We start from the raw sequence: 57,671 nt of genomic DNA on the forward strand, positions 1-57,671 counted from the left end.
GTCTTCCTCATATTGTCGTGCGGGACGAGATCGTAGGAACCCTGCTCGAACAGTTTCAGCACCGCCTCGTCCGACATCGGCTTGGCAGCCGGTGCACCGCCAACGGCAGGTGCTGCGGCCGGAGCAGGCGCGACCTTGGCCACGCCACCGCCGGCAATCGCCGCCTCGACATCCGCCTTCACCACACGACCATGCGGACCGGAACCGGTGACGGCGGACAGGTCAAGCCCCGCCTCCCGCGCCAAGCGGCGCGCCAATGGCGTGGCGCGGACCGCGCCGGCCGGCGCAGGCGTTTCCTGCACGGCGAGCGCGGTCTGCGCGGCCTTGTCCTGGGAGGAGGACATCGGTGTTTCGGCCTTGCCGTTGGCGACAGGCTGCGGCTCGGCCGCAACGGCCGCAGGCGCGGCGGCGGCAACAGCGCCGGCGTCCTCGCCCTCGGCATAAATCCAGGCCACCGGCGCGCCGACCGGAATGTCGACGCCTTCCTTGCCGGTGATGTTGCGCAGCGTGCCGGAAGCCGGCGCGTCGATCTCCATCGCCGCCTTGTCGGTCTCGATCTCGAACAGGACGTCGCCCTGTTTGACGGTGGCGCCTTCCGCGACGAACCAGCGCGAGATCTGCCCGGTCGCCATGTCCATGTCGACCTTGGGAAGGATGACTTCGACCGGCATCGTCAGCGCTTTCCCTTGGCGAGATCGCGCGCCGCCGCGATGATGTCCGGCACCTGCGGCACCGTCGCCTTTTCCAGCTCGGGATTGTAGGGGATCGGCACTTCGGCGCCGCCAAGGCGCACGATCGGTGCATCCAGATAATCGAACGCGTCGCTTTCGGCGACGGCGGCACTGATTTCAGCGCCGATGCCCAGCGTCTTCACCGCCTCGTAGACGCACAGAAGCCGCGAGGTCTTCTTGACGCTGTCGATGATGGTCTGCTTGTCCATCGGCCGCACGGTGCGCAGGTCGATGACCTCGATGTCGATGCCTTCGGCTTCCAGCGCGGCTGCCGCCTCCAGCGCCTTGTGCACCATGATCGAGGTGGCGACGATGGTGAGGTCGCGGCCCTTGCGGCGCACGTCGGCCTTGCCGATCGGCACGGTATAGTGGCCTTCCGGAACCGGGCCCTTCATCTTGTAGAGCAGCTTGTGCTCGAAGATCATGACCGGGTCTGGATCGGCGACAGCGGCAAGCAGCATGCCCTTGACGTCATGCGGCGTCGCCGGCTGGATCACCTTCAGGCCGGGCACGTGGCCGAGCCAGGCTTCCAGGCTCTGGCTGTGCTGCGCGGCGGCACCCGTGCCGGAACCGGCCGGGAAACGCATCACCACCGGAACCGAAACCTCGCCGCCCAGCATGAAGCGCATCTTGGCGGCCTGGTTGACGATCTGCTCCATGGCGAGCGTGGCGAAATCGGAAAACTGGAACTCGAAAATGGGACGCAGGCCGGTCAACGCCGCACCCACGGCGACGCCGGCGCCGCCCAGTTCGGAAATCGGCGTGTCCATGACACGGTCGGTACCGAAACGCTCGACCAGATCGCCGGTGACCTGGAAGGCGCCGCCATAGACGCCGATATCCTCGCCCATCAGGAAGACGCGCTCATCCTGCTCCATGGCGATCGCCATGGCTTCCTGGATGGCCTGGGCATAGCTCAGTTCACGCACTGCGACGTCCATCACGCAACCTCCGTATAGACGTAATTCTCAAGGTCGCGGATTTCGGGGCTCGGGCTCGCCTTGGCGAATTCGATGCCGTCGGCGATCTCTTTTTTCACTGCTTCGCGCACCGCTTCGATGCCGGCGTCGTCGATGATGCCGAATTCCTTCAGCTCGGCCTCGAACAGCGCGATCGGGTCGCGGTTGGCCATCCAGTCCTCGATCTCTTCCTTGGTGCGGTAGCGGTTGCGGTCGCTCTTGGAGTGGCCGCGGTAGCGATAGGTCTTGGACTCGATCAGCGTCGGGCCTTCGCCGGCGCGAGCGCGCTCGACGGCCTCATGCGCAGCCTGCGCCACCTCGGAGAAGTTGTTGCCGTCGACGATGACGCCCGGCATCGCATAGGCGCTGGCGCGGTCGGCGATGTTCTTGACCGCCGTCGAACGCTCGGTCGAGGTCGACATGCCGTAGCCGTTGTTTTCGCACACGAAGATGACCGGCAGTTTCCAGACGGCGGCCATGTTGAGCGCCTCGTGGAAGGCGCCTTCATTGTTGGCGCCGTCGCCGAAGAACGAAATCGCGACCTTGCCGGTCTTGAGCTTCTTGGCTGCAAGGGCGGCACCGACCGCGATCGGGATACCGCCGGCGACGATGCCGTTGGCGCCGAGATTGCCCTTGGTGACGTCGGCGATGTGCATGGAGCCGCCACGGCCCTTGCAGTAGCCGGTGGTCTTGCCGAAGAACTCGGCGAACATGCGCTTCACATCGGCGCCCTTGGCGATGCAATGGCCGTGGCCGCGATGGGTGGAGGTGATCTGGTCCTGATCGGTGAGCGGCATGCAGATGCCCATGGCGCTTGCTTCCTGGCCGATGGACAGGTGCATGGTGCCGTGGATCAGACCGCGCATGTAGGCGTCTTCGGCACCTTCCTCGAAGCGGCGGATGAGATACATCTTGTGCAGCACTTCGCGCAGCTGCTCAGCCGTATACTGGCGGAAGGCGAAAGGCAGGTTGGGTTGCGCCGCGTCGCTGTTGGCGGCTTTCCTGGCGGTGGCCATGATGATGCTTCCTCGATTGCCTTAGTTGCCGTAGACGAGCTTGTCCTGCCGGGCGCGCAGCTCGGCGATCTTGGAGCCAGGCGCCGGAGCGGCGTTGACATAGGTAATGAGCTCGCCCTTCTTGATGGGCGCCGTCACCGAACCGCCCTGCAGCAGGCCGCAGGGGATGGCCTTGGCGGCGCGCGCCTCGGGGGCCGCCATGATCCAGGCGCGGTAGCAATATTCGCCGATGGCATCGAGCTTGTCGCCCGGCTGCATGTCCTTCTTGGCGACGGCGCAGACTTCTGCGACAGGCTTGGCCAGCGGCACCATGTCGGCCTTGCCGTAGAGCACGACGCGGGCGCAAGTAAGCGGCACTTCCAGCGAGGTCAAATGATAAGGCCGGTGGAAGGTGAAATACGGGCCCTTGCCCATCTTCAGGTCTTCCATGCGCTCGGAAACGCGCGGATGCGACATGTCGGCGACGACGAAGACGCCGGGCGCAACGCCCTTGCCGATCGAATAATCGACGACGCCGACCCTGGAGAGCACGCCGCCGTCCTTTTGCGGCACCAGCACCTTGTTCAGTTCGCCCAATGTGGCGGCCGGGCCATGCATGCCGGCCTTGTCGGGCACCAGACCGGTGGCGTTGGCGATCGCCGCCATCTCGACCATGGTCTTGGAGCCGTCGACGAACTCGACCAGCATGCGCACGTTCATGTGGCGGCGCGCGGCCTCTTCCTCATAGGCGGGAGGGGTGGCGTCGATGTTGAGCGGGTTGTTCTTGCCCTTGCCGGCGGCAACGATGGGATGGCCCATGGCCGAGACGAATTCGATCAGCTCCATGCAGGAGGACGGCTCGTCGCCCGCGCCGAGCGAATAGGTGACGCCGAGGCGGTCGGCTTCGCTCTTGAGATAGGCGCCGATGGTGACGTCGGCCTCGACATTCATCATGACGAGATGCTTGCCATGCTCCATGGCGCGCAGGCCGATCTCGGCGCCGACGGCCGGCACGCCGGTGGCGTCGATGACCACGTCGATCAGGTCGTTGTTGATGATCAGGTCGGCATCGTTGGTGACGGCGACCTTGCCGGCTTCCATGGCGGCCGTCATGGCCGAGGCGTTCGATGCTTCCCTGGAATGGCCGCCTTCCTGGAAGGCGATGTCGACGGCCTTGTGGGCATTGGGGATGTTCAGTTCCGAGATCGCGCCGATCTCGATGCCGGACATATGCGCCACGCGGGTGACGATATCGGTACCCATCTCGCCCGAGCCGATGAGGCCGATGCGGATCGGCTTTCCGGACTTGCCGCGTTCCTCAAGATCGCGGGCCAGGCCCGTCAACGCAATATTGGAAGCCATACCGGTCACTCCTCCCACATCAGGCTATTCGAATGCCTGACGGGTATTGAACATATGTATTTCTGTCAAGACTAATGTCCACAGACTTCGGTGTTGAGGGAGGGTTTGTGGAGGGACGGGGATGTGCATTTCCTTCTCCCCTTGTGGGAGAAGGTGGCCGAGCCGGCGGCGCAGCCGCCGCAGGCGAGGTCGGATGAGGGGTGTTGGAAGAAATGAGGCCGCGCGGGAACAAGTGCCGGCTTCACCACGGTCCCAAATCTGTCAGGGTAGCGCTCCGTCCAACACCCCTCATCCGTCTCGGCGCTGCGCGCCGAGCCACCTTCTCCCACAGGGGGAGAAGGGAAGTCAGGCGCTAGCCCGCAACCAATCCGCCAGGGACGGCCGGCGCGCGCCGCCCCTGCCCTCGAAGGCAGGCGAGGCGAGCATGGAGTTCAGCACTGCTTCCTGGGTCGCCTCGGCGGCGGCCTGGAACAGAGCATCGATACGCGTTTCACTCAAAGCCTGAAGAGGCACGACACCGCGCTTCTCGTCGTGATCGACGGGATCCGCGGTCGAGAAGGCAATGGCGATGTCGCCGCTGCCATGGCCCCAGAAAGCACCCAGCCTGGCGATGCCGGCACCGGCGCGGCGGGCGACGCGTTTCAACTGGCGGTGTTCGAGCGGAATGTCGGTCGCCAGCACAATGACCACCGAACCGCTCTCGGCCTCAGTCGGTCGGCGCGGATCGGGGCGGCGGCCATCGGGCAGGACGAGATCGCCGGCGCGGCCGAAATTGGAAAGCACGAGGCTACCCAGATGATAATCGCGGCTGTCGAGCCTGATGCGACGCGACGCCGTGCCGATGCCGCCCTTGAAGCCGAAGCAGGTCATCCCGGTGCCGGCGCCGACGCTGCCCTGCTCGACCGGGCCTTCGCTGGCGGCCTCGATGGCGGCCAGTGCATGCGCCTCGCTCACGACAAGCGCCTGGATGTCGTTGAGCGGGCCGTCATTGCATTCGGCGACGAGCGGATTGACGGTGCCCGTGCGGCGGCCGATGTCCGGGTTCTGGCGAATGGCTTCGCGGATCAGCGCGGTGGCGCAGGTGCCGACCGACAGCGTGTTGGTCAACAGCAATGGCGTCTCGATGGTGCCGAGTTCATCGAGTTGCACGAGGCCGACCGTCTTGCCGAAACCGTTGATGACTTCGGAGGCGGCCCTCGCCTTCCTGCGGAAAAGATTGCCACCATGCGGCAGGATGGCGGTGACGCCGGTGTTGATGTCGCCGTCGCGCAGCGTGACATGGCCGACGCGCACGCCCGGAACGTCGGTGACGGCATTCAACGTGCCGGAAGGCAGCGTGCCGCAGGTCAAACCGAAGTCCTTGATGCCGACGCTCATTGCCTCTCCTCGAACCGCCTTCCGGCGCTGCCGATCAACCATAGCCTTTGGACCAGCGGCTCGGTCTCTCGGTTCGTCATTCCCGACCTCGTGAGGGAGCGTAGCGACCGGAGAGTGTCGGGAATCCATGCCGGAACGTTCATAACGTGGAGCCGATCCGGATTCAAAGCGGGTAGCGGTCAGAAAAGCAGCACGAAATGTTCTGTGCTCAAGATCATACGCGCAATTTTGGACCGGCATGCCACTATCGGCGGTCCGGCATGGATTCCCGACACTCTCCGGTCGCTGCGCTCCCTCACGAGGTCGGGAATGACGAATTAAGATGGTGCGGTTTTTCAACCCAAACGTCCATTGATGTGAAATATATTTCAGTATATGAATTTTATTGACAGTATCATCGTGCGCTGCAATGATCCAGCTGCCGGCTTCGGGAGGAAGTCCGGCTGCAAATCAATCCATGAAGCGGCGTGCCAAGCGCCGCGACGGTTATTGAAGAATGGCTTCGGCCAAGGGAGGAAACTTGCGCAAATTCTTAAGCACGCTCGCCATGGCGGCGGCGGCATCGACCTTTATGAGCCCGGCCCCGGCACTCGCCGAAACCGCCAATCCGTTCAAATGCCAGCCCGGCGAAAAATACGTGATGAACGTCATGGTCTCGGGCGTCGAATACTGGTTCCCGGTCTATGAGATGTTCAAGCAGGCCGGCCAGCAGCTCGGCTGCGAGACCGCCTATACCGGCACGCCGGAATATGACGTGAACAAGCAGATCGCCAGCTTCGACCAGGCGCTGGCCCAGAAGCCGGCCGGCATCCTGGTGCACCCGATGAACTCCGATCCGTTCATCGAGCCGATCAACCGCGCCGTCGACCAGGGCACCGCCGTGGTGACCTTCGCGGCCGACTCGCCCAATTCCAAACGCGTCTCCTTCATCACCTCGGACAATCTCGCGGAAGGCACCTACGCCGCCGACGCCGTTGCCGGCGCGATGGGCGGCAAGGGCGAATACGCCGTTCTCGAAAACCCCGGCCAGGACAATCACGACAAGCGTGTCTCGGCCTTCGTCAAGCGCATGGAAACCAAGTGGCCGGATATGAAGCTAGTCGGCCGCGCCGCGTCCAACCAGGACCCGACCAAGGCTTATCAGGCGGTGCTGAGCCTTGCCCAGGCGCATCCCGACCTCGGCGCCGTGTTCATGCCGGAAGCCAACTCGGCGATCGGCGCCGCGCAGGCGGCCAAGGAAGGCGGCGGCAAGATCAAGGTGATGCTGGCCGACGTCAACGCCAAGATCCTCGACATGATCAAGGCCGGCGAGATCTATGGTTCGGTCAACCCCAACCAGGGCATGCAGGGCTATATGGGCTTCATGCTTCTGTGGCTGGCCAAGCATCCCGAGCTGATCGACCCGATGAACGACGCCAAGCGCGCCGGTTCCAATGCGATGAAGGTGCCGTTCGTCGACAACGGCTTCTCGATCGTGACCAAGGACAACGCCGACGATTTCTATTGGGACAAGTATCTCAAGCGGCGTGGCACCAAGGGCATCGAAGAGTAAGCTTCGGCCCACAATCGCTCTCGCTGGAAGGGGCTTTCCCTTCCAGCACTTTTTCAGAACCTTTCGCAGGAGCATGGCGTGACCGACGCGCCCGTCCTTCAGATCCGCAACCTTTCCAAGGCGTTCGGGCCGGTCCAGGCGCTGAGCGGCGTCGCCTTCGAACTGCGCCGCGGCGAGGTGCACGCGCTGTGCGGCGAGAACGGCGCCGGCAAATCGACGCTGATGAACATGATCGGCGGCGTGCTGCAGGCCGACGAAGGCGAAATCCTGATCGACGGCAAGCCCGTGACCATCGCCTCGCCGGCGGCGGCACAGAAGCTCGGCATCGCACTGGTGCATCAGGAAATCGCGCTCTGCCAGGACGCGACGGTTGCCGAAAACATCTGCATGGCTGCGATCAATACCCGGCGCGCGCCGCTGATGAATTACGCGGAAGTCTATGCGCAGGCCGAGAAGGCGATGAACCAGCTTGCGCCCATTCCGGTGCGCAGCAAAGTCGCCGACCTTTCCATTTCCAGCCAGCAGCTGGTCGAGATCGCCAAGGCGCTGACGCTCGACTGCAAGGTGCTGATCCTCGACGAGCCGACCGCGGCGCTGACCGAGACGGAAGCGCAGCGCCTGTTCTCCATCGTGCGCGGCCTGAAAGCGCGCGGCATCTCGGTCATCTATATCAGCCATCGCATGGCCGAAATCTTTTCGCTGTGCGACCGCGTCACCGTCTTTCGCGACGGGCGCTATGTCGCGACCGAGGCCATCGCGGCGACCTCGCCCGACGATGTCGTGCGCAAGATGGTCGGCCGCGAGATCACCCAGCTTTATCCCGACAAGCTCCCCGCCGACGCGGTACCGGGACGGTCCCTGCTCTCTGTTAGCGGCCTGTCGGACGGCAGCCGTTTCGTCGATGTCGATCTCGACCTGAAAGCCGGCGAAATCCTCGGCATTGGCGGCTTGATCGGTGCCGGACGCAGCGAGATCGCGCAGACGATCTGCGGACTAAGGCAGGCCAGCGCCGGCAGTGTCGCGCTGGACGGCAAGCCGCTTGCCATCCGCTCTTATGCCGACGCCGTGCGTGCCGGCCTCGTCTATCTCTCGGAGGACCGCAAGGGCTCGGGCGTGTTCCTCGATCTGTCGATCGCCGCCAATGTCTCGGCGCTCGACCTCGGCAAGCTCACCGGGCGCCTTGGCCTGCTCGACCGCCGCGCGGAAGCCAATCAGGCAACACACCTCGCCAAGCGGCTCGGCGTGCGCATGGCCGGCATCGACGTTGCCGTATCGACGCTTTCCGGCGGCAACCAGCAGAAGGTGGCGATCGCCAAGCAGCTTTCGGTTTCGCCCAAGGTCATCATCATGGACGAGCCGACGCGCGGCATCGATGTCGGCGCCAAGGTCGAGATCCATCGCCTGTTGCGCGACCTCGCCAACCAGGGCGTCGGCATCGTCGTCATTTCCTCGGAACTGCCCGAACTGATCGGCCTGTGCGACCGCGTGCTGGTCGTGCGCGAAGGCGCCATCGCCGGCGAACTCGGCGCGGGCGAACTCGACGAGGAAACCATCATCATGCTCGCGTCGGGCGTTAAGCCGGCGCAAACGAGCCAAGGACAGGCCCACAATGTCGCTTGAGAGTGGAGAAACCGTCATGCATGCCGAGATCAGGGCCACGGGCGCCGGCCGTTCCAGCTTCGCCCGGCTCGCCTCGATGCGCGAGGCCGGCCTGATCGTGATCATCCTGGCGCTGTGCATCGCCATGAGCTTCGCTTCGCCGCACTTCCTGACCTGGGGCAATTTCCGCGCCATGCTGATGAGCTTCTCGATCGAAGGCATCGTCGTGGTCGGCATGACGATCCTTTTGATCGTCGGCGGCATCGACCTGTCGGTCGGCTCGGTGGTCTGCTTCTCGATGGTGGTTTCAGGCGCGCTGTTCCTGATGGGGCTGGACCCATGGACCGCCAGCCTGATCGGCATCGCAGTGAGCGCACTGATCGGCGCGGTGATGGGTTTCTTCGTGACGGTGGTGGGACTGAACCATTTCATCACCTCGCTGGCGGCGATGGTGATCGTGCGCGGGCTGTGCCTGGTCATCACCAAGGGCACGCCGCTGTCTTTGTTCACGCTGCCGCCGGAATTCAAGGCGATCGGCCAGGGCAGCTTCCAGGGCGTGCCTTATGTCATCATCATCTTCGTGGTGGTGGTGGCGATCTTCGATTTCCTGCTCAGGCGCGCCACCGCGTTCCGCAAGGTGTTCTATACCGGTTCGAATGAGAAGGCAGCGCAGTTCTCCGGCATCAAGACCAACCAGGTGAAATTCTGGGTGACGGTGCTGTGCGCGACGCTGTCGGGCGTCGCCGGCGTCATCTACATGGCCCGCTTCGGCGCCGCCACGCCGACCTTCGGCGCCGGCATGGAGCTCAACATCATCGCCGCGGCGGTCATCGGCGGCGCCTCGCTGAAGGGCGGCTCGGGCACGATCTTCGGCGCCATCCTCGGCATCGCGCTGCTCTCGGTGGTGACCAGTTCGCTGATCCTACTCGACATCTCGGTCTACTGGCAGGACATGATCAAGGGCTGCATCCTCCTGGCCGCCGTGTCGGCCGACCACTTCCTGCATCGCCAGAAATCCTGAGATCGAGGCGCGGCACGATGGCACCCCCCAACACTCGCGACGACATCTCGACCGTGCGCCAGATGCACCAGGCGCTCGTCCTCCACTATGTGGAAGGCAAGACGCAGGCCGAGATCGCCAAGGAGCTCGGCATCTCGCATGCCACCGTCAACCGGCTGATCAAGCGCGGCCATCAGCTCGGCCTGGTCGAGATCAAGATCAAGTCGCCGATCGATCATCTGGTCGACCTCGAGGCGCGGCTTGTCGCGCTCGGCGGCATCGAGCGCGCGGTGGTGGTGCCGACGGTCTCGGAAAACCCGCAGACGGCCTTGCAGCGCGTCGGCGAAGCGGCAGCCAATCTTTTGCTCGAAACCATCAAGGACGGCGACACCATCTCGATCACCGGCGGCAAGGGTGTCAGCGCGCTGGTCGCGGGGTTGAAGCCAGGCCGCCGCTATGACGTCGAGGTCATCCCCGCCACCGGGCTGGTGCAGGGCAAGCACTATACCGACGTCAATCACGTCGCCTCGCTGATGGCCGACAGGCTGGGCGGCCGCGCCTACCAGATCCACGCGCCGCTGTTTGCCGACACGCCGGAACAGCGCGAGATGCTGATGGGGGTGCGCGCGGTGGCCGATGTGTTCCGCCGGGCGCGCGAAGCCACGGTCGCTGTGGTCGGCATCGGTTCGATCCTGACCGACGATTCTTCCTATTACGACCTGCACCCCTCTTCCAGCGCCGACCGCCAGGCGATCGAGCGTTCCGGTGCATCGGGCGAATTGCTGGCGCATCTGATCGACCGGGATGGCAAGCTCAGCGACTACACGCTGAACCGCTCGCTGGTCTCGCTGACGCTGGACGAGTTCGCCACCATTCCGCGCTCGATCGGCATTGCCAGCGGGCCGAGCAAGATCGCGCCGATCCTGTCGGCGATGCGCGGCAACCATCTCGACATCATCGTCACCGACGAGGCCACCGGCCTCGGTATCCTCGACCTTGCCGAAAGAGAAGCAGCATGAGTTCCAGACAGATCCAACGCCCCATCGGCGCATCCGGCATCCAGGCGTCCGGTGTCGGTCTCGGCACCTGGGCAATCGGCGGCTGGATGTGGGGCGGCACCGACGAGCAGGCCTCGATCCGCGCCATCGAAGCCTCTATCGACGCCGGCGTCAGCCTGATCGACACCGCGCCCGCCTACGGGCTTGGCCGCAGCGAGGAGATCGTCGGCAAGGCGATCAAGGGCAAGCGCGATAAGGTGGTGATCGCCACCAAATGCGGGCTGAACTGGCATTCCGGCAAAGGCAACCATTTCTTCGACCAGGACGACAAACCGGTGCACCGCTATCTCGGCGCCGACGGCATCACCTATGAGCTGGAGCAGAGCCTGAGGCGGCTCGGCACCGACCATATCGACCTCTACATCACCCACTGGCAGGACCCGACGACGCCGATCGCCGAAACGATGGCCGCGCTGGAGAAACTGAAGACGGCGGGAAAAATCCGCGCGATCGGCGCCAGCAATATCAGCGCGGACGACCTCGAGCAGTATGTGGCAGCCGGCCAGCTCGACGCCATCCAGGAACGCTATTCGATGATCGATCGCGAGATCGAAGGCACGCTTTTGCCGATCGCGCGGAAGCACGATGTGGCGACGCTCAGCTATTCCTCGCTGGCGCTCGGTTTGCTGACCGGCACCATCGACCCCGGCCGGGCCTTCTCCGGCGACGATCAGCGCAAGGACAATCCGCGCTTCTCGGCATCCAACCGACAGAAGGTGGCGGCGCTGAAAAAAGCGATCCAGCCGATCAGCGAACAGCACAAGGCATCCATGGCGCAGATCGTCATCGCCTGGACGCTGGCGCAGCCGGGCATCACCTTCGCGCTGTGCGGCGCCCGCAATCCCGAGCAGGCGATCGACAATGCGCGCGCCGGCGAGATCAGGCTGGGTTCCGACGAACTCGCCGTCATAGACAAAGCGATAGCCATGCATCTCACCCAGATGGATGCCTGAGTAACCCCGAGGCATTTCCAAAATGACGCGCAACGAAACACTCGCCGCGCTGCGAGAGCGGCCGGACATTGCCGTGCTCATCATCGGCGGCGGCATCAACGGCATCTCGGTCTTCCGCGAGCTCGCCTTGCAGGGCGTCGACGTGTTGCTGGCCGAGAAAGGCGACTATTGCGGCGGGGCGAGCGCAGCACTGTCGCGCATGGTGCACGGCGGCCTGCGCTATCTGGAGAACGGCGAATTCAAGCTGGTGAAGGAATCGCTTCTGGAGCGCGACCGGCTGTTGCGCAACGCCCCACATTATGTCGCGCCGCTGCCGACGACCGTGCCGATCTTCGATATTTTCTCCGGCATCGCCAATGGCGCGGTGCGCTTCCTCGGCCTCACCCGGCGGCCCAGCCGGCGCGGCGCGGTGGTGATCAAGGCGGGGCTGACGCTCTATGACGTCTTCACCGCCTCGCGCCGGCTGATGCCCGTGCATCGTTTTCGCGGTGCCAGAGAAACGCTGAAGACATGGCCGGCGATCAACCCGGCAACGCGCAGCTCGGCCACCTATTACGACGCCTGGGTGAGCCGGCCGGAGCGGCTCGGGCTTGAAATGCTGAACGATGCGATGGCGGCGTCGCCTTCGGCGCAGGCGCTCAACTACGTACAGGTCGGTTCCAACGCGGACGGCCTCATCCTGACCGACACGATCTCGGGCGAGACGCTGCCGGTGCGCCCTCGCCTCGTCATCAACGCCACCGGCGGCTGGATCGACCTGACGAATGCGGCGATCGGCGCCGCGGCACCACGCATGATGGGCGGCACCAAGGGTTCGCACATCATCGTCGACAACCGGGAGCTTTACGACGCGCTCGCCGGCCAGATGATCTATTACGAGAACGAGGATGGCCGTATCTGCATCCTGTTCCCCTATCTCGGCAAGGTGCTGATCGGCTCGACGGATATCCGCGTCGACGATCCGGACCAGGTGCGCTGCGAGGACGACGAGCTGCAATACATCCTGCAGTCGCTCGCCTTCGTCTTCCCGTCGATCGAGATCGCCCCTGAAGAGATCGTCTTCCGCTTCGCCGGCGTGCGGCCGCTGCCGGCCAGCGACGACAGTTTCACCGGACGCATTCCACGCGACCATTTCTGCGAATTCGTCGAGGCCAGCGGGCACCTGCCGGCGACGCTGTGCATGATCGGCGGCAAATGGACGACCTTCCGCTCGTTCGGCGCGCTGGCCGCCGACATGTCGCTGGAACGGCTTGGGCTTTCCCGCAAAGTCGGCACCGAAGACATGGCGATCGGTGGCGGGCGGAACTTTCCGCCTGATACAGTTGTGTGGTGCGCGGAGCTGGCAGCCGAACACAAGATCAGCGAGGCGCGCGCGCAGGTGCTTCTGGAGCGCTACGGCACTTCCGCGCGCGATGTTGCAGCCGGCTTGTCCGTAGCCTCCGATGCAATGCTGCCGGGCTGCGACTACAGCGAAGGCGAAATCCGGCTGATCGTGGAGCGCGAACAGGTCGAGACATTGGCCGACATCTTCCTGCGCCGCACCACCATCGCGATTACCGGCGACCTGACGAGCGAGCTTGTCGATGCCGTGCTCGATCTCCTCGCCACCCGCAAGAACTGGGACGCCGGGCAAGCCTCGCGGGAACGCGCGGCGTTCCTGGCATTGCTCAAGCACCAGCACGGCGTCGACCTTTCCAACCCTTCCAAGACCGACAAGAAAAGGAGCGCGATATGCGCGTGAACAAAAAAGCCCGCATGAACCGGCTGTTCGGCAATGGCCGCTGCCTGGACGTCGCCATCGACCATGGCGTGTGCAACGAGCCGAGCTTCCTGGTCGGGCTGGAGGACATGGCCGGCGTGGTCGACAGACTGGTGAAGGCCGGCCCCGACGCCATCCAGATGAATTACGGCCAGGCCGACCTGCTGCAGGACGTTCCCGGCAAGGACAAGCCGGCGCTGGTGATGCGTCTCGACATGGGCAACCCCTACAACAAGATCCGCCACCGGGCTATGTGGGCTTTGCTGCAGAACGAGGCCGAACCGCTGATCGGCGCCATCGAGATGGACGCCGCCTGCGTGGTGGTGAACCTGTTCATGCTGCCCGACGAGCCGGACCTGTTCAAACAGTGCGTGCAGAACATTTCCCGCGTGCGCGCCGATTGCGAGAAATACGGCATGCCGCTGATGATCGAACCGCTGGCCATGCTGCCGGTCTCGGAACATGGCGGCTACATGGTCGACGGCGACGTCGAGAAAATCGTGACGCTGACCCGGCTGGCGCGCGAGATGGGCGCCGACGTCGTCAAGGCCGACCCGACCACGAATGCAGAAGACTTCCACCGCGTGGTCGAGGCGGCGCGCTGCCCGGTGCTGGTGCGCGGCGGCGGCAAGGAGGATCTGCGCGCGGTGTTCGACAAATCGGCGGCGCTGATGCGCCAAGGCGCGCTCGGCATGGTCTATGGCCGCAACATCTACCAGCACGCCAATCCGAGCGCGGTGGTGCGCGGCCTGATGGCGATCATCCATGACGGCGCTGATGGCGCCAAGGCCTTCGACCTGTACAACCAGGCGTAAGATGACTGATGCCATCCCTTCTCCCCTTGAGGGAGAAGGTGGCCGAGCTCGGCGGCACAGCCGCCGTAAGCGAGGTCGGATGAGGGGTGCTGGACGGAGTGCGATCCTTCCGGACTTCGAATGAGGTTAAGACAGGGGACACCCTTGAAACGCCTCATTTCTTCCAACACCCCTCATCCGTCTCGACGCTGCGCGCCGATCCACCTTCTCCCGCAAGGGGAGAAGGGAACACAGCGCGAAGCGGCCGGTAAGGGAAAACGTCGGACGTTAGTGTCCTCGGCACACTTCGGGAGGAGATTGATGGGTAATTACATACTGGGCCTCGATGCCGGCAATACCGTCATCAAGGCCATCATCTTCGACACGGCCGGGCGGGAGCTGGCGATGGCCGCGCTCGACGGCCGCTCGTCGATGCCGAAACCCGGCCATGTCGAGCGCGATCTCAACGAACTCTGGGCCAATGCCGTCACGGTGATCCGCCGCTGCATCGATGAAGCAGGCATCGACGCCGGCGATATCGCCGCGATCGGCTGCGCCGGACACGGCAACGGGCTCTACGCGCTGGACCGCGACGGCGCGCCGCTGATCGGCATCCAGTCGCTCGACACACGCGGCGTCGGCATCGTCGCCGAATGGGCCGGCGAAAATGTCGGCGACCGCACCTATCCCTACTGCCTGCAGCGGCCATGGGCGGCGCAAACGCCGACGCTGCTCGCCTGGATCAAGCGCTTCGAACCGGACCTGTTCGACCGGATCGGCACCGTGTTCCTGTGCAAGGATTTCGTCGTCAACCGGTTGACCGGAGCGCGGTCGAGCGACACCACCGACATGTCCGGCTGCGGGCTCTTGTCGATGCCGGCACGTCGTTATGAGCAGGAGCTGCTGGCCGCCTATGGCCTCAACGACTGCATGGACCTTTTGCCGCCGGCGCTGGAATCCGCCGAGATCGCCGGCCATATCACGCCGGAGGTCGCAGCACTGACCGGTCTGAAGGCGGGTACGCCCGTGGTGGCCGGCCTGTTCGACGTGGTGGCCAGCGCCGTCGGCTCGGGCGTGACGCGCACCGGTGCCGCATCGATCATTGCCGGCACCTGGAGCATCAACCAGGTCATCACTGATGAGCCGATCCGCGATCCGTCGATCTTCATGCTGTCGACCTTCGATCCCAAGCGCTATCTGGCAATCGAATCCAGCGCCACCTCGGCCGCCAATCTCGAATGGATCGCGCGCGAATTCCTCGAACACGAGGCCGGCCACGGAAAATCCCCATTCGAACACGCCAGCGAACTGGTCGCCTCGGTCGATCCGGCCGGCGATGTGCCGATCTACCACCCGTTCCTCTACGGCTCGCAGAAAAACGGGCGGGCCCGTGCCGGCTTCTACGGCATCGCCGGCTGGCACGGGCGCGCGCATATGCTGCGAGCGCTGTTCGAAGGCGTCGTCTTCGAGCACAAACGCCATATCGAGACGCTCACCCGCGCCGGTGCAGGCTTCGATGAGGCAGTGCTTTCCGGCGGCGGCTCGCGCAGCGCCGTATGGGCACAGATCTTCGCCGATGTGCTGGGCGTGCCCGTGACCGTGGCACGAAGCCGCGAAACCGGCGCCCTGGGCGCGGCCATCGCGGCCGGAACCGGTGTCGGCATCTTCCCTGACTTTGCCGCCGGTGCCACGGCGATGACGTCGGCGGCGCGCCGCTATGCGCCTAATGGCGCGATTGCCCAAGCCTATGCCGCGCGCTACCAACTCTATGGCGAGATCAACCAGGCGATGAGCCCGATGTGGGAACGGATCGCTCAGATGCAGGCGCAGTCGTGACCAGCCCCGCTCCGTTCGGCGAATTCGACTATGTGATCGTCGGCGCCGGTTCGGCCGGCTGCGTGCTGGCCAACCGTCTGTCGGCCGACCCGCGTAACAAGGTGCTTTTGCTCGAGGCCGGCGGCAGCGACCGCTACCACTGGGTCGATATCCCGATCGGCTATCTCTATTGCATGGGCAATCCGCGCACCGACTGGCTGATGAAGACCGAGCCGGACGCCGGCCTCAACGGACGCAGCCTCAACTATCCGCGCGGCAAGGTGCTGGGCGGCTGCTCTTCCATCAACGGCATGATCTACATGCGCGGCCAGGCGGCCGACTATGACGGCTGGCGCCAGGCAGGCAATGCCGGCTGGGGTTGGGACGATGTGGTGCCCTATTTCCGCAAGTCGGAGGACTATCATGGCGGCGCCGGCGCGATGCACGGCGCCGGCGGTGAGTGGCGGGTGGAAAAGCAGCGCCTGTCATGGCCGATCCTCGACGCCTTCCGCGACGGTGCGGAAGAACTCGGCATTCCGCGCACCGAGGATTTCAACGCCGGTACCAATGAGGGCTCCGGCTATTTCGAGGTCAACCAGAAGAAGGGTGTGCGCTGGAATACCTCCAAGGCGTTCCTGAGCGGCATCGCCAATCGCCCTAATCTGCGCGTACTGACCGGCGCCGAAACCGAGAGGCTGGAGTTCGACGGCCGCCGGGTGACCGGCGTCGTCTTCCGCCATGAAGGCGGCCTGCATGTCGCGAAAGCCGGCGAGACCCTGCTTGCCGCCGGCGCCATCAACTCGCCAAAAATCCTCGAACTGTCCGGCGTCGGCCAGCCGGAGCTTTTGTCGCGGCTGGGGATCGAGGTTCGACACGCGCTGCCCGGCGTCGGCGAGAACCTGCAAGACCATCTGCAGATCCGCACCGTGTTCAAGGTGAAGAACGCCGACACGCTGAACCAGCGCTACCACAACCTCCTGCGCCGCGCGGCCATGGGCGCGGAATACGCGCTGTGGCGCAGCGGGCCGCTGTCGATGGCGCCGAGCCAGCTTGGCATCTTCGCGCGCTCTGATGCGCGGCTGGCGACGCCGGATCTCGAATATCACGTGCAGCCGCTCTCGACCGACCGGCTGGGCGAACCGCTGCACCGCTTCCCGGCCGTGACGGTCTCTGTCTGCAATCTGAGGCCCGAAAGCCGGGGCACGGTCCACATGGAAAGCGCCGACGCCAGGGAGATGGCGAAGATACGCCCGAACTATCTCTCGACCGAGGGCGACCGGCACGTGGCGGTCGCTTCGATAGAGCATGCGCGGCGCCTGATGCGGACAAAGGCCATTGCCCGTTTCGAACCGGAAGAAATGCTGCCCGGTCCGCAATTCACCGGCCATGAGGACCTGGTGCGCAAGGTGGGCGACATCGCCACAACGATCTTCCACCCGGTCGGCACAGCCAAGATGGGCTCGGACGCGATGGCGGTGGTCGACGCCAGGCTGCGCGTGCACGGCCTGACCAGCCTGCGCGTCGTCGATGCCTCGATCATGCCGACCATCGTGTCGGGCAACACCAATTCGCCCGTCGTCATGATCGCCGAAAAAGCGTCGGAAATGATCCTGCGGGATCGTTGAAGCCGGCCGCCGCCCCTTCAGGACGCCAGAGACAACCGGCTGACGATGATCGAGACCAGCGCCTCGCCGGCGAGGTGAAGCTCGGCGCTGTTGTCGATGGTGATGTCCTGGCCGTAGGCGCCGAGCTTCAGGCCGCGCTCGACGCGGCGCTGAATGTCCTCGGCGGTCTCGCGTCCACGCGACGCAAGCCGGGCCGCGATGATTTCCGGCCGGGCGGTCAGGCCCGCCACGATGACATTGGCAAAGGCGGCGCGGATGTCGTCGAGCGCTCCACGCGAGCCGTTGGCGACGGCGGTGCCGCCGCGTTCGACATGGTCGAGCACGGTACGCGGCAACGCATAGCTCAGCCCGTTCGCCTGCCAGCTGACAGCAAAGCGCCCTGCCCGCGCGGCTTCCGCGAAATCGGTCTCGTTCAGGCTGTCATGGTCCTCGGCGTCGGCGGTCGCCGGGCGCGTAACGATGCGGCGGACGAACAGGATGTCGCTTCGCTCAGTCAGGCGCTCGCGGGCATAGCCAAGAACGCTGTCCTTGCCGGAGCCGCTCGGGCCGACGACGATAATGAGCCTGCCGGGCGAACCCCGGGAACCCGACACGGGATCAGGCAACGCGCCGGCCCTCGCGCCAGACCGAGCGCACCACCGGCACGCCCTTGTTGTGGCGCACGCGCACGACATCGCCGCGCAGACCGGGCGCGATGCGGCCACGGTCGGTCAGGCCCACCGTGCGCGCCGGGGCCGCCGTGACGAGACGGACCGTTTCGTTGAGGGGCCTGCCCTGCGGGCCGTCGGCCAGGATGAACGGCGCCTGCATGAGGCTGAACGGCACATAGTCGGACGAGAGCACGTCGAGCACGCCGGCCTCGGCCAATTCGCGCGCCGCAATATTGCCGGAATGCGACTTGCCACGCACGATGTTGGGCGCGCCCATCATCACCGAAATGCCAGCCTCATGCGATGCCCTGGCCGCTTCCATGCTGGTCGGGAATTCGGCCAGCTTTACACCGAAGGCAATCGATTCCTCGACATGTTCGACAGTAGCGTCGTCATGGCTGGCGATGGCGATGCCGCGTCCGGCGCAGGCATCGGCAATCGTCTTGCGATGCGCGGCGGAATACTTCTGCGAGGCGGCGACGCGCTTGGCCATGAAGCGCTCGAAGGCCGCGTCGTCCAGCCCGCGCTTGGTCTTGTAGTAGAGCGCGTACTGCTCGAGCGTCTGGAACTGGCGCTGGCCCGGCGCATGGTCCATCAACGAGGCGAGCCGCACGAAATTGTCGGTGTCGAAATCCTCGAACTGGTCGAGCACATCGGCCGCCGAAACCTCGCAGCGCAGGTGGATCAGATGGCTGGCGCGCAGCCTGTCCTCGGCGACTGCCACCTCGATGGCGTCGGCGATGACACGCATCTCGCCCTTCTGGAAACCGCCATCCTCGTCGGAACCGAGACGCAGGCAGTCGAAGACAGTGGTGATGCCGGAAGCCACCACCTGCGCGTCATGCGCCTGGAGGGCGGCGATCGAGTCCCAGCGCACGCCGGGGCGCGGCGAATAATGGGATTCGAGATGATCGGTATGGAGTTCGACCAGGCCTGGGATCACATAGTCGCCTTCGCAATCCTCGCCCGCCGAGACGATACCGGTATCGATCGACGCGATCTTGCCGCCGCGCAGCACAAGCGCCCCGTTGACGATCTCGTCTTCGAGGACGATGCGCGCATTCTTCAAAACGATCTCTTGGGACATCTCAGGCGGACTTTCTGGTTTCGAGCGGCCGCAGCCGCCGGTAGGAATGCACGGTGAAGGGCGCGCCGGGCTCCGGCTCCACGAACAGTGCCAAGCCCTCCACGGGGAACGGGCGCGCGGTGAAGGGCGTGAAATGGCTTTCCAGAACCGGCAACACGCGCGACAGCGTCTCGGCCGGCAGCCGCTCGGTCAGCGTCATGTGGAAGCGGAATTCGTCCATCACATAGGGATAGCCATGGCGCCTGAGATAGGCGGCCTGGCGCGGGGTGAGGCCCGATGGATTGCGCCGCTCGATCTCGGCTTCCGACAGCGGCGCCCTGACCGACGCGAAATGCAGGACAGCGTCGGCGGCGAAGGCCGCGAGCTGGTATTCCGGCGCCGTCGGCAACAGCGCCAGGAACGACCCCAATTGCCCGACCCGAAGCCTCTCGATGCTGAAGGGTGCCGTCTGCCGGCAGAAACGCTCGAAGCTGAGCTCGAGCTCAGCCAGGCCAACTCCATCGGCCAGCTGAAACGGCGCCACGATGGTGCCGTGGAAACCGTAGCGGCACGGGTCGCCGACGAGCCCGGCGATTTCGTGAGCCGGCAAACCGTTGAATGAGGGTGTCTCGCGCTTTTCGCCTGAAAACGCGTCGCGTCCCAGCCAGTCGCCGGCGGTTTGCGTCAGTGCATCGTCCTGCGGAGGGGTGAAATAGACGGCGTAGCGCATCACAGGAACAACTTGCGCAGCTGCTGCGAGATGACGTCGATCAGCGACACCGTGACCAGCATGATGATGAGCATGGCGGCCGCTTCGGGATAGTAGAAGCCGCGGATGGATTCAAAGAGCACCTGGCCGATGCCGCCAGCGCCGATGACGCCGAGCACGGTGGCTGCCCGCACGTTGGATTCGAAGCGATAGAGCGCAAAGGACAGCCACAGCGGCAGAACCTGCGGCACCACGCCGAAGACCACTTCCTGCAGGCGCGTGGCGCCGGTGGCGCGGATGGCCTCGACCGGACGCGGATCGATCGCCTCGACGGCTTCCGAAAACAGCTTTGCGAGGATGCCGGTGGTGTGGATGAACAGCGCCATGACGCCGGCGAACGGGCCGAGGCCGACGGCGACCACGAACAGCACCGCATAAACGAGCTCGTGGATCGAACGGAACATATCCATCAGGCGCCGAACCGGCTGGACGATGTACCAGGGCGCCATGTTGGAAGCGGACAGGATGCCGAAGGGAACCGCCAGCACCGCCGCGAGGAAGGTGCCCCACAGCGCGATCTGGATGGTGACCAGCATTTCCTGGAAATAGTAGCGCCATTCGCCGAAATTCGGCCGTGCGAAGCCTGAGGCGTATTGCGCCATGTTGCCGGCGTCGGTGAAAAGATAGGTCCAACGGGACATCTCGGCCGGCGCCCAGCTCCAGATCAGGAGCAAGGCCAGGCTGATCCAGGTGACGGCGGTCCAGGCGTCGCGGGTCCAGTCACGCCCGACCTCGGGACGTGGTTTGGTGGCTTCGCCAATATGGGTCGATTGCGTCATCGTGGTACTCGCTGGGCACGCCGGCCGATGAGCCGGCCGGCGTTGGGGTTGAGGCTATCGACGGCCCTGAGGCCGATCAGCTCTGGCCGTTGGCCTTGATCTTGGCTTCGTAGCCGGCCTTCTCGGCTTCGATCTTCGCGATCTTGGCCTTCTTGTCGGCTTCGGAGAGATTGGCGTCGGCTTCGACCTTGGCCTTGGCCTTGGTCAGTTCCATCACGCGGATCGGCAGGAGCTGGTCGTTGGTCGAGGCGTGGAACGGCGCCCACTGCAGGCCGGCCAGAACCGCCTTCTCCTTGGCGACGTCGCCCTTCGACTTGTCGGTGCCGTAGGTCAGGATGAAGTTCTTGATCTTGTCCTTGGCTTCCTTGGGCAGGTCCTTGCGCCAGACCAGCGGATCGGACGGGATCAGCGGCGACTTCCAGATGATCTTGATCTTCTTGAAGGCTTCCGGCTGGTTCTTCTCGATGAGGGCCATGTTCTCGGTGTTGTTGGCGGCAGCGTCGAGCTGGCCGTTGGCAACGGCCATGGCGTTGGTTTCATGGTTGGCGTTGGTCAGCGTCTTGAAGCAGGCCTTCGGGTCGATCTTGTTGGCGGCGAACACGAAGGTGGTCGGCACCAGGAAGCCGGAGGTCGAGTTCGGGTCGCCGAGGCCGAAGTTCAGCGTCTTGTCGCACTTCAACAGGTCTTCGACCGTGTTCAGCTTGCTGTCCTTCGGCGCCAGGATCAGCGACCAGTAGCCGGGATTGCCGTCGACGGAGACGGTCTGGGCGAAGATCTCGCCGTCGGCGCGATCGACGGCTTCCATGGCCGACTTGTTGCCGTACCAGGCCATCTGCACCTTGCCGAAGCGCATGCCTTCGATGACGCCGGCATAGTCGGACGCGAAGAACGGCTTCACGTCGAGGCCGGTTTCCTTCTTCATGTCGGCGAGGAAGGGTTCCCATTTCGGCTTGAGGTTCTGCTGGGACTCGGTCGAGATGATGCCGAAATTGACTTCCTCGGCATAGGCGGCACAGGTCAGAGTGAAGGCGATCGCCGTGGCGGCGATGGCCTTGAGCACAATGTTCATGTCAACGTCTCCTGTTGGGTTCTTGTCAGGCGAAGGCCGGCGCCAGGTCCGGGCTCTTGGCGGTTGCAGGTTCCGGCTGGGTGTAGTCGGGCACGAAGTCCGGAACAGCTTCGGGCAGGATCAACTCTTCGGAGTTCGAGCCGTAGAGTTCGACCAGCGTCTTGTGGGTGAGCATGGTGGATGGGCCATCGAACACGACGCGGCCGTCCTTCAGCGCAATGGTGCGCGGGCAATAGCGGCGCGCATATTCAACCTGATGCAGCGATACCACGCAGGTGATGCCGTTCTCGCGGTTGACGCCGGCCAGCACTTCCATGACACGGCGGGCCGAGGACGGGTCGAGCGAAGCGATCGGCTCGTCGGCGAGCAGGATGTTCGCGCGCTGCACCAGAGTGCGGGCGATTGCCGCACGCTGCTGCTGGCCGCCGGACAATGTCGAGGCGCGCTGCCAAGCGACTTCCGGAATGCCGACCTTGGCCAACGCCTCGCGAGCCAGCCGCTTTTCCTCGGAAGAGAACAGGCCGAGCGTGCCGCGCCAGACCGGAATGCGGCCGAGATTGCCGACCAGCACATTGGACAGGACCGACAGCCGGCCGACCAGATTGAACTGCTGGAAGATGACGCCGATGTTGCGCCGAAGGTCACGCGCGCCGTTCGACAGGCGGCCGTTGGCCTGCAGGCCCGCGCCGAAGATCTCGATAGTGCTCGAGCCCGACTGGCCGGTCTCCAGCCCGCAGATGTGACGCAGCAGCGTCGACTTGCCGGAGCCGGAAGCGCCGATCAGCGCCACCATCTCGCCCTTGGCGATGTCGATGGAGACATTGTCGAGCGCGCGCTTCTTGCCGAAGGCTTTCGACAGGTTGCGTACGGAAATGGCGTTCATGAAATCGCTCCTGCTTCGGGCCTCGGCCCTGGAGTGGTCGTCGATGCACGCATGTTGCTTGCCGTGGCTCAGCCTCCGGCCTGCGGCCGAAGGCGCGCCCAAATTCGTTATCCGGTTACCGCTTCTCGATGACGGTCGGATGTACCGTTCATGTCAGCTCCATGACCATTCACGGATATCTGGTGGCCGGACCGGCCTTCATACCGGTCGAGGAACGCCTCGGCGCTGAGATCACGGAAATCGTCGAGCGCGGCGCGCAGCGCGGCATGGTCCCAGTCCCACCAGGCCAAAGCCTGCATGCGCCGAGCGACGTCGACGGGAAAACGCTCGCGGATAAGCTTAGCCGGCACGCCGCCGACGATCGTGTAAGGCGCGACATCCCTGGTGACGACGGCTCCGGAGCCGACCACCGCACCATCGCCGATGGTGACGCCCGGCAGGATGGTGGCGCCATGGCCGATCCAGGTGTCGTGGCCGATCGTCACCCGGCGGGCGCGGCGGGCGGCAAAGAAGTCGTCCTCGTGCGCGGCATCCTCGAAATAGTCGCCGGCGCGGTAGGTGATGTGATGCAGCGTGGCGCGCGACATCGGATGATGGGTGGCGTTGATGCGCACAGAGGCGGCGATGTTGGCGAACTTGCCGATCGTCACGCACCAGGTCTGGCCGTTCGGCATGATGTAGGAGTAGTCGCCGATCTCGGTCTCGACTAGACGGCAGCCCTCCGCCACTTCGGTGTAGCGGCCGAGCGTGCAGTTCTCCAGCTGCGCGGTCGGGTCGATCAGCGGCGTTTCCGACAGGCGAGTCATGGTCAGGCGGCCTTTTTGTCGGGCGCGAAACCGGTCACGTCGATGATGACGTCGGCCACGGCATTGCGCACGTCGGTGTCGTGGAAGATGCCAAGCAAGGCCACTCCGGCCTGCTTCTTCTCCGCGATCATGTCGACGACCACGGCGCGGTTGGTCGCGTCGAGCGATGCAGTCGGTTCATCGAGCAGCAGCACCGGGTGCCCGATGATGAAGCCGCGTGCGATGTTGACGCGCTGCTGCTCGCCGCCGGAGAAGGTTGCGGGCGGCAGAGCCCACAGGCGTTCCGGCAAATTGAGACGGCTCAGCAATTCGCCTGCCCTGTCGGCGGCCTTGCGGCGATCGGTGCCGCGTTCCACCATCGGTTCGGCGACGATGTCGAGCGCGCTGACCCGTGGCACGACACGCAGGAACTGGCTGACATAGCCGATGGTTTCGCGGCGAATTTCGAGCACGGTGCGCGGCGCGGCCGATGCCAGATCGACGATTTGGCCGCGATGCAGGATCTCGATGCCGCCTTCGTTCACGGCGTAGTTGCCGTAAAGCATTTTGAGGATCGAGCTCTTGCCGGCGCCGGACGGGCCGCCGAGCACGGCGCATTTGCCGCCTTCCAGCACAAATGCCGCGTCCGCGATCACCGGCAGCTCGATGCCGCCGCGCAGATGCATGATGAAGGTCTTGCCGAGACCGGAAACGGTAAGCACAGGAGCCATGATCGCGCCTCAGACTTGCAGGATCGAAGAAACGAGCAGTTGCGTGTAGGGCGCCTGCGGATCGTCGAGCAGACGGTCGGTGAGACCATGTTCGACGACGCGGCCGTCCTTCATCACCATCATGCGATGCGACAAAAGGCGGGCGACGGCGAGGTCGTGCGTGACGATAATGACGGCGAGACCGAGATCGTGGACGAGGCCGCGCAACAGGTCGAGCAGGCGCGCCTGCACCGAAACGTCGAGGCCGCCGGTCGGCTCGTCCATGAAGACCAGGCGCGGCGCGGTGACCAGATTGCGCGCGATCTGCAGTCGCTGGCGCATGCCGCCGGAGAAGGCGCGCGGCTGGTCGTCGATGCGGTCGGCATCGATCTCGACGCGGCCGAGCCAGTCGGTGGCGGTGGCGCGGATATTGCCATAGTGGCGGTCGCCGACCGCCATCAGCCGCTCGCCGACATTGGCGCCGGCCGAAACCGTCATGCGCAGTCCGTCGGCCGGGTTCTGATGCACGAAGCCCCAGTCGGTGCGCAAAAGCAGGCGCCGCTCCGCTTCACCCAGCCCATAGAGGTCGCGCATCTCACCATCGCGCATGCGGTAGGACACTGTGCCAGCGCTTGGCGGCAGGCGGGTCGAGATGCAATTGAGCAGTGTCGTCTTGCCGGAGCCGGACTCGCCGACGATGGCCAGAACCTCACCCGGCCAGATATCAAAATTGACATCCGCGCAGCCGATGCGGGCGCCGTAGTGCTTGCTGACCGACCTGACCGACATCAGCGGCAGGTCGCCGACCTCGACATTCGGCTGGTCGATATTCACAGCGACGTTCATGACAGGGCCTCACCGGAGAGTTCGCCGCGATGGCCGTCGGCCCGGCGGCTTTCGCAATGGTCGGTGTCGGAGCAGACGAACATGCGTCCGCCGCGATCGTCGAGCACGACTTCGTCGAGATAGACCTGCTCGGCGCCGCACAGCGCGCAGGGCTTGTCGAAACGCTGAACCTCGAAGGGATGATCCTCGAAGTCGAGGCTGACCACCTCGGTGTAAGGCGGCACGGCGTAGATGCGCTTCTCGCGACCAGCGCCGAACAGCTGCAACGCTTCCGACATATGCATCTTGGGATTGTCGAATTTCGGCGTCGGCGACGGGTCCATCACATAGCGGCCCTCGACCTTGACCGGATAGGCATAAGTGGTGGCGATATGGCCATTCTTGGCGATGTCCTCGTAGAGCTTCACATGCATGAGGCCGTATTCTTCCAGCGCATGCATCTTGCGGGTTTCGGTCTCGCGCGGTTCGAGGAAACGCAGCGGTTCCGGGATCGGCACCTGGTAGACCAGCACCTGGCCTTCCTTCAGCGGGGCTTCCGGAATGCGGTGGCGGGTCTGGATGATGGTGGCATCGCCGGTGCTGGTCGTCGTCTCGACGCCCGCGACCTTCTCGAAGAACTTGCGGATGGAGACGGCGTTGGTGGTGTCGTCGGCGCCCTGGTCGATGACCTTCAGCACATCGTCGGGGCCAAGGATCGACGCCGTCACCTGCACGCCGCCAGTGCCCCAGCCATAAGGCATCGGCATTTCGCGACTGGCGAACGGCACCTGGTAGCCTGGCACGGCGATCGCCTTCAAGATGGCGCGCCGGATCATGCGCTTAGTCTGCTCGTCGAGATAGGCGAAGTTGTAGTTGGATGCCTGGGTGTGCGCGTTCATTCGGCGGCCTCCCTTGTTTCAAGAGCCGCCTCGCGCTGCTCGTATTCGGCGCGCATGGTGCGAACCAGACCGAGCTCGGCCTGGAAGTCGACATAGTGCGGCAGTTTCAGATGTTCGACGAAGCCGGTGGCCTGGACGTTGTCGCAATGCGACAGCACGAATTCCTGGTCCTGCGGCGGCGCGACGATGTCCTCGCCCAGTTCCTCGGCGCGCAGCGCGCGGTCACACAGCGACATCGCCATCGCCTTGCGCTCGGATTGCCCGAAGACGAGGCCGTAGCCGCGCGTGAACTGCGGCGGCGCCTTGGCCGAACCCTTGAATTGGTTGACCATCTGGCATTCGGTGACCTGGACGCGGCCGACCGGCACGGCGAAACCGAGCTCGGGCATGAACATTTCGACATCGACCTCGCCGATGCGAATTTCACCGGCAAAGGGATGGCTGCGGGCATAGCCGCGCTGGGTCGAATAGCCGAGCGCGAGAAGGAAGCCCTCGTCGCCGCGCGACAGCGACTGCAACCGCATGGCGCGCGACATCGGGAATTCGGTCGGGGTCTGGTTGATGTCGCCGGGCTCCAGCGCCGCATCAAGGACATCGTCCTCCTCGATCAGGCCTTCCTGTCCCAGAATGTCGGCGACGCGCGCGATGGGCTCGGCGGCCCCGGTGCGCAGGATGCCGCTTTCGATTTCGGGATCGCCTTCCAGCTCTTCATCGAGCAGACGGTGCGTGTAATCGAAGGTGGGCCCAAGCAGTTGTCCGCCCGGCAAATCCTTGTAGCAGGCCGACACGCGCCGCTCGACCAGCATGGCGCCGGTGTCGACCGGTTCGCTGTGGCCGAAGCGCGGCAGCGTGGTGCGGTAGGCGCGCACCAGGAAGATCGCCTCGATGAGGTCGCCACGCGCCTGCTTGACGGCGAGCGCTGCCAGGCGGCGATCGTAGAGCGAACCTTCACTCATCACCCGGTCGACGCCGATGGTCAGCTGTTCGGCGATCTGGTCGAGCGTAAGCGCGGGCACGGTCCTGTCGCCACGGCGGCGGTCGGCCAACAGGCGATGGGCATTGTCGATGGCAACTTCGCCGCCCTTGACTGCAACATACATCGATCAGCCCTCCATCTCGACGAGGCGCGCCGAGCGCGGCAGGCAGGCGATGGCATCGCCCGCGGTGAGGATCAGGTCGACGCCGCGCGGGAAACGCTTGCGATTGGCGCTCCACTGATGGGCGAAGTCCTTTGGCAGGCCGCGCGGCGCGAGCGTTACGCGGTCGCGGATGCCCGGCCCTTCGAAGGTTAGCGGCGCGCCACCTTCGAGGCTCGGCAATTGCAGGATCAGCGTCGCCGAACGGTCCGGATATTCCTGGCTGCCTTGGGCGAAACGCTCCAGGGCCGGCATGGTGGTGGGAGCGCCGACGAGGGCGAAAGCGACGTCGTCGCACGTCGCCATCTCACGGGCGCCGGTGTGGAAGGCGAGCCAGGAGCGCAGGGCCGCGCTTTCGGCCAGCGCGGCATCCAGCCAGAACGGCGTGTCGGCATCGATCAGCGCGCAGGCGATGGCGCCGGCCGCACGGCCGAGCGGCGAAGGCGGTGTCACCACGGCATCCACCTTGACGATGGTGGCGGGTCGCGCCATCGCATCCATCACGGCGCGAAAGACGGACTGGGCATTGAGGACCGGATCGGAGAACCCGCCTTCGAGGGCGATCGCTTCGCTCAACATCAGTCTTCTCCGCGAACCATGGTGAAAAAATCGACGCGGGTCGCCGCCGTCTCGAGACGACGCGTCTCGTCGGCGGCGTCGAGTTCGCGCCGCATCGGAGCGATCAATTCGGCATCGATACGCGCGGCCGTTGCCGCGTTGCGGCAGAGCGCGTCGATGATCGCCGAAAGCCTGGCCTTCGTCGGATCGCGGCCTAACGCCATGGCATGGCCGACCGAGCCGTCCTCCAGCTTGATGCTGGCGCGGGTGACGGTCGCCTCGCCGACATTGAAGGGCTCGCCGGTGCCGCCGACGCGGCCACGCAGCATGACCAGGCCGGCTTCCGGCCCACGCAACGGCGTATGGACCGGCTGCAGCCCGAGTGTCGCCCACAGCGCGTTCAGCCTTGTCGTGCTGCAGCGCGCCAGCACCGCCATGCGGTCCCGTCTCGCGGCTTGATCGGCATCCATTTTCATAGCGACCTCAAATTTGTCTATTGATCTAGACAACTAGATATCTTAACTTGTCTTAGCTCCGTTGGATGACGGGCAGATGACAGCAATCGCAATGGAGGGGGATTTGGCGAAATCAGCGCTTCACCGCGGCGTCGGCGTGGCGCTGTGGCGGCAGATCGGCGACGAGATCCGACGCGGCATCGGCGCTGGCCTCGAAGACGAAAACGGGCGCTTGCCGCCCGAGGCCGAACTCGCGGCCCGCTTCGGGGTGAACCGACACACGGTGCGCGCGGCCATCGCCGCCCTCATCCACGAAGGCGTACTCCGGAGCGAGCAGGGTCGCGGCACCTATGTGCGGCGGCAGAAGCGGCTCACCTATCCGATCGGCGCAAGGACGCGCTTTTCCGCTGGGCTGGAGGGCCAGGTGCGCGAGCGGCAGATCGAACTTCTCGGCCATACCCATGAACCGGCCACGGCAACCATCGCCACGGCGCTCGACCTTCGACCCAGCGAGGACGTCATTCGCCTGGAAATGCGCGGCCTGGCCGACGGGGTGCCGGTATCGCGCTCCACCGCCTGGTTTCCCGCCGCGCGGTTTCCCGACATCGCCTCATACTTCGCGGAAAAACACTCGATCACCGAGGCGCTCGCGCTGTCCGGCATCAACGACTATCGCCGCGCCTCGACGACGATCGAGGCAAGGCACGCCGACGACACCGACACACGCGACCTCAAGCTTTCGCCCGGCGCCATCGTGCTGGTCGCGCGCGGCATCAATGTCGACGGCGACGGCAGGCCGATCCAGTATTCGCAGACCCGTTTCTCGGCCGACCGCGTCGAGCTGACGGTAAGCGCCGGGTGAGACCGGCCGGTCAGCGATCCGCATGGTGCGACAACACCGTCGACCGCCGTCTCAGCCCTTGACGGCGCCGGCGGTCATCGAGCCGCTGATCTGCCGGTACATAACCAGGCCGAGCAGCACCGGCGGCAGCGCACCGACGACCATGACGGCGGAGGCCACGCCCCATTGCACGCCGCCGCCGCTGGCGGCGAAGAAGAAGGAGGCGCCGACGGTGATCGGGACGGCTTTCGAGGTGGTGAGCATCAGTCCGAACAGGAATTCGTTCCAGGCCGTGATGAAACCAAAGATCAGGCTGGTGACGATGGCGGGACGGCAGACCGGCGCCAGGATGCGCAACAGGATCTGCGTGCGGCTGGCGCCGTCCATCAACGCGGCTTCGTCAAGCTCGGCCGGTATGTCGCGAATGGCGTTGACCAGGATGACGAGAGCCAGCGGCAGGTTGACGATGGCCAGGATCAACCCGAGGCCCAGCCGCGTGTCGAGCAGCGCCAGCCACTGGAACATCATGTAGAGCGGGATGGCGAAGATGATGAGCGGCACGGCGCGCAGATTGACGATGAGCGGCAAAAGCGTGCGCTCGCCGACCTTACCCCGGGCAATCGCGTAGGCGGCCGGCAGGGCCAGCGCCACGGCAAGCCCGGTGCCCAGCAGGGCGACCGCCATGCTGTTTGCCAGGTAGAGGAAGATGTTCAGCCGCTCCGACACGTGGAAGACGGTGAGGTAGTTGTCGAATGTCGGCGCGCGGACCCACAGACCCGGATTGGTGGAGAGTTCGCGGGCGCTCTTGAACGAGGTGACCAGCGTGACCAGGATCGGAAAGTTCATGGCAAGCGCGGCGATCGCGAAAACGATCCAGCGAAGGGCGGCGATCATCGGGCGGCTCCCTTCCGGCGTCCGGCAAAGGCGTTCAAGCCATAGAGGACAGCGAACGACACGACAAACAGGATGACCGACGCAGCGACCGCCTTGCCGATGGCGCCTTGCTTGAAGAAGGCCTCGTAGATGTAGATCGACAGCGAGGCCGTGGAACCGCCCGGTCCGCTGCCGGTCAGCACATAGACATTGTCGAAGACGCGGAAGCCGTCGATGAAGCGAATGAGCAGCGCGACAGCGATGGTGGGCAGCATCAGCGGCAGCTCGATATACCACAACCGCTCCAGCCGGTTGGTGCCGTCCATGGCGGCCGCTTCGACGACATCGGTCGGGATGGCCTGATAGGCCATGTAGAACAACAAAAGCGCGAACGGCGTCCACTGCAGCGTTTCGACGACGATCAGCATCCAGAAGGCCGAGCCCGGTCCCAGGAAGGAAAAACTCGCGCCGAAATAGGCCCACAGATAATAGGGCACCGGACCGACGAACTCGTGCAGCACCAGCCGGTACATCAGGCCGACGAGCGCCGGCGCCACCATCAGCGGCAGCATCAGGATGGCGAGGAGCCAGCTGCGCTTTTCGATGAGCGGCGAAAGAAAGATAGCGAGGAACAGGCCGAGCGCGCATTCGAGCAGAGCGGTCAACAGGCCGAAGCGCAGCGAAAACCAGGTCGCCCGCCAGAAGGCGCCGTCGCTCCACACAGAGACGAAGTTGGAGAAGCCGGTGAGGCGCGGCTGGCGCAGAGTTTCGAAGGAAACCTCGGACAGCGAATAGACGAGGTTGACGACGGCGGGGAAGCCCAGGAACACGAGCAGGAACAGCACCAGCGGGGTCGCCAGCAGCTTGAATTCCGAGGATTGGGCGCGTTGCGTGAGCGTGGTCATCGAACCGGTTTGTCCCGGCGACGGCGGCGGACGGGCCGCCGCCATCGGCCCTGTTTATTTGAGGAGTTCGGCCATGCCCTTCTCGGCATTCTTCAGCGCATCGTCGATGCTCTGCTGGCCGGACCAGTAGCCGGTGAATTCCTTGGCCTGCAGTTCATAGACCGTGAGCGCCTTCGCCGAGGTTCCGCCGGTCATGACGTAGCCGTACTTGCCGGCATAGTCGCCGAGCTTGACGAGATCGGGACGCTCCTTGGCCACTTCGGAAACCACTTCCGGGGTCAGCGCCGGCGCGCCGCTGTTCCTGGCGTAGATGAGTGCTGCTTCCTTGGACGACAGCCATTTCAGGAACGCCCTGGCACCGTCCTTGTTCTCGGCATTCTTGTTGAGGCCGAAGCCGAGGCCGTGAATGTGGGTGAAGCGCCCGGCGGGCCCGGTAGGCGGCGCGATGGTTTCGGTCGCCTCGGCGACGGCCGGCGACTTCTCCTTGCTGGTCAGATCGCCGGCGGCTGCGTTCCACTGCAGCATCGCCGCCACCTGGCCGGAGGCATAGGCGGCATTGGCCTCCGCGAATTCATAGGAGAGCGAATCGCGCGGCGTGGCGCCGTTGTCGTAGAGCAGCTTGTAGATCTCCAACCCCTTGCGATAGGCGTCGGAATTGACAGTGATCTTGCCGCTGGCGTCCATCCAGTCGCCACCATAGGCACGCGGCACCGACTGCCAGATCATGATGTTGAACAGGAGGTTCTTCAGCTGCAGGACAGTGCCGTAGCGGGTCGGGCTGTCGGGGTTCACGGCCTGGGTGAAGTAGAGCGCTGTCGCGGCGTAGTCGTCCCAGTTCCACTCGTCCGGAGCCTTGGGTTGCAGTTTCTTGCCCAGCAGCTTTTCGGAAATCTCGCCATATCTGGCCTTGGCGGCATCGTCCTTCAGCAAGGCGTCGATCAGGTCCTTGCGATAATACATGAAGTGCAGCGACAGGTCGGTGGGCACGCCAAACTGCTTGCCGTCGAACTGCATCGTCTTCAGCACGGCGTCGCCATAGACCGACTTCGCCTCCCCGGAGAGTTCGACCGGCTCCATGAAGGGCGCGTAGCGGCCGATCGAGTAGGTGGCGAGCAGATTGACGTCGAAAGCCTTGGAGCCGGCGGCAAGGTCTGCCTGCAGCTTGTCCCAGAAGCCGTCGCGGTTGAAGAACAGAAGTTCGACCTTGTCCTTGTCGGCGACGCCGGCCTTGGCATTGTAGGCGTCGGCCGCGGCGCGCAGCGCGGTCTCCTCGGGACCGCCTGGCCAGCCCAGCACGGTCACCTTGGCGAAGGCCGGGCTTGCCAGCAGGCTGGCGACGAGGGCCGCCAGAAGGCCGCCCTTTCTGATGGTTGCGAATGTCATTTCAGTTTCCTCCCGATTGGTCTTCTTGGTTTGAAAGGCTGGCGATGCCGACGACACCCGCGCTTTCGCCGAGCGTGGCGGCATGGAGCTGCGGCATCAGCCGCAGCGGCAGGCTGGAAAGTGCCGCGCGCACGGCTTCCAGATAGCCGGGCGCCAGCCCGATGCCGCCGCCGATGACGATGCGCCTTGGGTCGAGCGCGACCTGGAGGTTGCGGCACAGGACCGCGGTGCGGCCGGCCGAGGTGGTAACAATGCTCTTTGCCCAGTCGTGGGTGCCTGCCGCCTCGAAGACGTCGCGCGCCGTGGCGCCCGGCAGATAAGCCGCCGCCTCGGCCGCCATCCAGCGGCCGGTCACGCTGTCCTCCAGCGTGCCTGCCGCCTCGTCCAGGCCGCGGAACTGGCCAAAATTTCCGGCCATGCCTCCGAGCAGGCGGCCATTGACGACGATGCCGCCGCCGATGCCGGTCGAAATGGTGAGGAACACCATATCGACGCCCTGCCCTGCTCCGTATGAATACTCGCCCCAGGCGGCAGCCTGGGCGTCGTTGGCGGCCAGCACCGCGTCGCGGCCGCTGAGGCGCCTGACGGATGCGACCAGCGGGAAGCGGTCGGGGATGTCGAGGGTGCGGCGATTGAGCGGCGACCAGAGCCCGTCATCGACAACGCCGCTGACGGCGACGCCGACCTTGCGATAGCGCCCCCGCCATGCCGAGATTTCGCCGAACAGCGCGGCAAGCCATTCGTCCGGATTGCCGCCGGCCGGTGTCGGCATTCTTGACGTTTCGACGACCTCGCGGCCCGCGACAAGCGCGGCCAGCATCTTGGTGCCGCCGATGTCGAGCGCCAGGACCGTCTCGGCTTCGCTCACGGCCATCGGGCACCCGCCTTGGCGACGGTTTCATCGAGGGCGGCGCGGAACCAACCGGTGACATGCTCAGGCCGGGTGATGGCCGAGCCGACGACCACCATCGAGGCGCCAGCGACCAGCGCCTGCGAGGCCTGTTTCGGGGTGCGGATGTTGCCTTCGGCAACCACATAGGGGGTCAAGCGGCGCATCGCACCGATCAGCGCGAAATCGGGTTCGGTCGGCTCGACCGAGCCGGTATAGCCGGCAAGGGTGGAACCAACGATGTCGGCACCTTCCGCCAGCGCCTGCTCAGCGTCGGCGATGATGGAACAATCGGCCATGGCCAGCCGACCCCGCGCATGAATGGCGTCGACCAGTACCCTGGTGGCAACCGGGCGCGGGCGTTGGGTGGCGTCATAGGCAATGATGTCGGCGCCGGCGGCTGCCAGCGCCTCGACATCTTCCAGCCATGGCGTGATGCGCACCGAGCTGTCGTCAAGGTCGCGCTTGATAAGGCCGATGATCGGCCGCGGCGTCGCCTTGCGCACGGCGGCGACATAATCGGCGGATTCGACACGCAGACCGGCGGCGCCGCCGTCGATGGCAGCGAGCGCAAAGCCGACGACCATCACCGCATTGTCCATCGCACCGCCCTTTACCGGCTGGCACGAGACGATCAACCCGCTCTTCAGGGCCTGGATATCAATCGGCACGCTGGCACTCCCTCGATGGGAACACGGTAGCAATATAAGACCAGATTGCAACAGGCTTTAAACTGGTATTATCGCGTCAGCTCGATGACGAAATCGTAGACGTCGCCGCGGTACTTGGTCTGGGTGAATTCGACGATCTGGCCGTCGGCAAGGAAACAGCGGCGCTCCATGATCAACAGACTGGCGTCCTCGGGAATTGCCAGCAGCCGGCGCTCCTCTTCGCTGGCGGGCTTCGCCTGCATGCGCTGGAGCGCGCGCATCGGACGCGCGCCATTGGCTTCGAGATAATCGTAGAGCGAGGCCTGGATCGCGAGCGGATCCGGCACGAAGCGCGCCGGCAATGTCGCCGTCTCGATGGCGATGGGGGTGTTGTCGGCGGTGCGCAGACGGGTCAGCCGCACCACCTTCTCGCCGGCCGAAATGCCCAGCGCCATCATTTCCACCGGCGAAGGCCGCGAAATCACACGCGAAATCCACACGCAACCGGGCTCGAGCCCACGCGAACGCATATCCTCCGAGAAGCTGGTCATGGTCGCCAGCGACTTCTCCACCCGCGAGGCGACGACGGTCTTGGCGCCCTGGCGTCGGTCGAGCAGGCCGTCGGCGACGAGGCCGTCGATCGCCTTGCGCACGGTGACGCGCGAAATGCCGAGCGCATCGCAAAGCACGCGCTCGCTGGGAGTGACGGCCCCGCGCTTGAGGCGGGCCGCGCCAATCGCTTGTTTGAAGGCATCTTCGAGCCGGCGGTAGAGCGGTTCGCCGCTCTCACCCGCCAGTGCAGCAGCCAGAAAATCGAGGATCGCCTGATCGCCCATCGGAACCATCCACTTCGAGACAGCACCTTTATGCAGAATTTTTTTCAGGTGTTAAACTGGTATTGTTCTTATCCGACCGTAATTTGCGAACGGACCGCGTGAAAGGCACGTGGCCTGCCGAGCTGGCTTCAAGCAAACGGGTGATGGACGTCATGGCGGCGCCGACGAGAATAGCGGCAGCGCCGGCGAACCTGCCCGTCAGCCGCCCCGGGCACGGGCGGCGTCGTTGATGCCTTCGGCATCGGGGGCCAGGCCATAACTCATCTTGCGCATCTGCTCGATCACGCGGGCCATCTCGTCGTCGGGCAAGACGGGCGGCTCGCCCAGGGTCAGCACCTGGACATACATGCGCGACAGGGTTTCAACCTCGATGGCCAGCCACAGCGCCGCCTCCAGCGTCGCGCCCAGCGATATCTGGCCGTGCTGGCCGAGCAGGCAGGCAAGCCTCCCCTCAAGCGCCACCAGCGCATGGTCGGACAAGGCCTGCGTGCCGAACGTCGCGTATTTGGCGCAGCGGATCGTCGAGCCGCCGGCAACGCCGGTCATGTAGTGGAAGGCCGGGATGGTCTTGTAGTGGCAGGCCAGCGTGGTGGCGTAGACCGAATGGCAATGCAACACGACGTTGATATCGCCGCGCGTCTTCAGGATATCGCGGTGGAAGCGCCATTCCGATGACGGCCGGCGCCCGGCATAGGTGCCGTCGAAATCCATTTCGACAATGTCTTCGGGCACCATGGTTTCATAAGGCATGCCCGACGGGGTGACGAGAAAGCCGTCACCAGCGCGCAGCGAAAGATTGCCGGCCGTGCCCTGGTTGATGCCGGCGGCATTCATCCGACGGCAGATTGCCACCATCTCCTTGCGCAGCGCTGCATCCTTCATCGTATCGGCCTTTCATTTTCTGCTGTCGGCACCGGAAAGACTTCGCGGCATCGGCCTTCGTTGTTGTGGTCGCGGCATGCAGGCACCCCGCGGTGGTTTCGACACGCTCTCACGCCATGTGGAAGACGTTGTCGAGCGGCACGACGACGGGCTGATTGCGCGCGTCGTAGAGCATGATGTCGGCCATGAAATCCCACCAGCGGCGGTTGATCTCGGTCTCGGGCAACTTGTCCATGGTGTTGTTGTCGGCCAGCAAAAGCGTCGCGAAGAGATGGTTGGTTTTCGGGATCGAGCCAGATCGAATAGTCCGAGATGCCGGCGTCGCGCAGCGCCTTGGCGAGTTCCGGCCAGATCTCGTCATGCCGCTTCTTGTATTCGGCCGCCTGCCCGGGATTGAGCACCATCCGGAAGGCGATGCGCTTGGACATGATCAGGCTCCCGATCGAGATTTCGCATACAAAGACACCCCGCGGCCGCCGCGTCAGACGATGCCCCCACCGCCAGACGCGACGGCCGGCCGCTCCACCGCCGCCTTGCGGCGGTAGCCGCTGGCGCGGTAGGCAGCGACGGGGTCGATGGCCCCGCCACGGTTGAAACGAGCCATGGCGAGGATCGGCTCGACATCGGTGCGGTAGGCGGCTTTCAGCGTCTGCGTGGCCATCAAGGCGTCGTTGCCGTCCTGGAACGCCGCCAGCGCCTTGCGGTCGACCAGCAGCGCCGCCGCATAGGCGCGCTGCACCTCGACCGCCGACAGCATCAGGCTCTCGATCGGATCGGTGACGTTGTGGCTCTGGTCGAGCATATGCGCGGGGTTGAACCCGTCGACGCCGGAGAGTTCGGCTTCGACCAGTTCGTTGAAGACGAGAAACAGCCGGTAGGGATCGATCGAACCGGCGTCGAGATCGTCATCGCCATATTTGCTGTCGTTGAAATGAAAGCCGCCCAGTTTGCCGAACTGGATTAGCCTGGACACGATCATCTCGATGTTGACGTTGGGCGCATGGTGACCGAGGTCGACCAGACAGAAAGCCTTCGGCCCGAGTTCGCGGGCGATGATGTAGTTGGTGCCCCAATCCTGCACGACGGTGGAATAGAAAGCCGGCTCGTACATCTTGTGTTCGGTGAACAGGCGCCAGTCCGGCGGCAGCTGCGCGTAGATCGCCTTCATCGAATCCAGATAGCGCGTGAAGGCCTGGGCGAAATTCACCTGGCCTGGAAAGTTGGAGCCGTCGCCGATCCACACCGTCAGCGCCTTCGAACCGATTTCCCTGCCGATCTCGATGCATTCGATGTTGTGGTCGACCGCCTGCCGGCGAACGGCCGCGTCGGCATGCGACAGCGAGCCGAACTTGTAGGAAAGCTTCTGGTCGGCGGTGTCCGAGAAGGTGTTGGAGTTCATAGCGTCGAAGCCGAGGCCGAAGCGCGAGGCCGCCTGTTTCAGGCGCCGCGGATCGGCCTTGTCCCACGGAATGTGCAGCGAAACGGTGGGGGTAGCGCGGGTGAGCTGCTGGATGACGGCGCAATCCTCGATCTTGTCGAAGACGTCGCGCGGCTCGCCTTCGCCCGGAAAGCGCGCGAAACGCGTGCCGCCGGTGCCGACGCCCCAGGACGGGATGGCAACCGCGAAGGCCTCGGCCTTGTCCAAAATTTCGGCGATGGCGATGCCGCGGCGGTCGAGCTGCTCGCCAAGCGCGGCATAATCGGCGCGCAAGGCCCGCTCACGCGCGGCATTGCTCGCCTCGACCGCATCGGCGTCGATCATCATTTCCATGCCATCCTCCTCGATCACCGCTTGCAGGCCGGTTAGAGCGCCGCGCGTCCAATTGGACGCGCAAAGGACGCTCTGGCACTTTTTATCTGCTGCATCGTGCCTACCGAAAATCGATTCCGATTTTCTGGCCGATGCAGTAACCGCGCCGGCCTGAAGCCGGCGCGGAAGGGGGGCTATCGTCCCCGCTCAACCTCAGAAGTCGAAGTTGTTGATGTTGTCCTTGGTGAACACGGTGGGCGCGCCAAGCAGGATTTCGGAGCCGTTGATAACCGAGAGATCACCCAACTTGCCCGCTTTCACCGAGGTGGCGCCTGCGGCCAAGGTACCGTCGGCCGTCGCGCGCAGCACATAGGCGGCCGCATAACCGAGATCGACCGGGTTCCACAGCACCACCGACTTCACGCAGCCGGTCGAGACATAGGGCTTCATCGCATTTGGCGTGGCGAGACCGACCACGGCAACCTTGCCGCACTTCTTGGCCTGGGTGACCGCGTCGGCGGCGGCAGGCGTCGCAACGCTGGTCATGCCGAAGACGCCCTTGAGCTCATCGCCATATTTGTTGAGCAGCGTGTTGGTCTGGTTGAAGGAGAGGATGTTGTCCTCCTGTGCCTCAACGGTTTCCAGCCACTTCATCTTCGGATGGCACTTGGCCTGATAGGCCGCCATTTCGGAAATCCAGCGCGCCTGGTTCGGCGTGGTGAAGGTGGAAGTGACGATGGCGAAGGCACCATCCTCGCCGGCTTCCTTGGCCATGGAATCGACCATCGCCTTGGCGATGCCGTTGAACTCGGCCTGGTTGACGAACCACTGGCGGGCGTCCGGCGTCGAATTGGCGTCGTAGCCGACGACATTGATGCCGGCGGCGAGCGCCTTCTTCAGCACCGGGGCGATGGCGACCGGGTCGTTGGCGGCAAACAGGATGCCGTCGACGCCGGAGGTGATGTAGTTGTCGATCAGCGTGATCTGGTCGTCGATATTGGCCTTGCTCGGACCGTCGGTCTTGGCCTCCATCGAGCCCATTTCCTTGGCCGCGTCGGCGATGCCTTTCGACGTGGCGTTGAAGTAGCCGATGCCGACGAGTTTCGGCACATCCACAACTTTCAGCGTCTTGCCCTTGCGGTCCGGCGCATTGGTCGGTTTGCCGCCATCGTAAGGCTTGGAAGCCACCTTTGCCGGCGTTGCATCGCAGGCGAGAGGGTTGGTCGGCAATTCGTCGCCGCCGGTCCACGGCGACTGGGCATGGCTGAGGCTTGTCGAGAAGGACAGAGCCAGGAGTGCGGGAAGCACTATTTTACGCATTTCATCCTCCAATTGTTCGTCCGGACACTGATGAGCGGCAGTGAAGGACGCTTCTCCCTTGTTTTATCGAGTGCCGCTCCTCTCGAAGAGGTTGCTGGCGAGGATCGCCAGGATGAGTACCGCGCCGATGAGCATGATGGTGCCGTCGCCCTTGACGCCGGCGAGCGACAGACCGTTCTTCAACGCCTGGATCAGGCAGAGGCCGATCATGGTGCCGACGACGGTGCCGCGACCGCCGAAGATCGAGGTGCCGCCAAGCACGACGGCGGTGATGGCATCGAGCTCGATGCCGGTGCCCATATCGGAGCGCGTGGTCGAGACGCGCGACACGAAGATCACCCCGGCGACGGCGGCGGCGAAACCCGAGGCGGTGTAGAGCGCGAGCTTCGTCCTCTCCACCGAAAGGCCGGAAAACCGGCTGGCGACTTCGTTGGAGCCAATGGCGTAGACCGTGCGGCCCCAGCGCGTATAGGCCAAGATGATGGAAGCGACGACCGCTGCCGCAGCCAGGATCCAGAGCTGGGTCGGAACGCTCAGCACCTCGCCCTGACCAAGAACATAGAACCAGTCCGGATAACCGCGAACCGAGCGCGCCTGGCTGATGCCTTCCGCAAGACCACGATAGAGCGCCAATGTCGCCAGCGTCGCGATCAACGGCGGCACGCCGAAACGGGTGATGATGGCACCATTGACGAAACCGGCCAGCGTGCCGACCGCGATCGCGGCCGCAGCAGCGGCAGGCAGCGGCATGCCGACATTCTGCCAGAAGACGCCGGTCAGGATCGCGGTCAGCCCAAGGATCGAGCCGACCGAAAGATCGATCCCACCGGTTGCGATGACGAAGGTCATGGCGATCGCGATCAACCCGATCTCGGTCATCAGCCGGCCCTGGTTGAGCAGGTTGGAGACGGTGAAGAAACGGTCCGACTGGAACGACAAGACGATCAGCACGACGACCAGTAGCAAAGCCAGGAACGTTTCGTGACGGATCAGGGATCTGAGGTTCATCCGGCCATCCTCATATCCGGCTACGACGGCGCAGCATGTCGGCAAGCACGGTTGCCAGGATCAGCAGGCCGATCACCGCGCGCAGCCAATAGGCCGAAACATTGACGAAGATCAGCGCCGAGCCGATCGTGGCGAACAGGATCGTTGCCAGCGTCGAACCGATGACGGTTCCGGAGCCACCGAGGATCGACACGCCGCCGATGACGGCGGCGGTGATGACGGTGAGTTCGAGATTGGGCGGCACGGTGGACTGGATCACCTGCAGCTGCGTGGCGAACAGGATCGTGGCCAGCCCGGCAAAGGCGCCATGGATGACGAACACCGCAACGGTGCGGCGCTCGACCGGGATGCCGGTGGCGAGCGCTGCTTCCGCATTGCCGCCAATGGCATAGAGCGAACGCCCGAAGGCCGAGAAGCGCATCCACAGGGCGGCGAGAACAGTGAGGACGACCATGGTGACGAGCGGGACCGGCAGGCCGAACACGTCTTTCTGCGCGATCAGGAAATCGGGCGGCAGGTTGGTGATCCAGGTGCCGCCGGTCACGCTGATCAGACCGCCGCGCAGGATCGACAGCGCGCCGAGCGTGACCACGATGGATGGGATGCGCGCATAGGCGACCAGGACGCCTATCATCGCGTTGACGGTCATGCCGACCAGGACGGGCGCCAACCATGCCACCCAGACAGGATAACCGGCGACCGCAAGCGTGCCGGAAATCGTCGCCAACACCCCAATGAGCGCACCCACCGACACGTCGATATGGCCGGTGACGATGACCATCGCCATGCCGATGGCGGCGACCGCGATATAGGCGTTGCCGGAGAAGATCGTGGTCAGGTTGTTGGCGCTGACAAAGCGTGGATTGACCAGCGTCACCACCGCGAACAACGCGACGATGGCACCGAGCACGACCAGCTCCTGGCCGTAGTCCGAGAACAGGCGCCGGAGGAACCCCGGTCTCTGCACGCCAGAAACCGGCCGGGTCGGCGGAAGGTCGACGGCGGTTGTCATCATGCCGCCTCTCCAGCCCGGTGCGCGGTCATCGCCATGCCGACCCGTTCCGGCGTGGCGTCGGCCCGGGCGATCTCGCCGGTGATGCAGCCGCCGCTGATCACCAGGACGCGGTCGCTCATGCCAAGCACCTCCGGTAGTTCGCTCGAGATCATCAGGATGGCCACCCCCTGCTTCACCAGCTCGCCCATGATGGTGTGGATTTCCGCCTTGGCGCCGACATCGACACCGCGCGTCGGTTCATCCAGGATCAGCACCTTGGGACTGGTCTCCAGCCACTTGGCGATCACCACCTTCTGCTGATTGCCGCCGGACAATTCGCCGACCGGCTGGCCGATGTTGCGGCAGCGGACGCTGAAGCGTTTCACCGCCGCGAGCGCGCGCTGCGCTTCCTCGCCGGCCTTGATGAAGATGCCTGTCGAAAGGTGTTCGATCGACGCCATCGAGACGTTCTTGCGGATGGCCATCTGCTTCACCAGCCCCTGCTGGCCGCGGTCCTCCGGCACATACGCGATGCCAAGGTCGCGCGCCTGGCGCGGCGACGTGATGCGCACCGCCTTGCCCTCGAGGATGATCTCGCCCGAGGTCGCCGGCGTCATGCCGAACAAAGTGAGCGCGAGTTCCGTGCGGCCGCTGCCGACCAGGCCGGCGACGCCGAGGATTTCGCCACGCCGCAGGGAAAAGGAAATGTCGCGGACATGCCGGCCATGATTGAGGTTCCTCACCTCCAGCACGGTGTCGCTGATAGCGGCTTCGGCCTTGGGGAACAGGCTGTCGATCGGTCGGCCAACCATCATGGAAACCAGCTTCGCTTCGTCGACCTCGCCGATGTCCCTTGTGCCGACAAAGCCGCCGTCGCGCAGCACGGTGACGCGGTCGGCCAGAGCGAATATCTCGGACATGCGATGGCTAACATAGACGATGCCGACGCCGCGCCCGCGCAATTGGCGCACCACCGCCATGAGGCGCTGCACATCCGAATCCACCAGCGAAGCGGTCGGCTCGTCCATGATCAGGATACGCGCATTCTTGGAGAGCGCCTTGGCGATCTCGACACGCTGGCGCTGCGCCACCGATAGCGTGAGCACCTTGGCGTCGACGTCGAGGTCGAACGTATCGAGCTGGTCGAGCAGCGCGCGCGTGCGTGCCCTCACCTCGCCCCAGTCAATCCAGCCGCCCGGCCGGCGCGGATAGTTGCCGAGGAAGACATTCTCGGCGACCGTCAGTTCGGGAAACAGCAACAGCTCCTGATAGACGGTGGCGATGCCGGCGGCCGAGGCGTCGCGCGTGGAGGCGAATTTCACCTGCCTGCCGTCGACCGTGATGGTGCCGGCATCGGGCGCATAGAGGCCCGACATCATCTTGATCAGGGTCGACTTGCCGGCACCGTTCTCGCCAAGCAGCGCATGCACTTCGCCCGGACGCACGTCGAAACTGACATCCTTCAGCGCCTTCACGCCGACGAAGGATTTCGACATGCCGGCGAGGCTGACATAGGGGGCAACCGCGTTCATGCGCCCGCTCCTCTTGCGCCATGCCCGCTGCGCAGGTCCGCACGCGCGGCCGCGCGGGCCTGGTCGGCCAGTTCGCGCCAGCGGTCGCGATAGGTTTCGAGACCGGATACCCGGCTTGCTACAATGGGGACGGTCTCGTCCCGGAATGGCGACCGCCCGAGCGCCTTGAAGGCGAGTGCGGCGGCACCCGTGGCGGAGCCCTCGCTCATCGTCGAATGAACGACCGTCTGCCGGTGGCGCAACTGCGCCAGCATGGCGGTGAGCAGGTCGATCTTGGCCAGACCGCCGTCAACGACAAGCAGATTGTCGGAATGGATCAGGTCGAGCGACAGGTCCGTCATCATCAGCACATAGAGTGCTGCCACCGCGGCACGTTCCTCTCCTTCCACCTCGCCGCCGACGATGTGGCCCCTGATCTCAGGAAACGGTCCGCCTGCTGCCCAGGACGGCATGGCGAAGATGCCGCGCGCCATGACACGCTCGACCGCCTCCTGCGAGATCGGCCGATTCCAGCCGTCGCTGATCAGATCATATTCCCTGCCGCCCATGAAACGCAGCGAAGGCGCCGGTTCGCCGTCGACCGTGACGTTGGCGATCATGTCGCGCTCGCGGTCGAGGGCGCCCAGCGGACAGTCGAGATTGATGATGATGACCCAGGTGCCGGTCGAGACCAGGGTGAAACCCGTCAGTCCGGTCATGCGGTAGTAGGCGAGCGCGGCGTTGGAATCGTGCACGCCGTTGTGAACTGAGATCGACCGGCTTGTGCCATCGGCCAGCTCGATCCTGGCCTCGCCGATGACGGCGCCGGCCGGCGCGATCTCGGAGAATTTCTCGCGCCAGCCCAGCCGGTCGACCAGCGAGGAGAAGTCGCGTTTCAAGGGCGCCCAAAGCTGGCTGTGCGCACCGAGATAGGACCATTCCGCGAGCGGACGACCGGCGAAGCGCCAGCCCCAATATTGCGGATAGCAGAGGATCGCCGCGGTGGCGGCAAATGTTTGCGGCTCTTCCGTCGCCAGCCAATAGATGTGGCGGGCGATGGAAAAACCCAGCGGCAGCCAGGGCGTGTAGGTCTCCGAATAGTCCGGCAGCATCGGATCGATGATTTTGGCGATCGGCTGCGGGATTTCCTGCTCGTAATCCAGGATCGGGTGCAAAAGCTCGGTGCCGCGCACGAGCGCGAAGGCGCAGCCATGCGCGGAAACCATCATGCCGCCGACATCGTGCGCGGCGACGACTTCGGCGAGTTCCGCGCTCATCCAGGTGAACAAGCGATCGTCGTCGAGCACGTTGCGCCCGCGAAACGGCTTCCAAACCGGCTTGGTGCGCCGCTCGTCCAGCAGCGTGCCATCGGGCGCGAACACGAACAGTTTCGAGTTGGTTTTGCCAAGGTCGAAAACCGCAAGCGCTCCGCTCATGCAAGCCACCCATTCGGGGCAATGCGCAGCGCGATGCCCGCCGCCTCCAGCATCTTGGCGTGCTGGTCCGACAAACCGTCGTCGGTGATCAGCATGCCGACGCGCGACAAAGGCAGCGCGACATGACGGGCATGGATGGAAAACTTGCGGCTGTCGGCCAGCACGATGACCTGGTCGACATTGTGGCTCAATTCCTGGATGGCCCGCACCATCAGCGGGTGCGATTCCAGAAGGCCGTCGGCACTGATCCCTTGCGCGCCGACAAACAATTTCGATGCGAAGAAATTCGCCGGCTGTGACGGTGAATAAATCACGCCCGGTTCGCGGTGGAGCTCACCGCCGGCGATGGTCAAGCTGCATTTGCCGTGCTCGCCGAGATAGGCGGCGAGCGGCATGGAACTGGTGAAGAGGCGGATGTTGCGGTCGGCAAGCTTGACGCCGAGGTGATAACAGGTCGAGCCGCCATTGACGATGACTGTATCGCCATCGACCACCAGGGTCGCGGCGAGATCGGCGATCTGGCGCTTTGCATCGACGGCAAGGTCGCGGTTTTCATCATAAGGACGCGCAAACGCCGGCGCCTGGGCGGAACCCTCCAACGCGGAGACGCCGCCATAAACCTTGCGCGCTCCGCCGGACAGGTCGATCTTGTCGATGTCGCGCCGCACCGTCGCGGCCGACACGCCGAGACGCTCCTGCAGCTCGCGCACCGACGCAAAGGGCCGATCACGCAAAAGCTCGATGATCTGCCGCTGGCGGACCAAATCGTTCAAGCCAAATCCTCCCGTGACACCAGAAACTAGGTGTCATGAGCTAAGTTACGCAAATCAGACAATCACGCAAGCGGTTTGTGGAAAATATCAATCATATTGCGCTGCACATACGTCATATTGCAATGCACTGTGATTTAGTTTGATCTTTTGCGATTGACAAAGTGCACGTCGTGGCTTGAATTCATGCACAAAGTATCGCGCCCGAGGCGGCGCGGCGGGAGGATCCGAGATGCCCGACAAACAGTCCGCACGGCTCGCCAATCTGTGGGACGATCGCAAGGCTGCCGCGATGACGGAGCCGGAACGGCTCGTCTACCGGTCGAACCTTTTGGGATCCGACAAACGGGTCACCAATTATGGTGGCGGCAACACTTCATCCAAAGTCCTGCAGAAGGACCCGCTGACCGGCGAGGATGCCGAGGTGCTCTGGGTTAAAGGCTCGGGCGGCGACAGCGCGTCGATCAAGCTCGACGGCTTCGCCACCCTCTATATGGACAAGCTGCGTGCGCTGAAGGGGCTCTATCGCGGTCTCGCGCATGAAGACGAGATGGTCGGCTATCTGCCGCACTGCACCTTCAACCTCAATCCGCGCGCGGCCTCCATCGACACGCCGCTGCATGCCTATGTGCCGAAGCCCTTTGTCGACCACATGCACCCCGACGCCATCATCGCGCTGGCCGCCGCGCGGGATTCACGCGAGCTGACCAGAAAGGTCTTCGGTGAGGCGATCGGCTGGTTGCCGTGGAAACGGCCGGGCTTCGAACTCGGACTTTGGCTGGAAAAGTTCTGCCAGGAAAACCCGGCGGCCAAGGGCGCGGTTCTGGAAAGCCACGGCCTGTTCACCTGGGGCGACACGCCGGAGGCCTGCTACACGACCACGATCGACACGATCAACCAGGCGATCGAGTGGTTCGAACACGAGACCAAGGGCAAGCCGGCCTTTGGCGGCGCCGTGGTCGCGCCGCTTGGCGTACAGGAACGCCGTGCCATCGCGGCGCGGCTGATGCCCCGGATCCGGGGCATGATTTCATCGTCCGGCATGCGCAAGATTGGTCATTTCGACGACTCTCAAGCAGTGCTGGAATTCGTCAATTCCCGCGAACTCGACGCGCTGGCGGCACTCGGAACATCCTGCCCCGACCATTTCCTGCGCACGAAGATCAGGCCGCTGGTCATTGGCTTCGACCCGGCCAAGCCCGACATCGATGCCGTGACCGATGCCCTGCCCGCCGCTATCGAAGCGTATCGTGTCGGTTATCAAGCCTACTACGACGGCTGCAAGCATCCGGATTCACCCGCCATGCGCGACCCTAACGCCGTCGTCTATCTGATGCCGGGCGTCGGCATGTTCACCTTCGCCGCCGACAAGGCGACGGCACGCGTCTCGGCTGAATTCTACGTCAATGCCATCAATGTCATGCGCGGCGCTTCCGCCGTGTCGTCCTATGTCGGCTTGCCGGCGCAGGAAGCCTTCGACATCGAATACTGGCCGCTGGAAGAAGCGAAGTTGCAGCGCCTGCCGAAGCCGAAATCGCTGGCCGGCCAGATCGCCTTCGTCACCGGCGGCGCCGGCGGCATCGGCAAGGCGACGGCGATACGGCTGTTGCGGGAAGGCGCCTGCGTGGTGCTTGCCGACATCGACGAGGCGGCGCTCACCGCCACGCATGAAGAACTGGGCCACGCCTTCGGCAAGGATTTCGTGCGCGCTGCCAAGCTCGACGTGACGGACGAGAGCGGCGTCGCGGCCGCCTATGCCGACAGCGCGGTGGAATTCGGCGGCGTCGACATCCTGGTTTCCAATGCGGGCATCTCATCCTCGGCACCGATCGAAGATACGGAACTGTCGATGTGGAACCGCAACATGGACATCCTCGCCAAGGGGTATTTCCTGGTTTCGCGCGAGGCTTTCCGCACCTTCAAGCAACAGAAGCTCGGCGGCAACATCGTCTTCATCGCTTCGAAAAACGGCCTGGCCGCCTCACCCAACGCCGCAGCCTATTGCACGGCCAAGGCCGCTGAAATCCACCTTGCGCGCTGTCTTGCACTGGAGGGCGCGGAGCACCAGATCCGCGTCAACACGGTCAATCCCGACGCGGTGTTGCGCGGCTCCAAGATCTGGACCGGCGAATGGCGCGAACAACGCGCCGCCGCCTATGCGATGCAGCCGGACGATCTCGAGGAACATTATCGCAAGCGTTCGATGCTGAAACGTTCGGTGTTTCCCGAAGACATCGCCGAAGCGGTCTATTTCCTGGCTTCCGACATGTCGGCCAAATCGACCGGCAACATCATCAATGTCGACGCGGGCAACGCCCAAAGCTTCACGCGATAAAACCGGCAGACGGGACAGTGAAGATCTAGGAAACCCCGCTCCTTCATTGCAGAAACGGCGGCCTGAGGGCCGCCGTTTTCATTTCGTCTGAACGCCAGTAGCGATGATGCCGTTACCTCACCAGCGCAAGCCGACCTTGGCCTTTCCAGACAGGTTCTGGACATTGCCGGAGAACTCGCCCTGGAGAGAGAGCCCAGCGAAGAAACCAGATGCGGTGCTGTATTCGGCACCGGCATCGACCAGCGCTGAATAGTGGTCCGGATTTGCCCCCTCGATGGAGAAGGAAGTACCGGCCAACGCCGGGAAGCCGGCCGTGAAGCCGATGCTGTCGCCGCCATTGATGGCGAGCGCGAGACGTCCCGAAAGCGCCAAGGCTGCACCGTTCTCGAGGCCGACCGTACGGTCCAGCCGGGCGCCGAGCTCGGTGCGGGTGACGGTCGTGGTGTTGCCCTTGTAGGCGAGCCCGAAGCTGCCGAGGCCGGTCTCCGCATAACCCGGTATCCGGTAGGCGATCGCCTGGAAGGCCGCGTAAGGCGTGAGCGTCGCAACCGGCGTCTCGATGCCATAACCGGCCTCGACGCGTCCGGAGAAGGCGTGTGCGTTGAAATCGCCCGAGAGCGAATTGCCAAGCACGGTCCGGCTGGTTTCGACATCATAGAATGTATAGGCGGCAGCCGCCGCAACATAGGCGTCGCCGAAGTCGTGCCTTGCGAATGCGCCGGCATTGAAGAAGCGCGCCTGACCGCCACCCAGTTTGTCGGCGAGGTGGAAGTCGGATGAGCCGCCGCCAAGCGCGATGCCGAGCACGCCGTCGTTCCACCGCCTGGCGATGCCGCCGGCAAGCCCGAACGTGTTCAGGTCCGTATCATGCGAGCCGGCGGCCGCGTCTCCGCCGATCTCGGCCGAGCCGCCATAGGCCGCACCCCAGCTCTGCCAGCGGCTGTCGAATATCCTGGCAAGAGGATCGGCGACACGACCGGATTTGCCGCCGAGAGCGGCAAGTTCGGTTTGCGCCTTCCCATCGGTCGGCTCTTCGGCATAGGCGGCCGTACCGCTTCCAGCGGAAGCGGCCGGCGCGGCGCGACCCGTCAACGCCTCGCCCGCCAGCAGGCCGAGGAACTGATCCGTGCTCTGGATGCCAGCGCTGATCGCACCCGCCGTTGCCTCGCCGGACACAAGCGAGAGACCGGTTTGGTCAAGAGCGCCGAATTCCGCCGGCAGACCGCCCTTGGCGTCGAAATAGCCGACGATGGTGTTGGCGACAGAGCGCTGGTTGCGGTTGAGCGGATCGAAGCTTGGCCCACCAGGATTGCCTGGGTTGCCCGGCCCGCCGGGATTTCCAGGCTCGCGTATGTCGAGGTCGAGCACGAGATAGGCGTTGGTGCCGTCATAGGCGAGCTTCTGGGTGAAGCCGGTCGGCGTCGTCCCGGTCAGCCCGGCGAATGTGGTGCCGCCGAGCCCGCCCAACGCGTTGAGAATGGTGTAGGTCTTCTGGATGTAGGTCGCCGTGGCGTAACTGGTCGCAACGGTGCCACCCGACAGATTGGCGGTGCCGGTGACATTGGTGCGGTCGGCAGCAGCGGGATCGACTTCGACCGCATAGGTCGAGCCAGCACCGAACGCCAGATTGCCGGCGACGTTGACCGTACCGATCGAATTGCCCGGCGCCAGCGTGCCGCCACTGTTGACGGTGACCGAAGACACCGTGCCGGTGCCGCCGAGCGTGCCGCCAGCGTCCACCGTGATGCCCGACGACGATGCGATCGAGCCGTTCACCGACAGGGTGCCCTGCTTGACGAAGGTCTGGCCGGTGTAGGTGCTCGTTCCCGACAGCATCAGCTTGCTAGCGCCGGTCTTGGTGAAGCTTCCGCCGCCGGAGATGCCGCCGGAGAAGGTGGAATTGCTGGTCTCGTTCACGGTCAGGGCACCGCTACCCATGGCGACGGAGCCGGCACCGGACAGCGTGCCGATGACCTGGTCGAGACCGCCGAGATCGAGGCGCGCGCCGCTCGCCACCGAAACCGCGCTGTGGGACGAGAAGGCGTTGGCCTTGCTCGCGGTGAGCGCGCCTTCCGAAACCGTGGTCTGGCCGGTGTAGTTGTTGGTGCCGGACAGCACCAATGAGCCGGTGCCGGTCTTGGTCAGTCCGCCCGAACCGACAATGTTTGATGCAACGCCCGCGGTGAAGCCATTGCTGTCGAAAGTGCCGCCGCCATTGCCGAGCGTAACCGTACGCGTAGCGGCGAGATCGAACGCCGCGTCGTAGCGCAACGTACCGCCATCGAAGGTAAGCCCTCCAGCCGCGTTGCCAAGATTGGCGTCGTTGGAGACAGCGACAACGCCCTTGTTGAGGAAAGTGCCGCCCGAATAGCTGTTCGTGCCGGTCAGTTTCACGACACCGGTACCATTCTGCACGACCTGGCCGTGGCTGCCCGCCATGTCCGAGATGACGCCGGAGGAGGTGTAGGCGTCGGAGCGATTGAAGGCGAGGATACCGCCGAGTTCGACGTTGCCCAGGATCGAGCCGGTGGTGCCACCGTTGCCGAGCTGCAGCGTGCCGGCCTTGACGACCGTGCCGTCGCCATAGGTGTTGGCATTGGTCAGCACCAGCGTGCCAGCGCCGATCTTGTGCAGGGTGCCCGGATCGCCGTTGTCGGCGATAACGCCGGCAATCGTCATGGTGTGGCCGTTGGTGTCGATCGTGCCGTAGCTCGGACTGACCGCGAAGCGGTTGTTGAAGGTCAGCCCGTCAGCGCCCGCCTTGAAGATACCCGCCGCGTTCAAGAGGACGCGACCGGTGCCGACCGCCTGATTGTTGGTCACCACCAGCGTCGTGCTTTCCGGCGCTCCGAAATAACCCACCGTAGTGCCACCGCTGTAGGTGTTGGCGCCCGTCAGCGTCAGCGTGCCACCTGCGAGCACGAGGCCGCCGCCGGTCGAACCGGCGTAGCAGTCCGTACCCGTCGCGCCGCAATCGCTGATCACGCCGGAAAAAGTGCCGCCGGCGTTGGCGATGGTGAGATCCCGGCCGCCGAGATAGACGGCTCCGCCGCCGGTCAGCGATTTGATGCCCGGGCCGGAGCCCGTACTCTGATCGGAAATGTCGAAGACACCGTTGGCAACGACGCCGCTGGAGGTAAACACGCTGCCGTCGCCGGAAAGCTGCAGGGTACCGCCGGCATCGACAGTGGTCGAACCGGCATACGTGTTGACGCCGGAGAACATCTGCGTGGCGCCGTTGGCGATCACCACATTGCCAGCCGAGCCGCCCGCGATGCCGCCATCGCGGATCGAACCGCCGAACACGGAACCGTTGGTGATGGTCAGCGTCTTCGAGCCAAGCGCAACGATGCCGGTCCCCGTCGTGCTGGCAAGGCCACGGACACTGGCGCCGGTCGTCGTCTGCGAAATATCCAGCGTGCCACCGAGCGCGAAGCCGACATAGGCGGAAGTGGCGATCGAACCCGCTCCCTTCAGCGCCAATTTGGCGCCGTTATCAATCTGGGTGGCGTTGGTGTAGGTGTTGACGCCGGACAAGGTCTGCGTGCCACCGGCGATTTCCAGTCCGCCATTGCCCTTGATCGAACCGGCAAACTCGGTCGAGCCGTTTCCAATGACCAGCCCCTTCGTGCCGAGCTGGACCGTTCCCGAGGAGGTTCCGGCAAGGCTGGTTATCGCGGGGAACGGCAAGGTCGTTGCCGAAATGTCGAATGTGCCGTCTTCCACCGCCACGACACTGGATTGCGCGATGCTGCCCTTGCCGGCCAGCGCCAGCGTGCCCGCCTTGATCGTCGTGGCGCCGGTATAGGTGCTGGCGCCAGTCAATGTCAGTGTGCCGCTGCCGTATTTGTCGATGCCGATGCCGGCGGCACCGGTGATCACCGACTCGATCTCCGCATTCGCACCACCTGCAATAGTGATGAAACTTGCGGCCGTATTGCCGGCGCTGTCGCCGCTCAGGATCAGGTCGTCGCCGGCGATCTTGTAACCGTCTTGCGTGAACTGGATGCCTTCGAACGCGACCGGCCCACTGACCGAAACCAGGCCGCCGGTGCCGGAAAACACGCCGACAGAGCCGTGCCACTGGTCGTTGAAATTAGCGGCGCCGGGTGCGCCCGTCCAATTGGTGCCACCCGCGCTCCAGGTCCCCGCGCCGCCGTCGACCGAGCCATTGCCGGCGCTGTCCGCGCCGTCCCAGAATTGCACGATCTGGCCCGCATGCTGGATGAAGAGGTTCACCTGGTTGGGGATCGCGGTCTGCACGCTGGCGTCCGTCGGCACGCTGGAATAGTCGCCGGAGACGGTGCCATCGACGTTGAAGAGCCGGTAGTAACCGGAGACGGCAGCCGGCGTCTGCAAGGTGCCGCCGAGCGTGAGGTTGCCGGTGACATAGACAAGATCGTTTAGCGGCCCGCCCACGATGCCGGGCGCACCGAGTTCGAACAGGCTGGTGGAGCTTGCCCCAAGGGTCAGGTCGCCATCGACGGTCAGCTTGCCCGGGCTGTTGCCGATCGCAAGCGTGCCGTTGACGATCGTATTCGACAGTTTTCCGGTGCCGCCGATCGTGGCGCCCGTGTCGACCGTGACGGTCGACTTGATCGAACCGTTGACCAGCAGCTTGCCGTCACTCACCGTCGTTGGCCCGGTATAGTCGCTATCGCCGGAAAGCGTCAGGGTCCCAAGACCCGTCTTGGTCAATCCGCCGGTGCCGGTGATGCCTTGCGATATCTCAGTGCCAAAGCTGTTGGTGTCGATCGTGCCGCCGGCGGCGGCGAGCGTGATCTGGCGCGTCGCGGCGAGATTGAACGCGGCGCCGAGTTTGAGCGCTCCACCGTTGAAGGTCAGGGCGCCGGAGGCTGCGCCCAGATTGGCGTCCCTCGAAGCCTGCACGGCGCCCCCCAGCAGCGTCGTGCCACCGGTGTAGGTGTTGTCGCCTGAAAGCGTCAGCGTTCCGGCACCGGTCTTGGCGAGCGAACCGCCGGTGCCAGCAATGGCGCCGCCGTCATTGTCGGCTATGACGCCATCGACTTCGGTCGACTGGTGGTTGCCGCCGACGGTCAGCGTCTTCGAACCGAGATAATATGCGCCGGCGCCTTCGATCGAACCCGCGGTCGTGCCGGTCCCGGTCAGGCTGGAAATGTTGAAGAGGCCGCCGGCTTTGGTGATGAAGCGTGCGGTGCCGCCGTTGCTGCTGCCCTGGAAGCGGGTGGCGCCGCCGGCGTCGGTGGTCACGGTGGCACTGTATGCCGTGGCATTGCCGGTAAAGTTCAAGACGGCATTGTTGGTAATGGCCGCGGCGCTTGCCGTGCTGTTGCCCTGGAACGTCAGGCTGTTGTTGTTTGTAATGATGGCGTTTGCGGCGCTCGCGTCGGCAGAGAATGTCGCGGTGCCATCATTGGTGATGTTGGCGCCCCCGGCGTTGCTCGTGTCGTTGAAATCCAGCGTCGCGCCGCTTTTGTTGGTGATGATGGAATCGCCCGCCGTGGCGAAATTGTTGAAACTGAGCCCCGTGTTGTTTTCGATGTTGGCACGACCGGCGCTGCTGGTGTCGTTGAAGGCGACGGTGGCGGAGTTGATGATGGTCGCGCTGCCACCCAGGCTCGTGCCGTTGAAATTCAGCGTACCGCCGAGATTGGTGATGACGGCGCTGTCGGCCGAGCTGTTGTTGCTGAACGCGAAACTGCTGTGGTTGGTGATGCCAGCGGTTCCAGCCTTGCTATCGCCGCTGAAGGTCAACGAACCGAAGGTGTTCATGATGGTGGCGGCACCGGCATTGCTGGTGTCGTTGAACGCCAGCGAACCGTTGGAGACGCTGGTGATCGTGGCGCTGCCGCCCTTGCTATCGTTGTTGAAGGCAACGCTGCCACCATGAGTGGTGATGTTGGCCGTACCTGCCGTACTGGTATCGTGGAAGGCGAGGGTCGCGCCCGCATCGTTGGTAATCTGAGCGGTACCAGCGTTTGCCGCATTGCGGAAATTCGTGGTGCCGGCGTTCTCGACGTTGCCGATGGCGCTCATATTGGCATTGACGACGTCCAATGTGCCGCCGCCCCACACCTTCACGGGGCCGGCGATGGTGGTGGTCGTGCCGGCATCGCCAAGCTGCAGCGTGCCGCCGTGGATCGATGTGAGGCCGCTATAGCTGTGCGTGCCGGTCAGGATCGTCCTGCCGGTGCCGATCTGCTCGACTACCCCGCTTCCCGAGATGTTGCCGGCATATGTGGAGGTATCCGACCGATTGAACTGGAGCACGGAGTTGTCGATGATGTTCCCAGCCATCGAACCGCTGGTGCCGCCGTCTCCAATGCGCAATGCCCCGGTGCCGCTGATCGTGGTGTCACCGGTATGGGCATTGGCGCCGGTCAATGTCAGCGCGCCGCCGCCGCTCTTGGTGAGGGTGCCTCCACCCGAGGTAGCACCGGCGAAGGTGGTGTTCGTCGCTTGATCGACGGTGAGATTGCCCAAACCGAGCGCCACGGTGCCGCCGGTACCCGACAGCGATGACATGGTGAGATTGTAGTTGTTAAGGTCGAGCGTGCCGCCATTGACCGTGTAAGCCGTGTTGGCCACAAAGGCACCCGCCGATCCCGCCCGCAACGTGCCGTCGTTCACGGTCGTGCCACCGCTATAGCTGCCGGTACCCAGCAGCGCGAGTATGCCGGTTCCGCTTTTGGTGAGCGCACCCGTCCCGGTAATCCCACCGGCAAAGGTCGTATTGATAGCCTGGTCGACGGTAAGATTGGCCGCGCCGAGCGCCACCGCACCGCCGCTGCCCGAGAGGCTCGACATGGTGAGGTCGTAGCCGTTGAGGTCAAGCGTGCCACCGGTGAGCGTGTAATCGGTGTTCGCCACGAACCCTGTGGCCGAACCGGCACGCAATGTGCCACCCGACACCGTGGTGCCGCCCCAATAGGTGTTGGGACCGGTGAGGACGAATGTCCCCGAACCGCTCTTGGCCAAGCTGCCGCTGCCGGTGATCGCGCCGGCGTAGGTGGTGTTCGCAGTTTGGTTGACGGTGAGAGCGGCCGAGCCAAGCGCGACAATTCCGCCGGTGCCCGATAGCGACGACATCGTGAGCCCGAAGCTGCTTAGATTGAGCACGCCGTTGGTATTGACCGTATAGGCCGTGTTGCCCACGAAAGCGCCCGCCGATCCGGCCATCAACATGCCGACATTGACCGTCGTACCGCCGGTATAGCTGTTGGCACCCGTCAGGACCATCGTGCCGGGCGCACCTTTGAGCAGATAAGCCGTGCCGGTCAGCTTCGCGTCGATCGTACCGGTATTCGAGATATTGAACGAATTTGCGGCTTCGATCGTGCCTGTTCCGGTAACGCTGCCGCCATTGAGGTTGAGGATTTGCAGGCTGAGCTTGCGGCCCGCGCCGACATTGATGGTCGCCGTGTCCGAATTTTCCAAGGTGGAGACATTGAACATGTCGCCGCCGGTGAGCGACAGCATGCCGTTGTTCTGGTTGTTGATGGGGCTCATCTGCACGTTGACGTCGCCGCCGACGACATTGATGGTGCCGCTATTGTTGACGGCGTATCCGGCTCCGGGAGAAAGTATCGCCGTACCGCCCGGACCATTAAAATTGATGAAGCCGCCGGGATTGTTGTTGATGTTACCATTGTCCATCACGATGCCGTTGGTGCCGACATTGATGGTACCGCCGTTGTTCAGCGTATTGCCGGTGCCGAAAAGCACTGCTGCGTCAGCCAGGCTGATCGTCCCAGCATTGCCGATGGTGGCCGCCGACAGGGTACGGCCGCTTCCGACCGAGATGGTCCCGTAGTTCGTCAGCGTCGTGATGCCGGAAACGTCACCCGACGCGTCTGCCCCGGTGACGGTCACGGTGACGCCGCCATTGACCTGGACCGTATTGTTGAAGATGCCCGCCAGCTTCGTATTACCGCCGAGCTCGATCGCGCCGATGTTGCTGCCCGCGAGCGCGGTGATGCTGTTGGTGCCGCCGGTGATGACGATCGCGGTGTTGAGGCTGCCAGACAGGCCGCCCGCGCCCCCGCGCGCGCCGCCCAGGATCGTGCCGCTGTTGTTGATGGTCAGGTTCTGGCCGATGATGCCGTAGCCGCCGGCTTGCGGGCGATAGGGCTGGTAATTCAGGAAGTCTGTTCCGCCGCCCCCGCCCCGGATCGTACCGGAATTGGTGATCGTCAGCCCACTGGAAATCGTTGCGGTGATGCCGTTGCCGCCGTTGCCGCCTGCGCCGTTGCCGTACGGATTTGCGAAGCCGTCGCCAGCGCCCGGGCCGACGCCCCCGGCCCCGCCGCCGCCGCCACCGCCCGTAATCGTTCCGGAATTGGTAAGATTCGCGCCTGTCGTGACGATGATGCCGGAGCCTCCGCCACCGCCTCCTCCTCCTCCACCAACGTTGTACGATTGGTTGTATAGTGAAGCGCCGGACCCGCCATTGCCGCCATTGCCGCCGGCGATCGTGGCGTTGTTGGTAAGGCCCGTGGTCAGTGTGAGCCCGGCGCCGCCGGCGCCGCCGCCGCCGCCGCCCGACCCGTAACCTTTGCCTTGGCCGCCGCCGCCGCCGCTGTCCGAACCGCCGCCGCCGCCGCCATTGCCGGAACCGCCCGTAGCTCCCCAGCCACCGCCCGTACCCGTCGTCGAACTGTCCCCGGCGGGGCCAGCCCCGCCGCCGGAGCCCGCCGTCGAGGAATTCGGCGCATTGCCGCCATTCCCGCCGTTCTGGCCGATGCTGTCGGCCAGCGCTGGTCCCGCTGCCACGATCAGCGCCAGCGGTGCGACGGAGGCCGTCAGCGCGGCTGTCAACGAGGCGATGACGATACGCAGCGCGGACCGATTGGCCGGCGTCGTGGAAATTCCTACAGCACTCACGATTATGCTCCGCATGCTTCAATGTCGGCGGTAAAAGGGGGCCTCAGCGGCGCACGCGCCGCGCAAAGCCGATGCACCCGAAAAAAGTCGGGGCTCGGCGATCTCGGCTGTGGGGCGCATGGGGTATGCGCAACCTCGCCACTACGGACAGGCTTCTGTCCGGATGCCTTTGATTTCAATACTATTCCCCCGCGCGAACTGCCCTGCCCTGAAACGGCATCTGCGGCATTTCATGTCATCAGGCGGGCTGGGCTGTCCTGAACGGGTGTCGATGACTTTCTGAAGATTTTCTGATATTTGAACGGGTCTTGGCACGGTTCCGGATTGTGGGGGTTGGGGTGCTCCGGTTTGCCGGATTTGAGCTTGATCAGCGACGTATCGAACTCCGCGCGCCTGGCGGCGAGCCAATCCGGCTGCGCCCGAAATCCTTCGACATGCTGCGCCTGTTCGCCGCCAATGCCGGGCGCGTCGTCAGCAAACAGGAACTGATGGAGGCTATCTGGCCGAACATCCATGTCGGCGAAGACAGCCTGTTCCAGTGCATTCGCGAAATCAGGACAGCGCTCGGCGACGAAGGACGCCAGCTGATCAAGGTCGTCTCCGGCCGCGGCTATCTGTTCGATGCCGAGGTGTCGGGCGATCCGGCCAGTTTTGCCGCGTCTGCCGGGCTTTCGTCCGCTTCGGAGCAGGAGGGGTTGGCACAACAAGCCGGTGGCCACGCTGCAGCTACAGTCGCCGGCCCGGCAAAGAAACGGCAGTTCTCGTTCGGCCTGCGTAGCCGCGTCGCTGCGGTCATCGCCGTTCTTTGCGCGGTCATCGGTTTTGCCGTCGCCGCGCCGATGTTCGCGCCAGGCGTCGTTGCCCCTGAGAACACGCCGACGATCACCGTGATGCCCTTCGTCGATGGAGGCAGCGACCCGCAAGCGACATCGATGGCGACGAACGTCACGGACCGCCTTGCCGACGGCCTTGCCAAGATCGATACGATCCGCGTGGTGACGCCACGGTCGGATGTAACAACCGCTTCACTCGCCAACGCGCCAACACGCCCGGCGGACACCGACTTCGTGGTGAGCGGCGAATTGCAGCGGAGCGCAAACAGCTGGACGCTGGAAGCGCGCATGACCAATGCCGCGACCGGCGAGGTCAAGTGGACCACCTCTGTGGCGGTCGACACGGAAAACACAGACCTGGCGCTCCAGCAATCCCGGCTCGCCGCCGGCGTCGGACACGAACTCGCCGTCCGCATCAACGCCGTACTTTATCCGAGAGCTGGCGTGGCCAGCCCACTGACAGGCAGCACAAAGGTCGTGGTCGAGCAGGCGCTCGCCTCGATCAACCAGACGACGCGCGAGCGCTTCACGGCCGCGCAGACGATGCTGGAAAGCGCGCTCGCCAACGCGCCCGACAATCTCGACCTGCAGGTCACGCTGTCCGCGTTGCAGACACGCGGGATTCAGATGAACTGGTACAGCGCCGCCGAGAGTACGGCGGCGGAGAGCGCCGCCAGATCACGGCTGGAGCGTGCGCTGCAGGCCAAGCCCAACTACCTGCCGGGGCTGGAAGCCTATTGCCGTTTCCTCACCGCCACCAACAATTTCGTCGAAAGCCTGGTGGCCTGCGCAAAGGTGCTGAGCCTCGATCCATGGAACGGGTCGGCGCTCTATCAACTGGGCCTTACCCAGATTCAGCTCGGGCGCTTTGATGACGCGCTGGCAAACTTCAAACAGGCGGATCGCTTCGACACGCCAGCAGTCTCGCGCTGGACCTGGCTGCTCGGAATAGGCTGGGCCAATCTGCTTCTCGGCCACAGTGAGGAAGCGGTGCCGTGGCTGCAGAAGTCGATCGCCATCACGCCGGCATCGGGGCGGCCCTATATGGTGCTGGCCGTCGCGCTGCAGGGTTCCGGACGGACGGACGAGGCAAAGGCGGCGCTGGCGAAAGCCATGGTTTTGCGACCCGGTTCGACGGCACTCAATGTCGCGCCGCCGAAGCGAAACGCCAGTCCGGTCTTTCTCGAAGCGGGCCAGCGTTTCATCCGGACGCTGGTCGAGCTCGGGTTACCAGCCGGCTAGGCAGAGATCGATCCGGGCAACCGGCTGTTCCAGAAGATCGGTTGATCGCCGGCTCTCGCGACCAAATCGCTCAGCTCAGCGCCAGTCTCAGCACCTCTTCCACCGACATGCGCGAAATTTCACCGACCTCTCTGGCGCTCATGGCTTTCAGCATGGGCGAGAAGACTTCCGCGCCGACCTGGTTG

At 64.5% G+C, this 57,671-nt stretch carries 44 protein-coding genes and 2 pseudogenes (1 of these 46 running past the window's edge); 12 read left to right on the plus strand and 34 right to left on the minus strand.

Translation table 11 applies throughout. The features are described from left to right. The 5 genes from AB4136_RS03015 to AB4136_RS03035 all read right to left on the minus strand — a co-directional run. On the minus strand, positions 1-671 hold a 671-nt coding region (locus tag AB4136_RS03015; protein ID WP_441930249.1), incomplete at its 3' end, for an E3 binding domain-containing protein. A 2-nt stretch (positions 672-673) separates the two neighbouring features. Continuing rightward, a complete protein-coding gene (locus AB4136_RS03020) occupies positions 674-1,672 on the minus strand; it encodes an alpha-ketoacid dehydrogenase subunit beta (protein ID WP_024926433.1) in 999 nt (332 codons plus the stop codon). Further along, positions 1,672-2,706, minus strand: coding sequence for a thiamine pyrophosphate-dependent dehydrogenase E1 component subunit alpha (locus AB4136_RS03025; protein ID WP_024926434.1), 1,035 nt, complete (start codon positions 2,704-2,706; stop codon positions 1,672-1,674). The genes AB4136_RS03020 and AB4136_RS03025 overlap by 1 nt, the downstream gene beginning before the upstream one ends. 21 nt (positions 2,707-2,727) lie before the next feature. Next, positions 2,728-4,047 carry an NAD(P)H-dependent oxidoreductase gene (locus AB4136_RS03030; protein ID WP_024926435.1) on the minus strand — a complete coding sequence of 440 codons (1,320 nt, stop codon included), beginning with the start codon at positions 4,045-4,047 and terminating at the stop codon, positions 2,728-2,730. A gap of 345 nt (positions 4,048-4,392) precedes the next feature. Beyond that, complete coding sequence (locus AB4136_RS03035; protein WP_024926436.1) at positions 4,393-5,424, minus strand: DmpA family aminopeptidase; 1,032 nt, start codon at positions 5,422-5,424, stop codon at positions 4,393-4,395. A gap of 520 nt (positions 5,425-5,944) precedes the next feature. On the opposite strand from AB4136_RS03035, the gene AB4136_RS03040 reads away from it, so the two are divergent. The 9 genes from AB4136_RS03040 to AB4136_RS03080 all read left to right on the plus strand — a co-directional run bounded on the left by AB4136_RS03040 (position 5,945) and on the right by AB4136_RS03080 (position 17,579). Continuing rightward, complete coding sequence (locus tag AB4136_RS03040) at positions 5,945-6,976, plus strand: substrate-binding domain-containing protein (protein WP_024927008.1); 1,032 nt, start codon at positions 5,945-5,947, stop codon at positions 6,974-6,976. Positions 6,977-7,054: 78 nt separating this feature from the next. Further along, entirely contained in the window at positions 7,055-8,596 is a 1,542-nt protein-coding gene (locus AB4136_RS03045) for a sugar ABC transporter ATP-binding protein (RefSeq protein WP_024927009.1), read from the plus strand. Between the two features lie 16 nt (positions 8,597-8,612). Further along, positions 8,613-9,596 carry an ABC transporter permease gene (locus AB4136_RS03050; RefSeq protein ID WP_024927010.1) on the plus strand — a complete coding sequence of 328 codons (984 nt, stop codon included), beginning with the start codon at positions 8,613-8,615 and terminating at the stop codon, positions 9,594-9,596. A gap of 17 nt (positions 9,597-9,613) precedes the next feature. After that, positions 9,614-10,594 (plus strand): sugar-binding transcriptional regulator, encoded by a 981-nt coding sequence (locus AB4136_RS03055; protein ID WP_036254134.1) that lies wholly within the window; start codon positions 9,614-9,616, stop codon positions 10,592-10,594. Continuing rightward, a complete protein-coding gene (locus tag AB4136_RS03060) occupies positions 10,591-11,586 on the plus strand; it encodes an aldo/keto reductase (protein WP_024927012.1) in 996 nt (331 codons plus the stop codon). The genes AB4136_RS03055 and AB4136_RS03060 overlap by 4 nt, the downstream gene beginning before the upstream one ends. 22 nt (positions 11,587-11,608) lie before the next feature. After that, on the plus strand, positions 11,609-13,327 hold the full coding sequence (locus tag AB4136_RS03065; RefSeq protein ID WP_024927013.1) for a glycerol-3-phosphate dehydrogenase/oxidase: 1,719 nt from the start codon (positions 11,609-11,611) through the stop codon (positions 13,325-13,327). Beyond that, positions 13,318-14,160, plus strand: a complete 843-nt coding sequence (locus AB4136_RS03070; RefSeq protein ID WP_024927014.1) for a class I fructose-bisphosphate aldolase — start codon at positions 13,318-13,320, stop codon at positions 14,158-14,160. Before AB4136_RS03065 ends, AB4136_RS03070 begins: the two co-directional genes overlap by 10 nt. A gap of 300 nt (positions 14,161-14,460) precedes the next feature. After that, on the plus strand, positions 14,461-15,975 hold the full coding sequence (locus AB4136_RS03075; RefSeq protein ID WP_137901936.1) for an FGGY-family carbohydrate kinase: 1,515 nt from the start codon (positions 14,461-14,463) through the stop codon (positions 15,973-15,975). Continuing rightward, the gene (locus tag AB4136_RS03080; protein WP_024927016.1) at positions 15,972-17,579 is read left to right on the plus strand and encodes a GMC family oxidoreductase; all 1,608 of its coding nucleotides are present in this window, start codon (positions 15,972-15,974) and stop codon (positions 17,577-17,579) included. Before AB4136_RS03075 ends, AB4136_RS03080 begins: the two co-directional genes overlap by 4 nt. A 17-nt stretch (positions 17,580-17,596) precedes the next feature. Here AB4136_RS03080 and phnN read toward each other — a convergent pair whose 3' ends face one another. From phnN to phnG, 13 genes are all read right to left on the minus strand, one after another. Continuing rightward, positions 17,597-18,184, minus strand: coding sequence for a phosphonate metabolism protein/1,5-bisphosphokinase (PRPP-forming) PhnN (phnN, locus tag AB4136_RS03085; protein WP_036254131.1), 588 nt, complete (start codon positions 18,182-18,184; stop codon positions 17,597-17,599). Continuing rightward, a complete protein-coding gene (locus tag AB4136_RS03090) occupies positions 18,177-19,316 on the minus strand; it encodes an alpha-D-ribose 1-methylphosphonate 5-triphosphate diphosphatase (RefSeq protein WP_024927018.1) in 1,140 nt (379 codons plus the stop codon). Before AB4136_RS03090 ends, phnN begins: the two co-directional genes overlap by 8 nt. Position 19,317: 1 nt before the next feature. Further along, positions 19,318-20,025 (minus strand): DUF1045 domain-containing protein, encoded by a 708-nt coding sequence (locus tag AB4136_RS03095; protein ID WP_024927019.1) that lies wholly within the window; start codon positions 20,023-20,025, stop codon positions 19,318-19,320. Beyond that, positions 20,025-20,843, minus strand: a complete 819-nt coding sequence (gene phnE, locus AB4136_RS03100) for a phosphonate ABC transporter, permease protein PhnE (protein ID WP_024927020.1) — start codon at positions 20,841-20,843, stop codon at positions 20,025-20,027. The genes AB4136_RS03095 and phnE overlap by 1 nt, the downstream gene beginning before the upstream one ends. A gap of 76 nt (positions 20,844-20,919) precedes the next feature. Beyond that, positions 20,920-21,912 (minus strand): phosphonate ABC transporter substrate-binding protein, encoded by a 993-nt coding sequence (gene phnD / locus AB4136_RS03105; RefSeq protein ID WP_024927021.1) that lies wholly within the window; start codon positions 21,910-21,912, stop codon positions 20,920-20,922. A 25-nt stretch (positions 21,913-21,937) separates the two neighbouring features. Next, the gene (phnC, locus tag AB4136_RS03110) at positions 21,938-22,795 is read right to left on the minus strand and encodes a phosphonate ABC transporter ATP-binding protein (RefSeq protein WP_024927022.1); all 858 of its coding nucleotides are present in this window, start codon (positions 22,793-22,795) and stop codon (positions 21,938-21,940) included. Positions 22,796-22,902: 107 nt separating this feature from the next. After that, a complete protein-coding gene (locus AB4136_RS03115) occupies positions 22,903-23,601 on the minus strand; it encodes a DapH/DapD/GlmU-related protein (RefSeq protein ID WP_024927023.1) in 699 nt (232 codons plus the stop codon). Between the two features lie 2 nt (positions 23,602-23,603). Continuing rightward, a complete protein-coding gene (gene phnL, locus AB4136_RS03120; RefSeq protein ID WP_024927024.1) occupies positions 23,604-24,311 on the minus strand; it encodes a phosphonate C-P lyase system protein PhnL in 708 nt (235 codons plus the stop codon). Positions 24,312-24,320: 9 nt separating this feature from the next. Continuing rightward, positions 24,321-25,079 (minus strand): phosphonate C-P lyase system protein PhnK, encoded by a 759-nt coding sequence (phnK, locus tag AB4136_RS03125; protein ID WP_036254231.1) that lies wholly within the window; start codon positions 25,077-25,079, stop codon positions 24,321-24,323. A gap of 53 nt (positions 25,080-25,132) precedes the next feature. Then, positions 25,133-26,014, minus strand: a complete 882-nt coding sequence (locus AB4136_RS03130) for an alpha-D-ribose 1-methylphosphonate 5-phosphate C-P-lyase PhnJ (RefSeq protein ID WP_024927026.1) — start codon at positions 26,012-26,014, stop codon at positions 25,133-25,135. Further along, positions 26,011-27,114 carry a carbon-phosphorus lyase complex subunit PhnI gene (locus AB4136_RS03135; RefSeq protein ID WP_024927027.1) on the minus strand — a complete coding sequence of 368 codons (1,104 nt, stop codon included), beginning with the start codon at positions 27,112-27,114 and terminating at the stop codon, positions 26,011-26,013. The genes AB4136_RS03130 and AB4136_RS03135 overlap by 4 nt, the downstream gene beginning before the upstream one ends. Before the next feature lie 3 nt (positions 27,115-27,117). Further along, positions 27,118-27,729, minus strand: a complete 612-nt coding sequence (gene phnH / locus AB4136_RS03140) for a phosphonate C-P lyase system protein PhnH (RefSeq protein ID WP_024927028.1) — start codon at positions 27,727-27,729, stop codon at positions 27,118-27,120. After that, the gene (phnG, locus tag AB4136_RS03145; protein WP_137901938.1) at positions 27,729-28,178 is read right to left on the minus strand and encodes a phosphonate C-P lyase system protein PhnG; all 450 of its coding nucleotides are present in this window, start codon (positions 28,176-28,178) and stop codon (positions 27,729-27,731) included. The genes phnH and phnG overlap by 1 nt, the downstream gene beginning before the upstream one ends. Before the next feature lie 82 nt (positions 28,179-28,260). Here phnG and phnF point away from each other — a divergent pair, with 82 nt between their 5' ends. Beyond that, positions 28,261-29,025, plus strand: coding sequence for a phosphonate metabolism transcriptional regulator PhnF (gene phnF / locus AB4136_RS03150; protein WP_373426391.1), 765 nt, complete (start codon positions 28,261-28,263; stop codon positions 29,023-29,025). Positions 29,026-29,076: 51 nt separating this feature from the next. Here the strand turns inward: phnF and AB4136_RS03155 are convergent, their stop codons facing one another. From AB4136_RS03155 to AB4136_RS03220, 14 genes and pseudogenes are all read right to left on the minus strand, one after another. Beyond that, a complete protein-coding gene (locus AB4136_RS03155; RefSeq protein WP_024927031.1) occupies positions 29,077-29,898 on the minus strand; it encodes a carbohydrate ABC transporter permease in 822 nt (273 codons plus the stop codon). Further along, entirely contained in the window at positions 29,895-30,782 is an 888-nt protein-coding gene (locus AB4136_RS03160) for a carbohydrate ABC transporter permease (RefSeq protein WP_024927032.1), read from the minus strand. The genes AB4136_RS03155 and AB4136_RS03160 overlap by 4 nt, the downstream gene beginning before the upstream one ends. A 54-nt stretch (positions 30,783-30,836) precedes the next feature. After that, entirely contained in the window at positions 30,837-32,165 is a 1,329-nt protein-coding gene (locus AB4136_RS03165) for an extracellular solute-binding protein (RefSeq protein WP_024927033.1), read from the minus strand. Between the two features lies 1 nt (position 32,166). Beyond that, positions 32,167-33,656, minus strand: a pseudogene (locus AB4136_RS03170) (putative N-acetylmannosamine-6-phosphate 2-epimerase). A 137-nt stretch (positions 33,657-33,793) separates the two neighbouring features. Next, a complete protein-coding gene (locus tag AB4136_RS03175; RefSeq protein ID WP_024927034.1) occupies positions 33,794-34,540 on the minus strand; it encodes a GntR family transcriptional regulator in 747 nt (248 codons plus the stop codon). 198 nt (positions 34,541-34,738) lie between these two features. Then, positions 34,739-35,422, minus strand: a complete 684-nt coding sequence (locus tag AB4136_RS03180) for a class II aldolase/adducin family protein (protein WP_024927035.1) — start codon at positions 35,420-35,422, stop codon at positions 34,739-34,741. A 109-nt stretch (positions 35,423-35,531) separates the two neighbouring features. After that, positions 35,532-35,850 (minus strand): annotated as a pseudogene (gene rhaM / locus AB4136_RS03185) (L-rhamnose mutarotase). A 53-nt stretch (positions 35,851-35,903) separates the two neighbouring features. Further along, on the minus strand, positions 35,904-37,193 hold the full coding sequence (gene rhaI / locus AB4136_RS03190) for an L-rhamnose catabolism isomerase (RefSeq protein ID WP_024927036.1): 1,290 nt from the start codon (positions 37,191-37,193) through the stop codon (positions 35,904-35,906). A gap of 192 nt (positions 37,194-37,385) precedes the next feature. Continuing rightward, a complete protein-coding gene (locus tag AB4136_RS03195) occupies positions 37,386-38,492 on the minus strand; it encodes an autoinducer 2 ABC transporter substrate-binding protein (protein ID WP_024927037.1) in 1,107 nt (368 codons plus the stop codon). A gap of 63 nt (positions 38,493-38,555) precedes the next feature. Beyond that, on the minus strand, positions 38,556-39,500 hold the full coding sequence (locus AB4136_RS03200) for an ABC transporter permease (protein WP_024927038.1): 945 nt from the start codon (positions 39,498-39,500) through the stop codon (positions 38,556-38,558). Between the two features lie 10 nt (positions 39,501-39,510). Beyond that, positions 39,511-40,515 (minus strand): ABC transporter permease, encoded by a 1,005-nt coding sequence (locus AB4136_RS03205; RefSeq protein ID WP_137901934.1) that lies wholly within the window; start codon positions 40,513-40,515, stop codon positions 39,511-39,513. Then, on the minus strand, positions 40,512-42,026 hold the full coding sequence (locus AB4136_RS03210) for a sugar ABC transporter ATP-binding protein (protein WP_137901933.1): 1,515 nt from the start codon (positions 42,024-42,026) through the stop codon (positions 40,512-40,514). Before AB4136_RS03210 ends, AB4136_RS03205 begins: the two co-directional genes overlap by 4 nt. After that, positions 42,023-43,441: an FGGY family carbohydrate kinase gene (locus AB4136_RS03215; RefSeq protein ID WP_137901932.1), complete on the minus strand. Its 1,419-nt coding sequence runs from the start codon at positions 43,439-43,441 to the stop codon at positions 42,023-42,025. Before AB4136_RS03215 ends, AB4136_RS03210 begins: the two co-directional genes overlap by 4 nt. Next, complete coding sequence (locus AB4136_RS03220) at positions 43,438-44,214, minus strand: DeoR/GlpR family DNA-binding transcription regulator (protein WP_137901931.1); 777 nt, start codon at positions 44,212-44,214, stop codon at positions 43,438-43,440. The genes AB4136_RS03215 and AB4136_RS03220 overlap by 4 nt, the downstream gene beginning before the upstream one ends. Positions 44,215-44,443: 229 nt before the next feature. Between AB4136_RS03220 and AB4136_RS03225 the strand changes: the two genes are divergently transcribed. Beyond that, complete coding sequence (locus AB4136_RS03225) at positions 44,444-46,546, plus strand: bifunctional rhamnulose-1-phosphate aldolase/short-chain dehydrogenase (protein WP_137901930.1); 2,103 nt, start codon at positions 44,444-44,446, stop codon at positions 46,544-46,546. A gap of 117 nt (positions 46,547-46,663) precedes the next feature. Here AB4136_RS03225 and AB4136_RS03230 read toward each other — a convergent pair whose 3' ends face one another. Next, complete coding sequence (locus AB4136_RS03230) at positions 46,664-55,411, minus strand: beta strand repeat-containing protein (protein WP_024927044.1); 8,748 nt, start codon at positions 55,409-55,411, stop codon at positions 46,664-46,666. 338 nt (positions 55,412-55,749) lie between these two features. Between AB4136_RS03230 and AB4136_RS03235 the strand changes: the two genes are divergently transcribed. Then, positions 55,750-57,486 carry a winged helix-turn-helix domain-containing tetratricopeptide repeat protein gene (locus tag AB4136_RS03235; protein ID WP_024927045.1) on the plus strand — a complete coding sequence of 579 codons (1,737 nt, stop codon included), beginning with the start codon at positions 55,750-55,752 and terminating at the stop codon, positions 57,484-57,486. Between the two features lie 70 nt (positions 57,487-57,556). On the opposite strand, the gene AB4136_RS03240 is transcribed toward AB4136_RS03235, so the two are convergent. Next, a protein-coding gene (locus tag AB4136_RS03240; protein WP_024927046.1) for a sugar phosphate isomerase/epimerase family protein crosses the window boundary here: on the minus strand, positions 57,557-57,671 show its end. Its footprint extends 743 nt past the window's final position; only the last 115 of its 858 coding nucleotides appear in the window; the start codon falls outside the window, past its right edge — the gene reads right to left on this strand; the stop codon is at positions 57,557-57,559.

It is taken from the genome of Mesorhizobium sp. 2RAF21 (assembly GCF_052115345.1).
GTDB lineage: Bacteria > Pseudomonadota > Alphaproteobacteria > Rhizobiales > Rhizobiaceae > Mesorhizobium > Mesorhizobium terrae.

Coding starts and splice junctions, on each gene's coding strand:
- AB4136_RS03020 (WP_024926433.1), bottom strand. CDS start 1,672: ATGGACGTCGCAGTGCGTGAACTGAGCTATGCCCAGGCCATCCAGGAA.
- AB4136_RS03025 (WP_024926434.1), bottom strand. CDS start 2,706: ATGGCCACCGCCAGGAAAGCCGCCAACAGCGACGCGGCGCAACCCAAC.
- AB4136_RS03030 (WP_024926435.1), bottom strand. CDS start 4,047: ATGGCTTCCAATATTGCGTTGACGGGCCTGGCCCGCGATCTTGAGGAA.
- AB4136_RS03035 (WP_024926436.1), bottom strand. CDS start 5,424: ATGAGCGTCGGCATCAAGGACTTCGGTTTGACCTGCGGCACGCTGCCT.
- AB4136_RS03050 (WP_024927010.1), top strand. CDS start 8,613: ATGCATGCCGAGATCAGGGCCACGGGCGCCGGCCGTTCCAGCTTCGCC.
- AB4136_RS03055 (WP_036254134.1), top strand. CDS start 9,614: ATGGCACCCCCCAACACTCGCGACGACATCTCGACCGTGCGCCAGATG.
- AB4136_RS03060 (WP_024927012.1), top strand. CDS start 10,591: ATGAGTTCCAGACAGATCCAACGCCCCATCGGCGCATCCGGCATCCAG.
- AB4136_RS03065 (WP_024927013.1), top strand. CDS start 11,609: ATGACGCGCAACGAAACACTCGCCGCGCTGCGAGAGCGGCCGGACATT.
- AB4136_RS03070 (WP_024927014.1), top strand. CDS start 13,318: ATGCGCGTGAACAAAAAAGCCCGCATGAACCGGCTGTTCGGCAATGGC.
- AB4136_RS03075 (WP_137901936.1), top strand. CDS start 14,461: ATGGGTAATTACATACTGGGCCTCGATGCCGGCAATACCGTCATCAAG.
- AB4136_RS03090 (WP_024927018.1), bottom strand. CDS start 19,316: ATGTCCCAAGAGATCGTTTTGAAGAATGCGCGCATCGTCCTCGAAGAC.
- AB4136_RS03095 (WP_024927019.1), bottom strand. CDS start 20,025: ATGCGCTACGCCGTCTATTTCACCCCTCCGCAGGACGATGCACTGACG.
- phnE (WP_024927020.1), bottom strand. CDS start 20,843: ATGACGCAATCGACCCATATTGGCGAAGCCACCAAACCACGTCCCGAG.
- phnD (WP_024927021.1), bottom strand. CDS start 21,912: ATGAACATTGTGCTCAAGGCCATCGCCGCCACGGCGATCGCCTTCACT.
- phnC (WP_024927022.1), bottom strand. CDS start 22,795: ATGAACGCCATTTCCGTACGCAACCTGTCGAAAGCCTTCGGCAAGAAG.
- AB4136_RS03115 (WP_024927023.1), bottom strand. CDS start 23,601: ATGACTCGCCTGTCGGAAACGCCGCTGATCGACCCGACCGCGCAGCTG.
- phnL (WP_024927024.1), bottom strand. CDS start 24,311: ATGGCTCCTGTGCTTACCGTTTCCGGTCTCGGCAAGACCTTCATCATG.
- phnK (WP_036254231.1), bottom strand. CDS start 25,079: ATGTCGGTCAGGTCGGTCAGCAAGCACTACGGCGCCCGCATCGGCTGC.
- AB4136_RS03130 (WP_024927026.1), bottom strand. CDS start 26,014: ATGAACGCGCACACCCAGGCATCCAACTACAACTTCGCCTATCTCGAC.
- AB4136_RS03135 (WP_024927027.1), bottom strand. CDS start 27,114: ATGTATGTTGCAGTCAAGGGCGGCGAAGTTGCCATCGACAATGCCCAT.
- phnH (WP_024927028.1), bottom strand. CDS start 27,729: ATGTTGAGCGAAGCGATCGCCCTCGAAGGCGGGTTCTCCGATCCGGTC.
- phnG (WP_137901938.1), bottom strand. CDS start 28,178: ATGGATGCCGATCAAGCCGCGAGACGGGACCGCATGGCGGTGCTGGCG.
- phnF (WP_373426391.1), top strand. CDS start 28,261: ATGACAGCAATCGCAATGGAGGGGGATTTGGCGAAATCAGCGCTTCAC.
- AB4136_RS03155 (WP_024927031.1), bottom strand. CDS start 29,898: ATGATCGCCGCCCTTCGCTGGATCGTTTTCGCGATCGCCGCGCTTGCC.
- AB4136_RS03160 (WP_024927032.1), bottom strand. CDS start 30,782: ATGACCACGCTCACGCAACGCGCCCAATCCTCGGAATTCAAGCTGCTG.
- AB4136_RS03165 (WP_024927033.1), bottom strand. CDS start 32,165: ATGACATTCGCAACCATCAGAAAGGGCGGCCTTCTGGCGGCCCTCGTC.
- AB4136_RS03175 (WP_024927034.1), bottom strand. CDS start 34,540: ATGGGCGATCAGGCGATCCTCGATTTTCTGGCTGCTGCACTGGCGGGT.
- AB4136_RS03180 (WP_024927035.1), bottom strand. CDS start 35,422: ATGAAGGATGCAGCGCTGCGCAAGGAGATGGTGGCAATCTGCCGTCGG.
- rhaI (WP_024927036.1), bottom strand. CDS start 37,193: ATGGAAATGATGATCGACGCCGATGCGGTCGAGGCGAGCAATGCCGCG.
- AB4136_RS03195 (WP_024927037.1), bottom strand. CDS start 38,492: ATGCGTAAAATAGTGCTTCCCGCACTCCTGGCTCTGTCCTTCTCGACA.
- AB4136_RS03200 (WP_024927038.1), bottom strand. CDS start 39,500: ATGAACCTCAGATCCCTGATCCGTCACGAAACGTTCCTGGCTTTGCTA.
- AB4136_RS03205 (WP_137901934.1), bottom strand. CDS start 40,515: ATGATGACAACCGCCGTCGACCTTCCGCCGACCCGGCCGGTTTCTGGC.
- AB4136_RS03210 (WP_137901933.1), bottom strand. CDS start 42,026: ATGAACGCGGTTGCCCCCTATGTCAGCCTCGCCGGCATGTCGAAATCC.
- AB4136_RS03215 (WP_137901932.1), bottom strand. CDS start 43,441: ATGAGCGGAGCGCTTGCGGTTTTCGACCTTGGCAAAACCAACTCGAAA.
- AB4136_RS03225 (WP_137901930.1), top strand. CDS start 44,444: ATGCCCGACAAACAGTCCGCACGGCTCGCCAATCTGTGGGACGATCGC.